The organism is Streptomyces sp. AK08-02, from assembly GCF_033795085.1.
Classification (GTDB): domain Bacteria; phylum Actinomycetota; class Actinomycetes; order Streptomycetales; family Streptomycetaceae; genus Streptomyces; species Streptomyces echiniscabiei.
In genome coordinates this window covers 228548-286218 of sequence record NZ_JARAZV010000011.1, presented here as the reverse complement: position 1 = coordinate 286218, position 57671 = coordinate 228548, and the positions used below count along the sequence as shown (strand labels likewise).

The window sequence follows — 57671 nt, the reverse complement described above, 5'->3', positions numbered from 1 at the left end:
GGTGCACGGCCAGCGCCGTCACCAGCGGCAACCACTCGGTGATCATGACCGCCGCGCACTGCGCGCGCCTCGGCTCGTCGCCCGTCAACACCCACAGCGACATCGTCTTCGCCCCCGGCTACGCCAAGGGCAAGACGCCGTACGGCCGTTACGCGGTCAAGACGACCGTGACGCCGCGCTCCTGGGCCGAGGACACCGTCAACGACGTGGCTGCGATGGTCGTCGCCACCCCCGCGTACGGGAAGCAACTCACTGATGCGGTGGGGGCGCAGAAGATCGCCTTCGGCCGGCCGGCCGGTCTGAAGGTCACCTCCTTCGGCTATCCGGCGACCAGTCCCCAGCGGGGCGAGCAACTGCTCTACTGCGCCGGTACCACCCAGAGCGCCCCCGAGGGCGAGCAGCGCGTCCCGTGCGACCTCGGCGGCGGCGCGAGCGGCGGTCCCTGGCTCGCCGGCTTCGACTCCGCCACCGGCAAGGGCACCGTGGTGTCGGTCAACAGTCACGGCGAGGGCCACGGCGGCACCCCGATGTACGGGCCGACGCTCGACAAGACCGCACGAGCCGTCTACGACACCGCTCAGCGCGGCTGAGCCTGCACTGCTCAACGAGTCCGAAGGGCATGCACACTCAGCTCTACAGCGCAACCTGACACCTTCCAGGAGAGCGATTCCGTCCCCCGCTGGTTGTCTTACAGCGGCACCAGTGGCACCAGTGGCACCGCCGAGGTTCGGCAGGCGGTCCCACTTGCCTGAGCCGTACTCGCTGTTCGTCGTCCAAGGGGAAGGCATCGTCATGACCAGACGCGCAATTGCCAAAGCAGCCTGCACCGCCGTCGCAGGCGTACTGCTGGCAGGCGGAATCACCATCGCTGTGCCGGGTACGGCACTTGCGGCCAGATCGGACTGCGAGCGTGGAGCCAACGGCTTCCGCGACATCTCCGACAGCACGGTCGGCGTCCCCGCCGGCCCGGCGGACAAACTGCTGCGCCCCTCCGACCCGCAGGGACTCGTCGGTCGCATCAGTCTGCGAGCCGCCCGCATCGACGGTGACGTCTACGGATTCGCCTCGCTCACGGTTCCGCGTGTGGGAGACGACGTCTGGATGGACTGGACGCTGAACGGCAGGGATGTGCACCTCCAGTGCGGCCCCTTCAAGGCGAGCCGCGACGGCTTTCCGCTGACCAGCGCCGCGAAACTGACGGACAACAGCCCGAACTACCGGTTCCGCGCCTGCGGGGGCGGGGGCGGCCAGGCGGTGCAGTGCACGGACTGGTGGTAGCCGGACCGGCGGACCGGACATCGCGCTCCGGCATCAGTGGATGCCGGAGCGCGATGTCGTACGACGACCTGTCCACCTCCACATGCGCTCCCTCCCGACTCGTGATCGGATGCTTGAGTGGACCGGCAGCGGGCCGGCGACATGGGCGCGGGCAAAGGTGAGGGTGAGAGCCTGGGCGTGGAGGCGCCGGAGGACGATCCGGGCTTCTGGCGCGTCTGGCCCGCGCGGGTGCGTGAGCTGCTCGGGCAGATTCTCGACGGGACGCCCGCCGCCATCGCCGTCCTCGACACCGAGCTGCGCTTCCGGTACGTGAACGCCACCCTGGCGCGGATGAACGGCGTACCGGCCGCCGAGCACATCGGCCGTACCGTCGCCGAGGTCGTCCCGGGTGTCGAGGCCCGCGAGGACGTACTGCGGGCCGTCATCGACGACGGCGTCCCGCGCGAGACGATCTCCAGCGGGCACACCCAGGCCGACTCACCCCTGGAACGCCGCTACTGGCACGGCGCCTACCACCGGCTGAGGCACGACGGCCGGACCCTCGGCATCGTCGGCATCGTGCTGGAGATCTCGGCCGCCCGGCAGGAGCAGCGGGAGCTGGAGCGGGCCCGCGAGCGCCTCGCCCTGCTCGACGAGGCCGCCACCCGTGTCGGCACCACCCTCGACATGGACACCACGTGCCAGGAGCTGGCCGAGTTCCTGGTGGCGAAGCTCGCCGACGCCGCCACCGTGAAGGTCCTCCCCGAGCACGGCACCAGCCGGGCGCCCCGCGACGGATCACTGCGGCTGCGCCGGGCCGCACTCGCGGCGGTGCCCGAGCTGGAGGCGGTGATGCGGCCGCTGGGGCGGCCCGGCGAGTACGTCGACCACCAGCCCAGCTCGTCCGTCGTCCGGTGCCTGGCGGCCGGGCGGCCGGTGATCGACAACCTGATGGACGAGCGGGACATGGGCCGCGCCGGGGCCCACACCGGGAACGTCTCCGCCTATCTGGCCGCCGGCATCCACTCCGCCCTGATCGTGCCGCTGACCGCGCGCGGCCACGACGTGGGCACCGTCACCATGGTCCGGGCCGGCGAGTCGCCCGTGTTCGACGAGACCGACGCCGTGATCGCCCAGGACCTGGCCGGCCGGGCCGCCATCAGCCTGGACAACGCCCGCCGCTACACCACCGAGCACGACGCCGTCGTCCAGCTGCAGCGCGCTCTGCTGGCCGAGCCGGGACGGCCGCATCCCGACATCGATGTCGCCTACCGTTACCGGCCCGCCGGACGGGGGGTGCTCGTCGGCGGGGACTGGTTCGAGACCGTCGCCCTCGACCACGGACGTACGCTGCTGGCCCTCGGCGACGTGATGGGCCACGGCCTGGAGGCCGCCGTCGCGATGAGCCGCTACCAGGCCATGCTGCGCGTGGTCGCCGCCCGCGAACCCGGCCCCGACCGCATCCTGCTCGAACTGGACCACCTGCTGCACACCTCCGGCGCCGACCGCCCCGCGACCTGTCTGATCGCCATCGCCGACCCACGTCGTGGCATCTGCACCTACGCGAGTGCCGGGCACCTCCCCCCTGTCGTCTTCCGCCCCGACGGCCGGGCCACGCTCCTCCCGGTGCCGCCCGGACCGCCCCTGGGCACCGGCCACAGCCGCTACGTCTCCTTCACGGCCCCCTGCGAGCCGGGCCACACCCTGCTCCTCTACACCGACGGCCTGATCGAACGCCGCCACGAGGACATCGACGTCTCCCTGCGCCGCCTCACCCGAATCCGGGGCTGCCCGGCCCCCGAGGACCTTCTCGACCAGGTCCTCGACCAGGTCGCCCCCATCGACCCGGAGGACGACATCGCGCTGGTCGCCGCCCGGTACGACCTGGCCGGAAGCTAGAATTCCGGGCCGGTCGACGAGACGCGGCAGGACCGCCATGACAGCGGAGCGAGCACGGGAGGAAAGCCAAGTGGAGAAGATGGAGCAGGGGGATCAGGTGGAGCACGTGGAGCGTTTCGAGGTGACACGTGCCATCGCGGCACCGGCGGACCGGATATTCGGCGTGCTGTGCGACCCCGACGGGCATGTGGCGATCGACAGTTCGGGGATGCTCCAGGCAGCCGACGGCGATGCCGTACGCGCGGCCGGGGACTCGTTCGTCGTGCACATGGACCGCGAGGCGCTGAACGACCGCCCGCTGGGCCGGTACGACGTCACCGTGGAGATCACCCGGTTCGAGCAGGACACGCTCATCGAGTGGACCCCGACGTCCCCCCATCTCCAGCCCTCCGTCAACCACCACTTCGGCTACCGGCTCCGCCCCACCCCGGACGGCACCGAGGTGACCTCGTACTACGACTGGAGCCGCATCCACGAGCGGTACCGGGCCGCCGGCATCTTCCCCATCCTCCAGGAGTCGGCGCTGCGAGCCACCCTGGGAATCCTGGCCCGGACCGTCGAGCGGAGCGCCTGACTCCAACACCATTCGGCGGTACGACGGCCGAGGCACCGGCGACTTGGGGGCGCGGGTGAAAGTCGCCGGCGGCAACGGGTTTTTGGGCATCTCCGGTCTCTCCGGCGTACGACTCTGTAGAGTCCACGACAGAGGACGAGAATCTGCTTCTCGAATTGGAGAACCTGATGCGGGTCGCTGCGTCGGACAGGGTGGGGACGGGGACGACCGGGCGGAGAGCGCCGTGAGGGCGGGGTTCATCGGGCTCGGCAACATGGGGCTGCCGATGGCTCGGCGCATCCGGTCCGAGGGCCACGACCTCACCCTCTACGCCCGTCGGCGGGCCTCGCTCGAACCCTTCGCGGACACGGACGGCGTCACCTTCGCCGCGACGCCCGCCGAACTGGGCGCGGCGGTGGACGCGGTCGGCATCTGCGTCTTCGACGCGGCGGGCGTGGAGGAGGTCCTGTTCGGGCCGGACGGACTGGCCGGCGCTCTCAGGGCGGGGAGCGTGGTGCTCGTCCACAGCACGCTGTCCCCCGCGCAGATACGGAGGATCGCCGAGCGGGCGGAACCGTACGGCCTCCGTATCCTCGACGCGCCGGTGAGCGGGGGCCAGGACCGGGCCCTCGCGGGCGAGTTGACCATCATGGTGGGCGGTGACGCCGAGGCCCTGGCCGACGTCTCCGGCCTCCTGTCGGCGCTCTCGCGGCATGTCGTCCATCTCGGCGGGGTCGGGGCCGGGTCGTACGCGAAGCTCGTCAACAACACCCTGTTCGCCGCGCAGATCGCCCTCACGGACGACGCGATGCGGGCCGGCGAGACGCTCGGGATCGACCTGGCGGGCCTCGCGGACATCCTGACGACGAGCAGCTCGGCCTGCGTCGCCTCGGGCGTACGGCTGCGGGCCGGTTCCCTCGCCGGGATCGCCGGTACGCCGGCCGACGCGACCCTCACCAAGGACGTCACCCTGACGGCGGACCTGCTCGCCGACGCTCCCGGCAGCGAACTGGTCCACGTGGCAAGGCGGTTCGTCACCGGGATGCACGCGAGCGACCTGCCCTGATCCCGCCACGGGCCAGCGGCCCGCCGATCATCTGCTCACCCGGTCATCTGCTCACCCGGTCACTTGGACTCCACCCGGCCGAGCGGGTCGGCGTCGGCCGTCAGTTCGTCGCGTGCCGTCCGCCAGGCGAGGTCGCCGGGGTAGAGCTCGCTGCGCAGGTACGCCCAGGTGAGCCGCTGGAGTGCGGACACTCGCGCCGGGCTCTCGTCCGTGGTCTCGGCGACGTCGTAGCCGGAGATACCGCCGAGACCGTGCTCCGCGTCGACGAGGGTGAGCAGGGACTTGGGGCCGGGGGCGAGGGTGTACGGGTCGGTGTGCCAGTCCGGGCCCATGACGGTCAGGTGGGCGGAGGCGTCCTTCTCGCCGGCGACCACGAGCGTGGGTGTGGCCATCCGGGAGAAGTCGGTGGTCGAGAAGAAGGGCCAGTTCTCCCTGACGTGCGGGGTGAGGGCGTCGCCTCCCCGGCCGGGCGCGGCGAGCAGTACGCCCGCCCTGATCCTCGGCTCGGTGAGGTTCACTTCCGCTCCGTCCTGCGGGTCGGTGAGCCTGGCGCCCAGCAACAGGCTCGCGGTGTGCCCGCCCATCGAGTGCCCGGCGACGGCGATCCTGTCCCGGTCCAGGCGCCCGGTGAGGTGGGGGACGGCGGCCTCGATCTCGTCGAGCCGGTCGAGGACGCGCGACATGTCCTCGGCCCGTGACCGCCAGTAGAGGGGCGCTCCGGGGGTTTCGGCGGGCAGGTTCAGCGTCGTCGAGCTGAGATGGGTGGGCTGGATGACGACGAAGCCGTGTGCCGCCCAGTAGTTGACGAGCGGGGCGTAGCCGTTGAGGGAGGAGAGGTTGTTCGAGTAGCCCTGGCCGTGCGAGAGGAGGAGGACCGGCAGGTCGTCGTTCCCGGTGGCGGATGGGGTGGCGGGCGCCGAGACGCGCAATCGCAGGTCCACGGCTCGGTCGGGGGTCGGCAGCACTATCGGGGCGATCGAGAGGACGGGGGTTTCCGTCATGACGCGCACTTCCCTTACACTGAAGGCCAAAGCGGAACGTTGTTCCGTTTACGATACGGAGCACTGTTCCGCTTTGTCAAAGGTGCCGAAGGCGGAGAGGGTACAGACGGCGCGGACGGCGTAGTCGACGTAGACCGTGCGGAGAAGGCGGAGGAAGACAGCGTGGCGAACTCTGCAGGCAGGCCGGGCGAGTTGCCGACCCGAGGCAAACGGGCCGACGCGCAGCGCAACCAGCAGACACTGCTCGCCGCCGCCGCAGCGGTGTTCGTCACGTCAGGCGTCGACGCGCCGATCCGTGAGATCGCGGCCAGGGCGGGCGTCGGGATGGGGACGATCTACCGCCACTTCCCGACCCGGGCGGATCTTGTCGTCGCCGTCTACCGTCACCAGGTCGAGGCCTGCGCCGAGGCCGGCCCGACCCTGCTGGCCGGCGCCGACTCACCGCTCGTGGCACTCCGTCAGTGGGTCGACCTGTTCGTCGACTTCCTGGTCACCAAGCACGGCCTCGCCAACGCGATGCAGTCGGACACCAGCGGCTTCGACGCCCTGCACGCCTACTTCCTCGACCGCCTGGTGCCGGTCTGCGCGCAACTGCTCGACGCGGCGGCCGACGCCGACGAGATCAGGCCCGGTACCCAGGCGTACGAGCTGATGCGCGGCATCGGCAACCTCTGCATCGGGCACGACAGCGACCCTCGGTACGACCCGCGCCGCCTGGTGGAACTGCTCCTGACGGGGCTCGCGAGAGCCTGAGGGAGAGTGGAGATGCCCGGCAGGGCCCGCTCTCCCCTTCAAGTCGAAATGGTCCCAGCACGCCGGCGCTACGCCGCCCCGGAGCCCGCCCGGCCCGGGAGGTCCTGCTCGGCCCAGATGATCTTTCCGGCCCGGGTGTAGCGCGTACCCCAGCGGCGGGTGAGCTGGGCGACGAGGAACAAGCCTCGGCCGCCTTCGTCGGTGGTCCGCGCATGGCCCATCCGGGGCGAGGTGTTGCTGGCGTCGGACACCTCGCAGATCAGCTTGTCGTGCCGGATCATGCGCAGCCTGACGGGTCCGGTGCCGTGCCGGATGGCGTTGGTGACCAGCTCGCTGACCACCAGTTCCGTGGTCGTCGCCAGATCCTCCAGCCCCCATCCGAGGAGCTGGCGGACGGCCAGCTCCCTGGCGCTCGCGACGATCGCCGGATCCGTCGGGAGGTCCCACGAGGCGACCCGGTCGGCGCCCAGCGCGTGCGGCCGGGCCAGGAGCAGTGCGACGTCGTCGGTCTGCGGGCCGGTCAGCAGGTTGCTGACGACCGCCGAGCACAGCTCCTCCGGCGGCAGGCCGGACTGCGCGAGCACATCGCTGAGCCGGGACAGTCCTACGTCGATGTCCTGGTCGCTGCTCTCGATGAGGCCATCGGTGTAGAGGGCGATCAGGCTTCCCTCGGGCAGGGAGATCTCGGCGGACTCGAAGGGCAGCGATCCCAGTCCCAGCGGAGGGCCCGACGGGAGGTCGGGAAAGGTGACCTTGCCGCCGGGGGTGACGACGGCGGGCGGTGGATGGCCGGCCCGGGCCATGGTGCACAGCTGGGTGACCGGGTCGTAGACGGCGTAGAGGCAGGTGGCGCCCAGTACGGCGGTGGCTATGGGCTCGTCGTCGCCGCCCTTCTCCTCGGTCAGGCGGATCACCAGGTCGTCCAGGTGGGCCAGCAGCTCGTCGGGCGGCAGATCCATGTCGGCGAGCGTCTGTACGGCCGTACGCAGCCTGCCCATGGTCGCCGCCGCGTTGAGACCGTGTCCGACGACGTCACCGACGACCAGGGCTACCCGGGCCCCGGACAGCTGGATCACGTCGAACCAGTCGCCGCCCACCCCTTCCCGTGCGTCGGTCGGCAGATAGCGCGAGGCCACCTCCATGGCGGTGCCCCCGTTCAGTCCCTGCGGGAGCAGACTGCGTTGCAGGGCCAGCGCGGCGGCATGCTCCCGGGTGTAGCGGCGGGCGTTCTCCACCCACACCGCGGCCCGGCTGACAAGCTCCTCGGCGAGCAGCAGATCGTCCTCCTCGAACGGCTGCGGATGCTCCATACGGATGAAGGAGGCCACCCCCAGCACGGTGCCGCGCACGGACAGCGGCACCCACATCGCCGAGTGCATCCCGAACTCCGCGATGCTCCTGGCCCGCGCCGGATCCTCCGCGATCCACGGGGCGGTGACCGGGTCAAGGAGCGGTTGCAGCACCGCCGTGCCGCTGGCCATGCTCTCGAAGTACGGCGAGGACCTGGGCGCGTCGATGGAGTCGCCGGTGGCGATCACCGACTCCGGGCAGCCCTCGTGGATCGACTGCTGCCCGGCACGCCGTACCTGATACGCGCTGTCGGCCGGCCCCGAACCGGGTTCGTCGCCGTGCAGCACCGCCTCCAGCAGATCGACGGTCACGAAGTCGGCGAGCCTCGGCACCGAGAAGTCGGCCAGTTCCTGGGCGGTCGCCATCACGTTCAGCGTGCCCCCGATACGGGCACTGGCCTCGCTGAGCAGGGCCAGGCGCTCCCGGGCCCGCCATCTGTCGGTGACGTCCATGCCCATGTAGCAGACGCCCAGCGGGTTGCCCTCCGGGTCGTCGAGCCGGAAGAAGGAGGTGGAGTAGGCGTGTTCCTGGTGCGGATCCGCCCAGGTCCAGCCCTGGTACTCGTAGTCGATGACCGGCACGCCCGTCTCCAGCACCCACCGCATCTGCGCTTCGAGAGCCTCGGTGTTCAGGCCCGGCAACGAGTCCGACATCCGGCGCCCGAGCCGCTCGTCGCGCGGCACACCGCCGTAGCGCTCCAGGGTGTCGTTCATCCACACGTACCGCAGGTCCGGGCCGAGCACGGCCATACCGAGCGGTGAGCGGGTGAGGAATCCTTCCAGCACCTCCCCGCTGACCGCCCAGGTCGGAGCCTTCGACACGTCGATCGCCGACACGAGCCAGGCACTGCGGTCATAGGTGTCGGACATCGCGGTCACCCGCAGCCCGACCTCGATCCGACGGCCGTCACGGTGCCGGGCGCCCACGAGGCCGCCCCAGCTCTCCCGGGTTCCGCACTCCCCGACGACCTCGGCCGCCCGTACCGCGTCCTCCGGCCGCGCCAGCAGAATGACGGCGGGACGGTCGAGCACCTCCGGCCCGCTGTATCCCAGAAGGCGCTCGGCGGCGCCCGTCCAGCCGATGACCGTGCCCTTCGCATCGATCACGGCGGCGGCGACGTTCGCCGTCTCGAACGGTCCATGCGTTCCGTCCGGTGTCACCTCGCTCGGGAACATCATGAAGGCCGTCCCATCTGGCGGATGACATATCGGCAATTCTATGACGTATCACCCAGCACTGCTCCCCGCCCTCGGCGGCACGCCCCCGAGGGATATGGCGTACGTGCACTCGTCCTTCGGGGTCGGCCCCGCCGCGTCCGGGCACTGTGAAGCGCAAAATCGTCGACCAGGTGATCGACGAGCTCACCACGCACACCTGGATCGAGGAGAACATCTGGCCAAGGACCACGTCCTGGAAAGCGTCGAGGAGCACCACGTCACGGTGTGGATGCTCTCCGAACTCAAGGACCTCGACCCGAAGGACGAACGGTTCGACGCCAAGAAGACCGTCCTCATGGAGGACGTCCGCCACCACGTCGAGGAAGAGGAGAAGGAGTGGTTCCCCGACGTCCGGAAGGCCATGGGCCGCAACCGCCTCACCGAACTCGGCGAGGAGATGGAAAAGGCGGAGAAGAGGGCACCGGACGACCCCCCTGGCCGTGCCCAGCGCCGATCGGTAGCCGACCGACGTAGGCCGTCCCCTGCTCCTGGTACGCGGCGAAGGCGCGGGGCGACGGCTTGGTCGGCGAGGACCAGGTCAGGTCGGGTCAGGTCAGGTCAGGTCAGGTCAGGTCATGGGGCGGGGCGCCCTGCCTGCGGTTACCTGAACGCATCCTGACTGCCGCGCGGCTTTCCCGGCTCGCCGGGTCCGGCCTGATCACGATGGGCCGATGCACCTCCGCGCCGCGTCCTGGCTGCGGCACCGGCTCGGCCGTGCCGTGGTTCTCGCCTATCTCCTGGCCCTGTTCCTGCCCGGACCGGGCCTGTGGCTGCGCCGGCCCCACCTCTTACCGCTGACCCACCTGACGCTGCACACCGCACCGCTCCTGCTGTCCCTGGTGCTGTTCTCGGCCGGGCTCCAGGTGCCCGTCCGCGAGCTGGGCCGTCTGCTGCGGCACCCGAAGGCGCTGCTCGCCGGACTCGTACTGCACCTCGCCATCCCGCTGGCCGTCGTGCCGTTCGTCGCGCTCCTGCTGCGGCGCACCCCCGACTCCGACGGCGGCAGCGGGCTGCTCACCGCCATGATCCTCGTGGTGGCGATGCCCGTCGCCGCGGGGGCCACCGTGTGGACCGACAGGGGCGACGGCGACCAGCCCACGATGGTGGGCCTCGTCCTGGCCTCCACCCTCCTCAGCCCGCTCACCACCCCCTTGCTGCTGGAGACGCTGGCGCCGCTGCTGAGTGGCGGCTACGGACAGGTACTCGTCGACACCGGCAGGCTGGCTCAGAGCGGATTCGGCCTGGCCACCGTGGTCCTGCCCTGCGCGGCCGGCCTTCTGGGCGCTCTCGTCCTGTCCGCGCGGTGGCTGCGCCGGCTCCACGGGACGGTGACGCCGCTGGCCCTGACCGGCTCGCTGGTCCTGACCTACGTCAACGCCGGCGGCGCCCTCGGATCCGTCCTCACCCGGCCCCGCCCGTTGCTGTTCGCCGCCGCCCTGGCCGTGGCCGCCGTGGTCTGCCTGTTGTCCTTCGCTCTCGGCCGAGCCGCCGCCCGCGTCCTGCGGCTGGAGGCGGGTACCGCCTCGTCACTGACACTCGCCTGCGGCATGAACAACAGCAGCGCGAGTGCGGTCCTGATCACCGCGTCCCTGCCCGACAAACCGCACCTGCTGCTACCGGTCCTCGCCTACGGGCTCCTCCAGAAGACCGCCGCGAGCCGGATCGTCACCCTCCTCCGCCCCGATCCCGCACGCGATCCCGCTCCTGATCCCCATCCCGGCTGACGGTCGGCCACCTCGTTACGTCACTGGACGCGATCGGGGCCGATCACGGCGTGACACCGGGCCGGACGTCCTTGCGAGAGGCGGCCAGACAGCCGACGAACCCGAGGATGGCCACCGTCCAGGACAACGTGACCGGCCCCAGGCCCAGGTCGAGCCCTCCCCGGCTGTGGCCGACGGCCATCCAGTCGGCGACGGAGGCACCGAGCGGCCGGGTGATGACGTACGCCGCCCAGAACGCGGCCACCGCGTTCAGGCCGCCCCAGCGATGAGCGGCGGCCGGAACGGCGATCGCGGCCGCGTACAGGACTGCGGAGCCCAGGTATCCGAGGCCGATGGTGGCGGTGAGGTCGCCCACGGCGGTGCCCAACGCGAAGGTGGCCAGCACGGCGGCCCAGTAGAAGGTCTCGCGGCGCCGGGTGTGGATGCTGTGGATGGACAGGGTGCCCTCGCTGCGGTACCAGAGGGCGAAGACGGCAGCCAGCGTGACCATGAAGAAGGGTGTCGACAGCGCGTACGGCACACCGAGGCCGACATGCAGGACATCGGCGGCCATGGTGCCGAACACGCTGACCATGACGATCGCCGTCCAGTAGATCCAGGCCACGTACCGCCGGACAGCGAACTGCACCGCCAGAGCAGCCACCAGAGCGGTGCCGCCGAGGCCGACCGCGGGGATCGGACCGAACAGACGGGCCAGCCAGTCGGAAGCCGTCTCCCCCATGCCGGTCGTCAACACCTTGATGATCCAGAAGTAGACGGTCACCTCCGGCACCTTGCTCGCCACGTGTCCTGCGTGGCGCGGAGGCCGACTTTCGGTGAGGTGATCTGTCGTCATGGCAGGCACGATGACATGACGCCCGACCGTTCCCCCAGACCCCTTTGCCAGAGCTTTGGTGCTTCTGGTGCCCGAGTTGCCCGAGGCCCGGCTGAGCCTGAACACAACCTGAGCGCAGTGACCGATGAGCTGGTCAGCGGCGCGCGTCAGTGCTATTCGCGATCTTCCGACGTTGCCACAACGGCAGAACCGCAGGAACGCGGCAGCCGACAGCCCGAATACTCAGTGGGATGGACAACCCTGCAGTGGCGATCGCGCCGCCCGCAATGGGCCGGGCTCGTTGCTTCCACGTAGTTGTCGAGCGCCACGTCGTTGTCCCGCTGGGCGAGGGCGGTCTTGGCCGCCGCCCTGACCTGGGGATGCCCGAGGAGCAGGGCCTCGACCCGCACACCGTGCGCCTTCAGCTGGGTGTCGGTGCGGCCCAGGTGCTCGAGAACGCCGTCGGGACGGCGCCTCGCCAGATCGCCGGTGCGGTAGAGCCGGCCCGGGCCGAACGTTTTCGGTACGGACTTCCGTGCCGTCAGTTCCGGCCGGCACAGGTATTCCCGTGCCAGGCCCGCGCCCGCGACGCACAGCTCGCCGACGGCGCCCGGCGCCGCCCCCGGAACGAGTCCGGGAGCGTAGACCGGTATGTCCGCCCGCACCACCGCCTCCGCCGTGCCCACCGTGTTCGCCGTCGTTTGCTCCCTCTCCCGCACCGTCGACTCCGTCGCGGCGAGGTCCCGCACGCCCGCTGCCTCTGAGGGAGCTGTCGGACCGGTCAGCAGGGCGGCGGCGACCTCCTGCTCGACGAGCCGCAGTCGGAGCAGGAGGTCGGTGGACTCGGGTTCCGTGCGTCAGCGGGTTCAGCACGGGCTGCGCCAGCGGCCCAGGTCGAGCCGTTTGCGCATCGAGTCGAGGCCGAGGCGCTTGGCGATCGGGCAGAACGTGCTCTTGGGCTCGCTGTACTCCACGTGGAAGACGGCCTTGTCCGCCTTGACGAAGGGACTCAGCGAGGAGCATTCGTCGTACTCCGCGCACTGCTCGTTCACCGCGAAATCGAAGTCACCGACCAGCTCGGGGATCTGTTCCAGGTCGTTCTTGAGACCGACCGCCATGCCCCTCTCGTGCGCGAGGCCCGCGATCATACGGTTGTATGCGAGCTGGTGGGCGGCGGTCAGCGGGAAGCCGGTGTCGTTGGTGTAGCCGTCGAGGAGGTCGGGCTCGACGGCGTCGAAGCCCTTCTTACGGCACATGTCGAGACGTGCGGCCATGATGGGGCGGAGCACCGAGCGGCGGCGGATGTCGAGCCAGCGCTCGCCGCGCCAGCCGTCGGAGCGGCCGAGGACGGAGGCCGGGAAGGCACCGCGGTCGGGGCGGAAGGACTCCCAGGCACCGGCGTTGAGGTAGCAGATGACCTTGCGGCCGCTCCTGTGGAGGCGGCGCACGACGGCGGCGCTGTTCTCGAAACCGTCGATGTCGTAGACGGGCACGGCTACGCGGGTGTCGACGCGGCCAGAGAGCTGCCACTGCCAGGCCGTGCCGGGGCGCGGTTGCCAGCGCGCGGCCGACAGGTGTTCGTCGGGAGTGCGGTCCGGGGTACGGCCCGGGGCGGCGACGCACCCGGTGAGCAGCCCCGCGAGCACTGCCGTGAACAGCAGGTACACCACTGACAGCGGGAGTGGCAGGCGGCGGGTCGCGAACCTCATGTGGTTCCCCTCCTCAGGGCGGGGGGCAGGGCGGCCCAGGGGTTCGCGCCCTCACCCGGTACCGCGCAGTGGATGTCGGCCCGGCGGTTCCGTGCGGTGCGGGCGGCGAGATCGCACAGGCCGTCGGGGATGCCGTGGATCAGATGACAGAAGCGGCTCGGCGGGTACGCCTCCGTCCAGGAGGGCGTGGCCGAGGTGAGGTAGGTCTGCCAGTCCCCTTCGAAGGTGACCAGCAGATCGGCGATGGAGGCGTAGCCGGGATCAGGATGGAGTCCCGGGTTGAGCGCGACGGTGCCGGCCCCGTGGTCGCGGGCATCGTCGGCCAGTGCGCGGTAGTACGGCAGCAGGCCGGCCTCGGCGCCGGCCTGATCGAGGAAGACGCCGTCGGTTCCGTACCAGCCGATGTGGTGGCGCAGCTCGTCGAGCACCGTCTGCCGGGGACGGGTGCCGTAGGCGGTGTCGAGGTATCCGAGCACGCGGACGCCCGCCGTACGCAGCGCCCCGGCGGCGGCGGCGAAGGCCGGGTCGCGGGTCACGCCGGGGCCGTCGGCGACGTTGAGGACGACGCCGTACAGCCGCGACGGGACCCGCGTCAGAGCCTGCCACGCCGCTGGGTCCACGGCGGGGTGGACGTACAGCGGAACAAGCAGTCGCCCGTGTGTCATACCGGAGCCGGGGTCGGGGCCGGGGGTGTGCCGGTGCGCGCGTTCCACAGGTCGGCGAGGGAGGTGGCGAGGGTACGTTCGGGGTGCCAGCCCAGAGCCGTGGCGGCGGCCGTGATGTCCGCCTGCTGCCAGGAGATGGCCGACGAGCGCCGGGAACCGGTGCCGTTCTCGTCGATCCGGCCGTGGAATCCGCTGATCCGGGCCAGGCCTTCCGCGACCTCACGGACCCGGGTGGCGCTGCCGCCCGCGATGTTGAGGACGCGGGGCAGCGGACCGGGCGTGGTGGTGGCGAGGGCGGCGGCACGGGCCACGTCCCGTGCGTCGACGAAGTCGCGGTACGCGGACAGGTCACCGACCCGCACGGTGCCGTCCGGCCCGGCGCGCAGCAGTTCGTCGGCGAGCCGCCCGGGCAGGCTGGTGCCGGGCGAGCCCGGGCCGAGGGGGTTGAACACCCGGAGGACGACGGCGTCCAGCTCGGCCTCGGCGACGGTCAGCGAACCCGCCAGTTTGGTGGCCCCGTACGCGCCCTGCGGACAGGTGGCGGAGTCCTCGCCGAGCGGCTGCGGCTGCTGCCCGGCGGTCGTCCCGTACTCGCCGGCGGATCCGAGATGGACCAGCCGTACCGGGATGTCGGCCGCGGTCAGGGCCTCGCACAGCACGGCGGGCCCCCGGGCGTTGGTCTCCGCCAGCAGCAGCGGGCCGCCTCCGACGGCACCGGCGCAGTTGACGACGGCGTCCGGGGCCAGCGCGCGCAGGTCGGCGGCGAGAGCGGGGACGGTCGTGGTGGTGAGGTCGACCCGCAGGTCGGCGCCCGGGGAGCGCCCGGCGTGGAGCACCCGGACGCCGGACAGGGCGCGCAGGTGCTCCGTGATGTGCCGGCCGAGGAACCCGGTGGAGCCCAGGACGAGGACGCGCATCAGGTCACGCACCCTTCAGCAGCAGGTCGCGGTAGGTGGTGAACTCGGCGTTCGCCCGGTCGTAGTCGTCCGGGCGGCCGATGTCCAGCCAGTAGCCGTCGAACTCGTGGGCGGCCGGGGGCGTGCCGTCGCGGAGCAGGTCGAGGACGAGTTCGTCGAAGCCGAGCGGCAGACCGGGGGTGTAACCGTCGAGGGTGGAGCGGGAGAGTCCGTAGACGCCCATGGAGACCCGGTAGTCCAGGGTCGGCTTCTCGGTGAAGGCGACGACCTGCTTGCTGTCGGTGGTGAGGACGCCGAAGTCGATCCTGACCTTGCGGCAGTACGTGGCAATGGTCAGCGGCGCGCCGTCTACCTGGTGACCGCGCAGGACGGCGCGGAAGTCCAGGTCGGTGAGGATGTCGCCGTTCATGACGAGGAAGTGCTCGGGCAGCCGGTCGAGCATGGTCAGCAGCGGGCCCATGGTGCCCAGCGGGCTGTCCTCGGTCGAGTAGTCGACGCGCATACCCCATTGGGAGCCGTCGCCGACGTAGGCGCGGATGATGTGGCCGAGGTGGCCGATGGCGATGGTGCAGGTGGTGAAGCCGGCGCCGGCGAGCTGCCGCATCACGATTTCCAGGATGGCGTGCTGGTCACCGATGGGGACGAGCGGCTTGGGCAGGGCGGTGGTGTACGGGCGCAGCCGGACACCTTTGCCTCCGGCCAGAATGACTGCGTGCATGGCGGACTCCAGTTGTCGGTCGGTCGGTGGTGGACGGCCTGGGACGAGTCGTCGGACTCAGACGTTGTAGATGGCGGTCTTGTAGCGGGCCAGGTTCGCCGGGTCGGAGAAGAACCGGATGGTCTGCTCCAACCCCTCCTGGAGGCTGTGGGCCGGTTCCCAGCCGGTCGCGGCGCGCAGCCGGGAGGCATCGCAGACCAGCCTCATCACCTCGGACGCGGCGGGCCGGATGCGCTGCGCGTCCTCCCGGACCTCCAGCTCGGCCCCCATGAGCTTGCCGACCAGCGTCACCAGGTCGCCGACCGAGATCTCGCCGCCGGTACCGGCGTTGAAGGTGCGGCCGACGACGGCCTCGGCGGGAGCGGTGCCCGCCGCGAGGAACGCCTGGGCGGTGTCCTTGACGAAGAGGAAGTCCCGCGTGGGCCGCAGGTCGCCCAGGGCGATGGTCCGCTCCCCCGCCGCGACCTGCCCGATGACGGTCGGGATCACCGCCCGCATGGACTGGCGCGGCCCGAAGGTGTTGAACGGCCGCAGAGTGACCACCTGGGTGCCGAAGCTCGCGTGGTAGCTGTCGGCCAGCCGGTCACCGCCCGCCTTGGAAGCGGCGTACGGGGACTGGGTGTTGATGGGGTGGTCCTCGGTGATGGGGACGGTCTGCGCGGTGCCGTACGTCTCGCTGGTGGAGGTGTGCACCATCCTGGGGATGCCGAGCCGGCGTACGGCTTCCAGCACGTTGAGCGTCCCGGTGACGTTCGTGGCCACGTAGCTGTGCGGTGCCTGGTAGGAGTACGGGATCGCGATCAGCGCGGCCAGGTGGTAGACGGCCTCGGTGCCGGTGAGCAGGTGCTGCACCGACCCGGCGTCGCGTACGTCGCCGAGTACGACCTCCACACCGTCCATCACGTCCTGCGGCAGGGTCTCCAGCCAGCCGTAGGAGGAGAAGGAGTTGTACTGGGCCATGGCGCGTACCCGGTGTCCTGTCGCGACGAGCGCCTCCACCAGGTGCGAGCCGATGAATCCCTCGGCACCGGTTACCGCGACGGTTACGGGAGCGGACGAGCTCACGGATCTGTCTCCTCTGAATCTGGATGTGAATCTGGATGTGAATCTGGATCGACGGGATACGGGGATCCGGTCAGCGGTGGGCCGTGGTCCGGCCCATCCGGGTGCACGCGACCGCCACCAGCACGGCCGTCGCGCAGCCGCAGGCCACCAGTTCGGCGGCTGCCGGGCTGAGCGGAGCAGGTCCCCAGTGGCCTCCGCCCGACAGGGCCAGCTCCGCCCCGGCGGCGGCGAGACAGGCCATGGCGGACGGCCAGGCGATTCCGGCCGCCTGGAGCAGCAGGGCGACCCAGAGCGCCGCGCCGAGGGCGAGCAGCGGCAGCGGCGGCACCCTGGTGACCAGCGCCGGGGCGGCGAGCACCGCGAGGTACTGGGTCAGGCACAGGGCGAGCACGCCGGCCGCCCGGAGCCGGAAACCCCGAGGGGTTCGGCTGCGTCGCAGAGCGGTGAGGGTCAGACTCCGGTAGCGGTAGAGCAACCACTCCGCCGCGCCCATGCTCAGCGTCAGCACGACGGCGGCCGACCTGCCCGCCGCCGGGGCCATCAGCGTCAGCGCCCCGCCGGCCAGGCCGAACAGCCCGTACGGGACGGAGGCGCTGAGCCGGGCGGTGCCCGGTGCCGAGAAGCCTGTGGTGCGCAGCGACCGTACGATCTCCCGTACCGCCGACAGCACCGCAGCCGCGACGGTGGCCAGCAGCAGCACGACGACCGGCACCGGGCCGGGGCGCCACAGCGGTATGCAGGCCGCTCCGGCCGCCGTCGGTACGAGCGCGATCAGCAGGTGCTGTTCGCGTCCCAGAACGAGCAGCACCGTGGCCGCCGCCAGATAGAGCGCCTCTCCCGCCGCGAACGCCGCGACGGTGCCCGTCCCCGAGACGGCCAGTGCGGCAGCCGCCGCTGCCGTGACCCCGGCCGGGGCCCCGAACAGCAGGCACCGCGCGGCTGCCCGTCGGCCGCCCGAGGCGAGCCGTACGTAGGCGCGGTGGGCCAGCGCCTGGTTCCAGGCCCAGGCCACGAGTGCCGAGGCGGCGAGCCCGATGACCCGGCCGGGCAGCAGCCCCGCGCCCAGCAGGTAGGCCAGCCCCGGCAGGCCGAACAGCATCCCCCGCAGCAGGCACTGCCGCGGGTCGGCCCGCCAGGGGTCGGGCACCGGTCCGGGGTCCGGGAAACGGCGCGGCACCCGGGCGTACAGCTCCTCCGCGACGGCGAACAGGTCCCGTCGCCCATAGCGGGTGGTGATCTGTTCGTGGGTCAGCCCGTCGGACTCCAGCACCGCGGCGATCTCGTCCGGGTGAACGGCGGCCCCGCACACGTCCGCCATCCGTTCGGCGAGCTCGTCGAGCGGGTCGTCGGCCCAGGCCGGCCGCGGCGGCGGGGTCGGGGCCGGTATCGGCAGGCGCAGTACCAGGGTTGTCTCGTCGCCCAGTCGGTTCACCACTCACCTCCGGCCCGTCGGGCGCGCGGCGCCGGGTCCGCGGCCCGGTACGCCCGGTCCTCGCCCGCCGCCAGCGCGCCGTAGATCTCCCGGAAGGAGTCGATGGTGTGCCGGAGGGTGAACTGATCGATCACCCTCAGCCGTGCGGCCTCGCCCATCCAGGCCCGGCGGGCGGGCGCGCGCAGCAGTTCCAGGGCTGCCCGCGCCATCGCCTCCGGTTCGCGCGGCGGTACGACGATTCCGGCGTCGCCCACTGCCTCGCGGACCCCGCCGACGTCGGTGGAGATGGTGGCCCGGCCGCATGACATGGCCTCGATGAGGGTGAAGGGAAAGCCCTCGCTGATGCTGGAGAGCATCACCACGGTGCCCGCCGCGTAGGCGTCGCGGATGTCCTCCACCCGGCCCTCGAAGGCCACCGCCTCGGCGATGCCCAGGTCCCGGCCGAGAGCCTGGCAGCGTTCCCGGTAGGCCTGGCCGCCGCTGGGCGTGCCGCCGAACAGCCGCAACCGCACCTCGGGCATCTCCCGGCGTACCAGGGCGAAGGCCCGGATCAGTGTCTCCAGGTCCTTGATGGGATCGACGCGCCCCGCCCAGGCCAGCGTGGGGATCTCCGGTTCCGGACCGGCGGGAGGAAAGGCCCCCGGGTCCACACCGTTGTAGACGGTACGGATCTTGTCGGGTGCGGTGCCGCCGCGTTCCTCCCAGCGCCGGTTGTAGTGGTTTCCCGGCGTGACGAGCGCGGCGCGGGCGTAGGTCTCCTGTGCCAGCAGCCGGAAGAAGCCGAGCAGCAGTGCCTTCACCGGCCAGCGGGAACCGCCGGCGCCGTAGCCGATGTACCGCTCGCGCAGGTAGACGCCGTGTTCGGTGAGCAGCAGGGGTGTGCCGTGCAGGTGCTGGGCCAGCAGCCCGGGGAGGGCCGCCAGTCCGCCGCTGACCGCGTGGGTGATCCCGTCCCTGGGTGGGGCGGTCGCCAGTGGGCGCAGGGCGTGTTCCAGCAGGTCGGTCGCGGCCAGTGCGTCGTGCATCGTCGGCCGGGCGGCGTGGGTGGGCAGGTGCGGACGGTTCCAGACGGCGGCCAGGGTGCGTAACGCCGCCTCGGTGCGCAGCGACGCCGTCAGTTCTCCGTACCGGGCCCGTGCCGCGAGGCCGTAGAGCCCTTCGGCGAAGCGCTCCAGGGTGCTGGGGCCGGCATGGAAGCCTGCACCGGGGCCTGCACCAGGGCCGGGGCCGGGATCGAGGAGGGCCAGCAGGAACATCTCGTAGGTGTCGAGGAAGCTCCGCAGCCGTCGGCCGCGCGGTACGCGGCCGGTCGGCGTCGGTCCCCAGGTGGGTATGGAGACCACCTTGCTGACGTGCGCGGGTGTCTCCCAGGTGACGGGCTCGCGGCCGTCAGCGGTGACCGCGAGTATCTGGAAGTCCACGTCGGGTATCCCGCGGACGAGCTGATCGCACCAGACACTCACTCCGCCCTGGCTGTGCGGGTAGGTGCCCTCGGTGAGCATGGTGACACGGGTCGCGCCGGTGTTGACGGCCGCGATGGTCCTGCCCATGCCGGACGGCAGCGTGTCGCCGAATGCCGGCATGGTGCGGTCGGTCCTTGCCAAGTTCCCCGTATCCCTGTGTCCCCGTGTCCCACGGTGTCTGTCGGTCCGGCTGGGACGGTTGCGCCCGTCGTCGTGCCGACCGTCCACGTCGTGCCGGCCGTGCCCGTTGATCACGGTCAGCGCTTGCGGCGGACGGTGTCGCCGGGGCCTGCCGGGACGGGGTTGGCCACACCACTGGGCACACGCGTCGCGGGCGCCGGTGCCTCCACCTCGGCGGTGCCGGTGGCGGTGGGAGCCGCGGGCGTGGCCTGCGGGGTCAGTTGCAGGGTGATCGAGGCCTGCAGCGTGCCGGGGGTGGTCCAGCCGGACAGCTGCCCGGCGTAGGCGGTGCCGAAGGCGGTGCTGCCGAGCAGCTGCTTCTGGACGGTGCCGACGGGCATGGTCGCGCTGGTCTGGGTGCCGTTCGGCGAGCTGACGGTGACCGTGTTGCCGATCCGGTAGGCGGTGACCTGGTTGTTCTTCACGGCGGCGGACCAGGCGGCGCGGTTCTTCAGCTCGGTCCCGATGTCCTTCAACCGCAGGTTGACCAGCGGGGTGTTGGCCGCGTAGAGACCGCTGTAGTCGCCCAGGATCCTGTCCAGCACCGGGTAGGCGATGCGGTCCTCGGCGAGGTTCGACTGATGGATGTACACCGGCCGGGGGTCGTTGGAGAGCGCGTGCCCGAGGGCGATGCGGCTCTCCAGCGGGACGATGTACGAGGTGTAGCCGGTCTGGGGGTCCAGCGGGGCACTCAGGCAGGTGGTGGTCGAGGAGCCCTCGCAGATGCCGCTGCCGCCGTTGGCCTTGCTGGTGTAGATGAAGTTGTACTCGTCCACCTGCTCGGCAGCGCGGCCCACGTTGTAGTAGACGTTCATCGGGAAGCGCGGCGCGGTGAGGGCGGAGCCGATCTGGCGCTGCTGCGGGTCCCGGGAGTTGTCGCTGGCCAGCCACTTCACCCCGGTGGCGGTCAGGGACGGGGCCAGGTTGGGGTTGTCGGTGGGCTGCTGCGGCAGCACCTTCATCCCGGAGTGCTCACCGGTGACCAGTTCCGTGTTGTCGAGGGCGAGGCCCTTGCCGCCCGCCCAGGAACGGTTCTGGGTGATCTGCGAGCTGATGTCGGCCTGGCTGACCCACTGGATCTTTCCGCTCGCGTCGGTGGAGCACTTCCACGGCACCACGCTGACGTCCTGGACGCAGCCCAGGAACGGGTGCTGGTAGGTGTGGTTGACCCAGCGGAAGGCGCTCCTGTCGGCGATGAGCTGGTTCGCCGTCGGGTCGGCGCCGCCGTGTTCCGCCTTGTAGTCCTCGCTGCCGCCCCCGTTGAACACCATGTCCAGGGTGAGCCCGCGGCCGGCGGACCACTGCTTGGCGTACTGGGCGTCGGTGGCCGTCATCCGGATCGGGTCGGGGCTGGCGCCCTCGCCCGGGGCGCAGTCCACGTCCCCGGGGGTGCAGTTGAGCGAGGTGTTCCACCGGTCGTCGCCGAGGAGGACATCGTCGACGTGGACCGCGAAGTAGTTGCGGTCGGCGCCCAGGTGGATGCCCTGGGTCAGCCACTCGACGATGCCCCGGCTGAGCAGCCGGTACTGCTGCTGGTACTGGTTGTAGACGAAGTTGACGACCAGTTCCCGGCGCCCGTCGTGGGCGTACTCGCCGACGAGCGAGCCGCGCTCGGAGCTGCCCGGGATCGGGGCGTCCACATAGCTGGTGAACGTGGCCCCGGCCTGCTGCTGGGCGAGCGGCACGGCCAGATAGCCGTAACTCTCGGCCACGCCGGGCGCGTTGTCCTCGAAGGGGACGTTCCCGCCGAGGTAGCCGAACGGTCCGGTCTTCCCGGCGGACGTCACCTGGGCGGTGGCGCCGTCGAGCGAGCCGATGTACCCGGGCGCCTGCGCGTAGTTCAGGCCGACCTCGGGCCTGGCGTAGGTGTAGGCGTCGGCCTGCCGGATGCCGAAGGTCCGCTCGAAGGTCACGAGGGCCGCCATCTCGGCGGAGTCGGCTCCGAACGGGTTGTCGTTCGGCAGAACGACGGCCTGGTACTTGGCCCTGGGACGGCCGCTGACGGTATCGCTGAGGAAGCCCGCGTTGATCTGCGGTCGCCCGCTGTCGGCCAGGTTGACCCTGGTGTACGGGGTACCCGCCGAGTCGAGTTCGGCGGTGATGGCCCCGGTGGCCGGGCCTCCGTCATCGACGACGAGCACCTTCAGGTCGATCCGCGGCTCCACCGTGGCCGCCCTCGTGGTTATGGGCGACGTGACGAGCGTGAGCACGGCAGCGCTGCCGCACACACCGGCTTTCAACAGCTTGCGACGCATGATGAACTCCCCCCAGCGCCGCAGGTCGAGTGCGGCACGGCATAACAGTGGATCAGATATCGATCAGATAGTGATAGGAATTGCGCAGGCATGCCTACTCGCGGGCACGACCGCGCCAAGTGTGAATACAGCCGCGCATACGTGAATCCCTCGACCCCGCACCCCGTCGCCCAGAGGTATATCACCATCCGATCTACCGTCGAGGCTTATGGCCTGGTGCGCCAGAGGCCCATGGGAGCCCGTCCGCGTAATCGGAATAGTGCGCCGAAATCCCACGACCCGAACAAAAGATCAAGAAGACGCGCAGCCCAGAGAGCACTCACAAGACAGGCGAAGCGCCGGGGGGACCCTCGGAGCCTCGCCCGGGACCTCACCGACCGGCCGCAGATCGGATCACCCGATGGTGCGATTCCGACGAGATGACCGTACGAATTATCCCCGCATCCGCTAAGCGACCCTGCGCCCACCGACTCGGTGACCGATCCTGATCGATCCTGACCGAAGAATAAAATATGCGACTGGAGTACGAGGCCAGAAAGAAATGGTGACCCTGCCCTCGACAAAGCCCGAACTTCCTTGCGTACTCAGCCCGAGGACGACAGCGTCGAGGTCGGTGAGCAGACTGTCGGCAAAGCCGCGGAGGCCACCGTCGGGGCGAAGGAGCGCACATGTCCGGTGGCAGCTTCTGGTTCGGGACAGCAGGCCAGGATGGCTTTGAGTTTCCGCCGGTCGCCGTCGCCCATACGGTCGGGGTTGCGGGTGATCCAGCGAGTTACCTCGCGGATACCGGGTGGCGTGCGGGGCCGGGGCGTCGCCGGACAGCCGTCTGTCGCGCGTCACGCCGAAATGCGCCGTGCAAGGTCCACACGCGCGGCGCGCAGAGCGCGAAGCCGAAGGTGTAGGGGGTTCCCTCATGCTTCGGCCGGTCCGATACGGAACGCTGATCCGGGCAACCGGCTGCCGTGGCGGCGAACCGAACAGAAGGACACCCATGAGACGTCTCTCCATAATCCGCAACGCAGGCCGCGCAGTGCTCGCCTCAGTCATCGTCGCGGCACCGTTGTCGGGCGGCGTCGCGCATGCCGAACCGGGGCCGGCAGGCACGGCACCGATCAGCAACTCCGCCGGCGGGCCGTCGATCTCCGCCGACGGCCGCTACGTCGCGTTCGCTTCGTCGGCAAGGGATCTGGTGGCCGGCGACACCAACCGAGCGGACGACGTCTTCGTGCGCGACCGGCAGACCGGCGTCATCACCAGGGTCAGCGTCGACTCCGCGGGCAACCAGGTCAACAACGCGAGCCGGAATCCGTCGATCTCCGCCGACGGCCGCTACGTCGCGTTCGAATCCACCGCGTCGAATCTGGTGGCCGGTGACACCAACCGCTACCGCGACGTGTTCGTGCACGACCTGCAGACCGGTGAGACGACCAGGGTCAGCGTCGGCAGAGGCGGCGAGCAGAGCGACAGTGAGAGTTTCCATCCGTCGGTCTCCGCCGACGGCCGATTCGTCGCGTTCGACTCTCCCGCGTCGAACCTGGTGTTCGGCGACACCAACGACATCCACGACGTCTTCGTACGCGACCGGCAGACCGGTGAGACCAGCAGGGTCAGCGTCGACTCCAACGGTCGCCAGGGCGACGGCATCAGCCAACTGCCGTCGATCTCGGCGGACGGGCGTCAGGTCGCCTTCTCCTCCGGGGCGAAGACACTGTCCTTGTTCCCCGACAACAACCGCGCGGACGACGTGTTCGTGCACGATCGACTGACCGGGTACACCGACCGGATCAGCGTCAGTCCCGGCGGCGACGAAGGCGACTCCGCCAGTCGCACCGCGAGCATCTCGGCCGACGGCCGCTACGTCGCGTACGAATCCACCGCGTCGAACCTGGTGGCCGGCGACACCGGCGGTCGGACTGACACCGACATCTTCCTGTACGACCGGGTCACCGGGACGACGACGCAGGTGAACCTCGGCTCCGACGGCCTGGGCGACGGCGGAACCCCCGGCCAGGAGCGGACGACGCTCTCGGCCGACGGCCGCTACATCGCGTTCGTGTCCGGCGAGGACAAGCTGGTGCCCGGCGACACCAACTCACGGTGGGACGTGTTCGTACGAGACCGGGTGACCGCCACCACGACCAGGGTCAGCGTCGCCGGCGACGGCTCGCAGAGCGACGGCTACAGCTCCAGCGCCTCGATCTCGGCCGACGGCCACCACGTCGCTTTCACGACCAGCGCGACGAACCTGGGCGGTGACGGCACCAGCCGGAACTTCAACCTGTACGTACGCGACCTCGGCAACTGAGTCGTCGGCCGCCGTGGAGGCCTCAACCACGCGCCGCGGCGGCCCACACTCCGGCCAGAGCGGTACGACCGGAGACGCCGACCTTTGTGTAGACCCGGCCCAGATGGACTTCGACGGTCTTGGGACTCAGGTTCAGCCGGAGGCCGATGTCCCGGTTGGTCAGGCCGTCCGAGGCCAGGTTGGCTATCTCGGCCTCACGGGCGGTCAGATCGAACCGCTCGACGCCGCTCTCGGGCCGGGGGCCGCGCGCATTCAGGCGCCGCTCCTCGCGCGCGACCTGCGGCAGGAACAGTCGCGCGTCACACCGGGTGAACAACGCGCGGGCGGACATGAGGTGTGCGCGGGCCTGGTCGATCGCCCCGCTGCCGCCGAACGCCGTCGCGGCGAGCAAGTGCGCCCGCCCGGCCTCCACGGCCACCCCGATCCGACCGAACGTGTCCGCGGCGGCGACAGCGAGCGGTGCGGCCGCCGCCGGATCCCTCGGCAGCGTGGCGATCGCGCGAGCCTGCTGTGCCATGGCGGTACGCAGCGGAAGATCGAGCCGGCCGGCCGCGACCTCCGCCCGGTCCGCCCATGCCGTGGCCGCGGCGATCCGACCGGCCGCGACCTCCGCCTCCGTGAGCATCAGGTACACCAATGGCCTGGTACGGACACCCACCGCGGGCAGCTCGGCCCCACCGCCATGGGTGAGCAGCAGGTCTGTGCAGGCGTGCGGATCACCCGAGTGCAGCATCGCCTGCGCCAGCATCGCCTCGGCCTGGCCACTGCGCCAGGAACTCATGGCCGTCGCCTGGTCGTCGGCGACGACAGCCTCCTTGCCCAGGCGGATCGCCTCGGCAAGGTCGCCGCGCCAGGTGGTGATCCAGCACCCGAAGGTCAACGCCATGACGCGCAGTTCCTCGCTGCCGGTGAGTTCCGCCGACTCCAGGCTGTCGTCGAAGCAGGTCGTCGCCGCCGCCAGCTCACCGAGGTATGCATGCACCATGCCGCGGATCGCGGTCAGCAGTGCGATCTTGTGGGACTGTCTGCTCTCGCGGGCCAGTCGCAGGCCACGGCTCACGTGCCGGCTCGCCGCCGTGAGGCGGTCGGCGGAGATCTCCGACCAGCTGAGCCAGAACGCCGCGTCGATGTCACAGACCAGGTCGCTGTCGGGCAGCGCGTCCAGGAGTGCGGCCGCCTCGTCCAGCCGGTCCGTCTGCCGGTCGATGAGCGTCGCGGCCGACAACGCCGTCGCCAGCAGCATCGGATCCCCGACTTCCCGCGCGGCGGCGATCGCCTCGGCCACCCGGTCCTGTCCGTGCTCGCGCTCGACACTCTCACCGGCGACGAGCGCGACGAGCAGGACGGCCGCCGAGCGGGCGTCCACGCCTTCGACGCGTTTCCACTCGCTGTGCAGCATCGCCCTGGCCTCGGTGTAGTGCCCGAGAATCTGCTCCACCGTCGCACAGGCCCGCGCTGTCTGTGCCCGGATCTGGGTGAGTTCGGCGGGCAGGAGCCGCAGCACCTCGTACATGGTCTCCCTGGCCTGCCGCAGGTCGCCCGTGGCTCCGAGTGCCTGTGCCAGTCGGCCGAGCAGGATCAGGCGCTGTGGCGTGGCCGTCTCCGAGTCGGGAAGCAGCCGGATGGCCGCCCGCAGGAAGTGCCCGGCGGTCATCGGCGTGGTGTGCATCGTCGCCTCGGCCGCCTCGGTGAGCGCCGCGACCGCGTCGAGGTCACCGCGGACGGCGGATCGCTCCACGTGCCGGGCGAACTCGGCCGGCGGCGCGCCCCGGCTCCGGAGTGCCGACGCGGCCCGGCCGTGTGCCTGAAGCCGCCAGCCGGGACCGGCGTCCTGGTAGGCGATGCTGCGCACCAGCGGATGCCGGTACCGGAACCGGCCGGTCGCGCCGTCGAGCCGCACCAGGTCACGCTCGGCGAGCCGGTCGAGCACGGCGAGCACGGAACCTGGGTCCATTGCGGCCGTTTCAGCGAGCGAATCGGCCTCGAAGTCGTCGCCCACGACCGCGGCGGCGTGCGCGACGACTCGCTCCTGCGGGGTCAACGCGGCCAGCTCGGCGGCGAGCACCGCGCGGACCGCCACCGGGATCGCCCCGTCGGGGTGGAGCGCCGCGTCACCGACAGGTATCCCCCGCTCACCGGCCCGCACCAGGGCTTCCAGGTAGAACGGGTTTCCGCCACTGGCCTGGTAAAGCTCTTCCCGCCGGGAACGGCCCAGCCTTTCCGGCATGAGGCGGCCGGCATCGGCCTGGCTCAGCGGCGCGAGTTCCAGCAGCTCGGCCACCCCGTCGGTCGCGGCGCGGGACAACGCGTGCCACAGCCGCAGCGACGTCTGCCGGGGCCTGCCCGCCAGTGCCAGGACCAGCCGCGCCTGGGGCGGGTGGCGCAGTAGGTGGTCGAGCAACTCGACCGAACCCTCGTCCGCCCAGTGCAGATCGTCGAAGACGAGCACCAGCCCGGACGGCTCGGCGAGCAGCTCCAGCAACGCCCGCACCGCCCGGTGCAGCCGGTACCGCTCCGCGTCGACCAGGTCGGTGGGACCGGAGGCGGGAAGCGCCGGAAACATGGTCGCGAGAAGTGCGAGCTGCTGTTGTCCGAGGGCGGCCAGACGCTCCGGGCCCAGCTCGGCGAGCTGGTCGTCGAGCGCGTTGACGAACACACCGAACGGGATGCGGGACTCGAACTCCGCCGCGCGCCCGCTGCGGACCGTCCATCCTGCTGTGTCCGCGAGCTTCCCGAGCTCCGTCAGCAGCCGGCTCTTGCCGATCCCCGGTTCGCCGGTGACCGCGACGCACCAGGTGTCACTCTCGCCCGCCAGCACCGAGCGCAGGATCGCGACTTCTCGCGCCCGGCCGGGTAGTCCGCCGACGGGCTTCCCTCTCGCTTCGTCAGTCATGCTGGCGTCGACTCTTTCCGTCCGCGACCAGTCGATCGTATCGACGCTCACGCGCCTTCGGCAGACGGCCGAGCCGATCACCTCGGTCCACGCACAGCCTCAAGAAGCCCTCAGCACACACATCCCAAGGTCAAGAAAACAAAGAAACCCCAGGTCACGGCGAGTGAGTCCTGGGGTTTCTCGGAGCCGCCTTCGGGATTCGAACCCGAGACCTACGCATTACGAGCAGTAACAGGTATCGAACCCGATCATGGGGCTCACCTGCGGCTTTGAGGATCCGAACCCTCGGCGGACCGCTGACCTGCTGCTATTCCAGCCCTCGGGTTCCCTGTCGGTCCCCGTCACTCCCGGTCGCTCTCGAACACTCCGTCCCCGGGGTGTCCCCGTGAGCCCCGTTGTCCCCGGAGCGTCCCCGATGGTCCCGCATGGAACCGGGGGCGATGACCTGCGGGGAAGGGATCCCGAGGAAGCCGCAGCTGTCGGGCGTGGCACGGTTCTCGGGACCTACACACTGCCACTCGGACGCTGCGTACTTCTGTGTCCCCGGAAGCCTGCGCGTATCAGTCTGCCCCAATTGGCCTCTCCACGGGGCGGATGTCGCCGAACCAGAGGTGGCGGTACGCCCGGCGGAGTTGATCGAGGTCACCGGTGACCGCGCGGCCTAGGGCGTCAGCGACGAGCGTGTGGAGACTACTGCGGGCCAGCTGGGCGGCGGCCCAGGAGAGTACGAGTTCCTGGCGGGGCTTGTAGGCCACGAGGGCGTTCGTGAGGCGCGTTGACGCTCGAAGGCCGAAATCCGGTTTGCCCTTGTACTGGATGATTTCCGGGCCGTTCATATTCAGCCAATCTTGGGTGCGCTCGGCGTACCAGCGAATGAGGGCTTTTCGGGCCTGGTCGGGGTGGCGGCGACGAAGGTGTGCGTCTTCTGGTCGTTCGGCGCGCACTGACGTACGTTCGGTTCCATGACACGCCGTGAGATCCCGGCTGGCGACCCCGTGAGCGGCTGGTGGGCCCACCTGGAGGAGCAGACTCGTCGGGAGGTCGACGCGAACGTGCTGCGTGACCGCCGGATGATGGCGATCAAGGCCGTGTGGGAAGCCCTGCGCCCGCTGGAGTTGGGTCTGGCAGAGGCCGAGCAGGTGGTCCACGCTCGCTACGAGGCCCTTGGCGACCTCGTGCAACACAGGCCGCCCGACCCGCTCGACCTCCCCTCGCTCAAGACCCGTGCTTCGGCCTTCCCTGGCCGGGTGGCAGCGGTCGAGGCACTCTGGGACGGCGACACCGTCCACGACTGGTTTGTCCTGTTGGTTGCGGTCCTGGACGCCCCGGCGGGGGAAGGCCACCTGGCGACCGTCTACCACCGCCGTGGCGGCCCACCGCCAGGCACCGCTGCAGCCAAGGCGGGCCAGGCCCTGGCCGACTGCCTCGAGGTGCCGTTTCATTTCGCCTCTCCGAACATCCCCGACGTCGAGGCACCACGCTGGCGGACAGCGTAGGTATCCGGCGGGGCGTGATCGGAACCATCAGTGGATCGCGTCGCGGTCACCGGGCGTCCGCCTTCTTGGTGCGCAGGCGGGTGAGCAGTGCTCGTAGGCCGCGTTGCCTGGTCGCTTGGTGCAGTTCCTCGCGGAGGGTTTCGACTTCCTGGAGGAGGAGGTCCATCCAGGTGCGGGAGTCGGCGATGAAGTGGGCGTCGGCTTCGGCGCCTTGGACTGCTTCGGCGTCTCCTTCGTGGGCGATCTCGACGGCTGCGACGCGGGAGTCGTCGCTGTCGACGATGAGGAAGGTGACGTTGTCCTCGTCGTAGTTGGCCTTGATGACGCCCCAGGGGCCGGGGATGGTCTTGTCGCGCAGGGCTTTGATGGCGGCGTACGGGTCGTTGGTGGTGGGCATGTCGGGCTCCTCAGGTGGTGGGGGCGGGAGTGGTGGGGGCGAGGTAGCCGCGGCAGCCGCAGTACTCGTAGCAGCTGGAGTCTTCGGGGACGGAGGGGTGCGGGACGCCCTGGTGGATGCCGCGGGCGTGGCCGCAGCCGGGGCGGGCGCAGTGTGGGTGGTGCTGGTTATCGTGCCGGTGGGCGGAGAGGCCGGCTTCGTGAATGGTCTGGCCGGTGCCGCGGGTGGGTTCGGTGTCGGCGTAGCAGCCGCCCCAGCCGCAGTCGTGGTTGAAGGCGAAGGTGCCGGCGAAGGCGAGTGCTCCGCATCGTCCGCAGCGGTACTGCTCGCAGCCGTTTTCGCTGCGCGGGATGGGTTCGCCTGTGCAGCAGTCGATCTTCAGGGATTCCCGGAATGCGGCGCGGCGGGCGGCGCGCGCTGCTGCTTGCTTCTCGCGGGCGGAGGTTCGGCGGTGGGCGGCTTGGTGTTCGCCGAAGAGGTCGAATTGTGTCATGGCAGTTGTGCGTCTTCCCTACATGTGGGGGGGTACAGGGCCGTGTTGGTGCGCCCTGTACCCGGGGGCTGTGCGGTCAGTTGGTGCTGGTGGGCTTGGTCTGCTGTGCCTTCGCGGGGCGTGGTTTCGCCGTCTTGGTGGGGGTGGGTGTGGTGCGGCGGGGCTTGGCGGGTGCCGCTGTCTTCTTCGCGGTGGGTTGCGGCTTCGTGCTGCGTGCGCTGGGAGTCTTGGCCGCGGTTGCCTTGGCCGGCGGGTTCCCACGAGGCTCGGGTTTCGGCTTGGCCGCCTTCGTCGTCCTCGTCGCCTTCGTCTTCGTGCTCGTGCCCGTGGTGGTCTTCTTGGCTGCGGGGCGGGCGCGTTTGCGTGGGAAGGCGCGCAGGGGTGGGCGTTCGCCTTCGAAGGCGGGCAGCAGCCGGGCTCGGATGGTGGCCGCGGTGTCCTTGGCGGGTGGGTTGGTGGTGAAGGCGACGCCGGTGTTGTAGCGGATGCCGGGGGTGAGGTGTTCGAGGCTGTCGGTGTAGGAGGCGGCGTCGTTGTCGTCGGTGAACTCGCGTCGCGGGACGTCGATGGCCCAGGTCTGGACGGCTTCTCCGCGCCAGAGGTGTCTGATGCCGATACGGCGGCCGTCGGTGTGGGTGAGGAAGGCGGTGAGGCCGGTGGGTTGGTCGTCGTCGAGGGTCCAGCCGTCGCCGAGGACTTCGAGGATCGCTGTGATGAACGGTGCGAAGTCGGCGGGGAACAGGCGTTGCCGCTTGTTGGTGGTGGAGTCGATGGAGGTCATGCGGCTGCTCCCTCGAGGAGTTGGTCGAAGGCGTGGAGGATTCGTCGCGTCCTGTGCTCGAACCTCGCCCGTTCGACGACGGCGTTGCGGTGCTCGATGACCGCGGTGCGTTCGGCGAGGGCCTTGGTGAGGGCGTTCTCCTCGAAGGTGTTGCCGCACCAGATGGCGACTTGGGGGCCGAGGTCCCAGTAGATGGCGTTGACGGCGGCGCAGGCTGCGGAGAGGCGGTCGATGTCGTTGCCGATCCACGTGTAGTCGTGGGGGTTGCGGTTGCGTTCGTGGAGGAGGTGGGCGACAGAGCGGAACATGCCACCGCTGCCGATGGCCGGCTCCCGGATCTTCAGCCCGTGGTCGGCGTCGAGGAGGATGTTCGCCATCAGGTCCGAGACGCAGGGTGGGGTGTGGTACTCGCCGCGCCACTTCTTGTCGCTCTTGTGCCGCAGGCCGGTGAGGAGCGGGCTGAGGATGTCGGCTCCGGTTCGCACGTACGGGTCGTCGTGGCCGGTGAGGTCGAGGAGTCCGGTGTTCACCGCGGTGTGGACGACGGCCTGGACGGCGCGGAGTTGCTGGTCGTGGGGGTCTTCCTCGATCCAGTCGTGCAGGGGACGCGCGCATTCGATGAGGTCGGGGCGGTGGTACCACTGGACGCCCCAGATCTCGCGCAACAGCGGTGGGAAATCCGGGGGTTGGAGGGTGAGGAGCCAGTCGCCAGCGAGGGGTTCGCGGAAGAAGGTCAGGGCAGCGACGGTGCCGAGCGGGACGTCCATGCGGCTGCCGCCGTAGTGGCTGTACCAGGCGTCCATCACGTTCTCGGCGATCTTGTGGGCGTGCTGGTGGGGATCGCGGGGCGCCGCGTACTTCCTGCGGCGATGGGTGGGGCGGGGCTTCGCGGCTTCCTCTTTGCGCTGTTCGGCGCGGGTTTCGAGCTTCGCCTCCACCTCGCCGAAGAGGTCGAACTGGACCATCGCGATCACCTCCCGTCGGACTCGGTGGTGGCGAACGGGTGCGGTGGTGCGCTCGATGGCACCGGGATTGGGCCGGCTTGGAGGATTTCCGTGGCCCGGTCAGCGCGGGCGATGTAGTACGCGTGGTCGCGACGCAGGCGCTCCATGCGTTGGTCGTACTCGGCGATCAGTCCGGCGTACCGGCTCAGGGAGCGGGGCACGCAGTGGTGCTCGTGAGCTCGGCGCAGTTCCGGTGTCCAGGGCTGGGCGAGCCAGTGTCGAAGGAGCGCGTCGATGATTTCGGTGGCCCGTCGGGCGGTTCCCTTGGGGGCGCGGACGGGTGCCGTGACGAGGAGACGGTACGGGCGCAGCCGTAGCTGGCCGGTGTCGACGGTTCGGCGGGTGAAGCACTCGCTTTCGGCGAGCGTGACGCCGAAGAGGACGGGGGCTTCGGCCATGTCGAAGCCGGCTGGGCCTGTGCCGTAGGCGACTTGGAGGATCTCTTCGGTGGGCGGGTGGTCGGCGTCGGGGTGCCAGTCGGGGTTCCAGCCGAGGGTGAAGGCGCCGATGCCGGTGATGCGGTAGACGGCCTGACCGGTGTCGAAGTCGGCGAACTCTTCGGCCTCGATGGCCGGTCCGCTGCCGGCGGTGAAGCTGAGCACGAGGGGTGCCTTTCGGGCGTTGGGGCATGGGTGGGGCCGGGGCCGGCCGGACGAGCGCGGCCCCGGTGGTGTGCGGTGGGTGGTCAGCCGTGTTCGGCGTGCCAGCCGGTCACGTACGCACCGACTTCCTCGGCGAGCGGTGCGAGGGCGAGATCGCCCGGTGGGTCGCCTTCGGGGGTGGTGGTGTCGTAGATGACCTTGGCTGTGCCGTAGGTGTTGTCGATGTGGACGGCCTTCCAGCCGCCGAGCTCGCTGCGGTCGTCGTGCCAGGGGAGGGAGTGGCGGCCGGCGATGGCGACGTACTGCTCTCCGTCGCTGGTGAGCTGGATGGTGATGTTCAGCTCGTTGCCGCACCAGTCCACGCCGACGTCGGTGCAGTGCTGTTCGAGGGCTCCGATGACGTCGGCGTACAGGTCGCGGGCCTTGTACTCGTCTGCGCGGCGGAGCAGTTGGACTGCGCTGAGGTAGGTGAGGGTCACGGCTTCACCTCGGGGTCGGGCGTGTGCCGGCCGCAGACGAAGGACAGGGGCTCGCCGTCCTGCGGGAGGTCCAGGTTGATGTCCTCGGGCTGCTTGCACAGCAGGCAGGGCAGCGTGACGGTGCGGAGCATGCGGCGGGGGCGCACCTGGGTGTTGGCCGGGAGGTGCAGCCGGGTCCCGGGGGTGGAGACGTGCAGGAGGGCGAGTTCGGAGGAGACGTTCGTCCTGCTGACGGCTGTGACCGCGAGTGGCGTGGTCGGGGCGTCGGGGAAGGTGAACACGTCGCCGGGGCGGAGCTCGTGGACGTACACGGCTCTGGTGAAGGGGAGGGTGATCACGGCGTAACTGCCCATGGGGCGGCTCTCTTTCCGCAGTGTGGTGGTGTGGTCGGGTCCGCCGGGTGGCCGCCTCGCACGCGGCACGGTGGGCGGTCAGTCGTCGGCAAGGTGCACGCCGGTGGAGAGGGGGCCGCGGTCGAGTTCGGCGGCGATGTGCGCGGGGACGCGCGGGACTTGGGTTGCGTGGAGGGTGATCTCGCCGCCTCCGAAGTCGATGGCGACGGCGCCGTCCGGTTCGGTGCGGGTGACGCGTCCGTACACGGGTTGGTCGGGGTGGCGGACCCAGTCGCCGGTGGCGAGGGGCGGCAGGTGCTGGGGGCACAGGCCGGGGTCGCGCAGGGAGAGGTGGGAGGCGGCCGGGTGCCAACAGGGCCGGCCGTCGGGGCGGGGGTGTTCGCAGCCGCGGGTGAGCTGGCCGTAGCCGTCGCAGCGGATGAGGACCGGGTGGGGCCAGGGGTCCTTGGCACGGACGACGGCGAAGGTGACCGCGCCGTGCTGGCCCTGCTCGTTGAAGGCGACGTACTCGATCGTCAGACCGACCGTCAGGGGCCATGTCTTAAGCACGTTGGAGGCGATGGCCTGGACATGCTGGGCGGGTACGGCGGGCACGCGCAACCCTTCGATGCTCATAGTCAGGTTCATGACATTCCGTTCTGGGTCGGCGTCGGGAGAGCGAGGATCGCCCTGCGGCCTTCCGGGGTGTCGATGGGCAGCAGGTGCTGGGCGCACAGATGCGGGAGAGCCCGGATCTGCGCGGCGAGCACAGCGATCTGCCGTTCGGTCTCGGCGGGCCACAGCGGCCTGTGTGGCAGCGCCTGGACGGTCTCGGTGAGGGAGTCGCCGAACTGCGCGATGTCCGCGCCGGCGAGGTCCAGGATCTGGGCCGGGTCGTTGGTGAAGTCGACGGTGAGCAGGATCGCTTGGGGATGGTGGGCGCGGGCGAGTTCGGCGATGCGGGCCGCTCGGTCGTACGGCGGAAGGTCGAGGACCCGCTGCCCTTCACCGGGCGATTCGGGGCGTACGGCGCTCCAGGCGGCGGAATTGAGGCCGCCGAGTGCCTCGGCCAGGTCGTCGGTGAGTTCGTCGAGGTCAAGGGAGGGCGTATTGGTCGTGGCGTCGAGGATCTGCCGCTGGGTGCCGTCGGGGCCGGTGGCGAAGAACGCCTGCAGGTCGAGGTGTCGCGAGCGGGAGTAGTGGACGAACGTGAGGTGTGTGGTGTCCGGGAACGCCGCACGGATGCGGGCGCTTACGTGGTCGAGGATGGCGATCTCGTACTGGGCCTGGACTTTGTTGAAGGCTGTGACGGCCGCGTTGCGGTGGTGCAGGGTCGCGGCGACCGCTGTCGGTGTGCTGTTGTCGGTCATCGAGGTGGTGTCCTTCTTGATTACGGGGCCACGGGCGTCGGGAGGGGGCTCGGGGCGGGTTCGGGGGACGGGAAGGGGAGGAGCCACAGCGGTTCGCCGTGCTCGGACTCAAGGTCCACACACGGGGTGAGGTGGCGGCTGCGCAGGTGCGGGAGGGTGTAGAGCTGGCCGAGGACTGCGGCGAGTTGGTGGGAGATGTCGTGCGGCCACAGGCTGTCGGCCGTGTCCGGCAAGCAGCGGGGGCACGGAACGGTGACTCGCTCGCCGTCGGCGCGGATGACCTCCTCGAAGCCGACGGCGATGCGCGCGTGGCTCGCGTCGAAGAGGCAGATCAGGGATACGGCGTCGGGGACGTAGCGGCGGACGATGCCCGCGATGTGGGCGGCGCGGTCGGCGGGCGGGAGAGTGATCCAGCGGCGGTCGCGGTGCTGGTGGTCTGGGTGCGGCTCGGCCAGTCCCCACCGATAGAGGTACGGGCCGACCAGGACGCGTTCGAGGTCTTCGACGAGTTCGTCCAGGTCCAGCGGGCCGTCCTGCACGGCGGTGGAGTCGGGGGCGCGCAGGAGGCGGCCGGTGCCGAGTCCGGGCACCGGGGCGCTCCAGATGCCGTGCAGCTCGACGTCGCCGTCGGCGTCTTCGCTGACCTCGAGGTGCTGGGCGTCGGGGTGGGCGGCGCGGACACGGGCGGCGATGTCGTCGTGGATGGCGAGGTAGAGCGACTCGGCCGACTGGATGTAGGTGACGGCGAGGTCGTTCAGGGGTTCCTGGGTGGGGCGAAGTGGCTGCTCTGTCACGGGTGTTGGCTCCTTGGGGATCGATGGTCAGGACTGGTGGTGGAGTACGAGGGCGGTGGCGTTGTCGGATCCGTTGACGCCGGCAGAGGCGACGAGGAACTGCGCGGCGTCGTCGGGGTCGGACACTGTGAGGCCGTGCAGGATCGCGTGGTCGTCGAGGAGTCGGCTGACCCCGTCGCTGCACAGCAGCACGCTGCGGATGGTGTGGGCGGGCAGGGACGTGGTGACGAACTCGTGGCGGGCGACGGTGCGGGTGATCTCTCGGTCGTAGAGCGCCAGTGGGCCGCGCTGGGTGGTCTGGCGCCGGATGCGTTCGCCGAGGGAGTGGTCGTAGGTGGCGCGCTGGAGTTGGCCGTCTTCGGTGAGCGCGTAGGCGCGGCAGAGTCCGGCCCAGGTGATCGCGATGCGGCTGTGGTCGGGGTCGAACAGGGCGATGACGATCGATGCGTCCGCCAGGTTGTCGCTGGCGGCGAGGCTCTCGCGGGCGGCGGCGCAGCCAGCCTCAGGGGTGGCGGTGAGCGTCGCGCGGGCGGCCGCGTCGGCGGCGAGTTGGGCGGCTTCTGCTGCCTCGGTGGTGTCGCCGATGCCGTCGGTGACGCAGGCGGCGATGCGGCCGGTGGCCCGGTCGCCGCCGACGACGAAGGCGTCGGCTTGGACCTCGCGGGGGCCTTGGCGTTGGGCGCCGCCTACGCGCCAGGGGGTTGGTGGCACGGGTTGTACTCCTTCTGTACGACGGTGGTGGTGGGTTCCGTCCGAGGCCGGGCCGCGCTCGCACTGGCGCGGCCCCGGACGGAGGCTCGGACGCTCTACGGCACGGGCACGGGCACGAGCACGGGCGTGGGCGTGGGCACGGGCGTGGGCGTGGGCACGGCGGGCGGCAGGTCAGCCGCGGTGTTGGTGAACTGCGGGCAGGCGCCGAAGCGTTCGTGAAGGGTGTGCTCGCCCTCCCACTGGGCGCACCGGACGCAGACGGGCCGCGCGCGCTTGGGGGCGGGGCGGGCGATGTAGGCGCCGGGCAGGTCGTCGTGGGTGAAGACGATGACGCCGGTGGTCTCCTCCAGGCTGGCGGCGCCGGGGCTGCTGACGATGGCGGCGCGGAGTGTGGTGCGCAGGAGCGCGCCGGACCAGTCGAAGCCGGTGCTGATCTCCGCCTTGGGGTCGTCGTAGGTGACCCGGTAGGCCGTGAACCCCGCCTCGGCCGGATCGCCCAGGGGGCGCGCCCAGAACTGAAGGGGCCGGTCGTCCTCGCGCAGTTCGGGAGCGGGGGCGATGGCGGAAACGGTCCGCATGACCAGACCGCCGTTGTCGCCGAGCCCGGCCTGCTGGGCGGCCTTGGCGCACAGGTCCTCGAAGCCCGCGACCCCGTAGCCGGCGAGCCACCGGTCGGGGGTCAGCTCCGCGCCGAAGCTGGTGCGGAAGTCCTCGCGGTCGCGGCGCTGCACGGCGGCGATGATGCTGACGGCGCGGTGGATCTGGGCGGGGCTGACACCGTGTTTGGCTGCCTCCGCGTACAGGAGCTGTTCGCGTGTGGACTCGTCCACTTCTCTCTCCCTCTGTGGACGCCGCGCCCCGGCCGGGGCGCGGCAGGGGTGGGCTATTCGGGGGTGGAGCGCTGGGTGAAGTGCTCGGTGGCCTGGGCGTGCAGGACGTCGAGGCGGGCGGACAGGCGTTTGCCGAGGGTTCGGCCCACCATGTCGACACCGTGGTTGTCGGTGACCGTCTCCAGCCGCCATCGGCGGTGGCCGTCGTCGAGGGTGAAGTCGCAGACCTGGCCGAACCGCTGCCCGCGCAGGCTCAGCACCCGGACGGTGCGGCCACCGGTCTCCTGGCGCTTGATGGGTGCGCCGAGGACATGGGCAGCGACGACTATCGCGGCTATGCGGGTGATGTTCATCGTGCTCCTCGCACTCTGGTCGTGACCTCGCCCGGAACACACCGGGGAGTTATTGCATTGCCTCCACACATGTCGGAGGCGAGAAGAAGTACGCGCAGGTCAGAGCGCGTCGCCGTACAGATCCGGGCGGCCGGTGACCTCGCGCATCGCGCACACCAGCAGCCGGCCGGCACCCTCGACACCGAGGACGTCGCGCACGAAGTCGAGCGGCTCGACGGGGCGACCGAGGACGTCGCCGTACGCGTGAGCCAACCGCTCACCCATTTCCTTGGCGAGCGTTTGCGCCTGCTCGAACTGGGCTTCGGTGACGCCACGTGCGGCGAGGTTGGCACTCAGGGCCTCACGTTGGGCGGGGGTGAGAAAGGTGAACACCGGTCGGAACCTCCGAAGTTGAGGGTGTTTTTCAATTGATCTGATATCATTTTATCATTCGCGATTACCCACCGTCAAGTGTTCTTTATTTCGATGGCGGAGGACTCCCGCGGTCACGGCCACTCCGAAGGGCATCCCGGACGGCCCTGCGTGGGCCTTCGAGAGCCCCCTGGGCTTCCTGGCGCGCAACCTGGTCGCGGCGCGCACGCTGCTGCTCGAACCACTGACGGTCACTGTCGCGGGCGCGGTCGGCCTTCGCCTGCTTCTCCTGGGCAGCCGCGGCTTCCTGGCGGCTGCGCGAACTGGTGCCGCAGCCACGGCAGTTCGCAGCGGGAGTGTCCGGGTGGGCAGCGCAGCCCTCGCTCCTCACGCCGGCGTCGTTCTCGGCGCCCGCTCCCCCGGTGTCACCGGTCCCGCTGCGGCCGTCGCCGTCCGCCGGGGGTAGGGGGTTGTTTCTCTGGTGGTTATCTGACGGTTCCCCGGCCAGATTGGCCGGTTCCTCTGTCGCATCTGGCCGGTGGTCAATCTGACCGGTGGCCATGTTGGCCGCCTGCTCTGTCTGCTTTTCAGCTGGTTCCGAGTCGTCAGGTTCCGAGGCGTCGGAGGGGGTGTCGTCGTCCGCCGGCGCTTCGGGTGCCGGCGGAGTCGGCGGGGCGACGGCAGGCGGAGGTGCCGTGGGGCGGGGGCTGTGGATCGTGTAGCGGTTGCTGGTGCGGCGCCCTTCTGTGAAGCGGGCGCGGCTGACGATGAAGCCGTGCCGCTCCAACCAGTCCAGGTGTCGTCGTACGGTGCGCTCGCCCTGGCTGGTCTTGACCGCGAGGGTCTCCTGCCCGGGGAAGCAGGACCAGGCTTCGTCCGCGTAGTCGCAGAGTGCCAATAGGACGAGTTTCGCACCCGGGTTGGGGATCTTCTGCTTGAACGCCCAGGCCACGGCCTCGATGCTCAACTCTGTTCCTTTCCGTACGATGGCGCTGAAGCGGCGTGCGAGATCGCCGAACACCGGGGCCAGCAGACGCGGGCCCCGGTGACGGGCGAGGTGGGTCAGGTCGGCTCGGGGATGCGCGAGACGCCGATGGTGCGCGAGGTACGGCCGCCGGGCTTCATGGGGATGTCGAGGCTGAGGCCCTCGAGGATGCGGATCATCGCGGCGGGGTCTGGCTCGGGCGGGCGGGGGTTGCCTCCGGACCAGGAGAGCTTGAGGTCGCCGTACGTGCCGGCATCGGCCGCGTCCAGCGTCTTGCGGGCCTTGGCCTTGCGCTTCTTCGCGGCGCTCTCGATCTCGGCGGCGTCCGCGTAGGCGCGCAGGGCCTCGGTGATGCCGTCGGTGTCCTCGGCGAGGATGGTCTGCGGGGCGCGGTCGTCGGTGAGCTGGTCGAGGTTCCAACAGGCGCTCTTGAAGGGGCAGTTGTCGCAGATGATCGACAGGCCGGGTCCGTCGAGGTCGCGCGGCATGGCCTCCGGCTCGGTGCTCTCGAGGACGTCTTCGGCCCAGGCGAGTGCCTGCTTCGTGATGTCCTCGTCGTACATGCGCTGGTGGACGACGACCTGTCCGTACTCACGGCCGACGTAGCGCAGCCGGACCGCGTCGACGGGCAGGGGCCGGCCCGTGGGCAGGTCGGGGTGTTCCGCCAGCCCGCCGGTGCGCAACAGGTGGGCGTACAGGTGGACTTGGAACCACTCGTGCCGGCTGGGGCCTTGCCGTACGACGAGGTCCAGGGCGCGGGTGGACTTGGTCTTGACGTCCTCGACGACGCCGGGGGTGTCCCCGTCAGGGGCCCAGTAGGCGTCGGCGTGGCCGAGGATGACGCCGTTGGTGAGCTCAAGCTCGGTGTGGGCGCCGTACTGCTCGGCGAGCACCCGGAGGATGCCCTCGTGGAGCCAGGTGCCGAGGATGGCGGCGTGCATGTTGTCGTCGAGGTCGGTCGGCCAGGTGCCGTGTACTTCGTAGGCGGCGCGGCGTCTGCACAGACCGATTGAGGACGGGCCGAGGAGTCGTTGTCGGGAGCGGGGCCGGGCGCGGTCGTCGCGGTGGGCGCCTTTCCACAGGTCGGGGACGGTGATCGTGCCGGGGGCGATGGACATGGTGTTCTCGCACTCTGGTGGGCCGCCCCGGCGGGGCGGCGGACGGGGCGGCGGGCGGCTACTTCACGGTGCTGGCGGTGCTGCCGGCCGACTTGGTGCGTGACGGCGTACGGGCGGTCGCTTTCTTCGCGGTGGTCTTCTTCGCCGCGGTCTTCTTCGCGGGTGTGCGCGTACGGGCGGAGGCCGCAGACCGGCGTCCGCCGGGCGTGACAGCCCCCGTCGTTTCCGCGGGTTCGCTGTCCGCGGTGAGCGACTCGACGAGTTCCTGAAGTTGATCAGGACTGGCGTCCTGGAAGGAGATGCCGAAGTTGTCGAAGCAGCGTTCGTTGACCGCGTCGAAGCCGATGCCGAGTCGCTTCGCTGCGTCGCGGACGGTGCCGCGCGCCTCTTCCACCGTGCCCTGCGGATCGACGGGTACGGCGGATACGCCGGTCCCGGCTTCCTCTGCCTGCCCGCCGTGCTGGTCCTGTGCCTGCCCGCCGTGCTGGTCCTGCTTCTCCGCTGTGGCGGCGGATTCGACGACTTCGGCGTCCACGACGGCGGACTCCGAGGCGGCCGACGTCTCCGACTGCTGGGCGGGCGGCTTCTCGCCAGGGGTACGCAGCCGGGCTGCGGCGGTCTGGACACGGTCCCGGGACTCGGCCGCATCCGCGGCGTGCATCTCCTCGTCCACGTGCAGCCCGGACAGGTCGGCCGGGCAAGCGCGGCGCAGGGCGAGGGCTTCTGCGACCTTGCTGAGCTGACTGGCCGGCATCTGCGGCCACAGTCCGCCGAGCTTGTACTCCTGGGACTCGTAGTCCCAGACCTTCGGCGCGTACTCGCGCCAGTGCGCGACGGCCGGGAAGCGGGAGTCACCACGCCACAGAACGGCCCGGCACGCGGCCGGGGGTTCGTCGCGCAGCCATACGGTGTGCTCGCCGCCCTCGGCGTCGTACCAGACGAAGTCCTCGTACGCGAGGGGCTGTCCGGCGTGGTCGGCGGCGCGGCGGGCGATGAGCCGGTACCCGTCGATGCCCGTCTGGATGGTCCAGCGGATCTCCCCGCGGGACTTGCGCTTGATCATGTAGATCTGGCGGCCGAACGGATCAAGCCCGGACGCCTTGCAGTAGTGGAAGAAGATCCCTAACTGCGCCGGACTGGCTTCCACCAGGTCCGGAAACGCCGCACGCAGCGCGCGCAACTGCTGGTCCTCGAACGCCTTCTGGTCCTCGCGAATCGCGAGCCAGGTGACCGGAGTTTCGGCCACATCCCCTCCAAGCATTCCGTTCCCCTTATCGGACACTCAACCGTCTCAACATAAGTTGATGACAGATTGAAGCTGATATAAATCTATTTCACTTGACACTCACCGTCAAGTGTTGACCGTCTCGCCTTGGGGTCGTCACTACGCAGGCGGCGCAGCTCGAACACCTCGCGCCACTCCGGATGACTCGCACGGAGCAGGCGCGCATAGCGGGAGGTGAAGTTGTTGTTCAACTGGATCGGTACGCCGTTCGCGAGATCCGGCGAGAGCCAGCGCAGTTGCTCGAACAGCGCCTTGACGCCGATCCGCCCGCCGCCAGCCGCAACCCACTGCACCGTGAGGTGCTCCAGCGCCTCGTACACCCAGGGATGTTCGACATGGAAGTCTTCAAACCGTTCGTCCAGCGTTGACTCAGCAACTTCGCAGTCACGCTCCCGCTCCCCGAATTCCAGCGGGAGCTCCACCTGTCGGTACACACTCCACCCCTGAAGGCACTGCTCAACCGTCTCAACACATGTTGAAAAACACCTTAAGGCCGTGGAGCCGGATTGGCACCCCCACACCGCCACGGCCCCCTCGGCGTGCCTCACACATTGACCAACCACTCCAAGTCGCCGAAAAGAATACAGAGTCCACTATTCACTAGACAGTCACTGACTCTGTCTGTCAGATTGGCCCATGCCAACAGGCTGTCTGTTGCGCAAAGTTGGGGGGAACCGTGTCCCAGAACCAGCAGTTCATCTCCGTGCCCGTACCCGCTCAGCACGTCACACGCGTCTACGCCCTGCTCGCCGAACTCGATCTGAAGGAGGGCGCGATGAACAACCCGTTGCCGGGTGGCACCCAGGGCGCCGACCCGGATGGCACCTGGCCCGTGGTCGAGTGGACCGTTGACGACTTCAAGTCTCTGATCACGACGAACCTACCTTCGGTCCAGCGCGTCGCGGCACTGCTCGACATGCTCGCCGCGGAGCCGGAGCGCTCGTACAGCACCACCGCCCTCGTCGATCGTCTCGAATTCGACCGCGGCCAGATCAAGGGCGCCCTGTCCGCGTTCACCCGGCACCTGCACGCGCACTACGAGCGCGGCAATTGGCCGATGAAGTGGGAGTGGGGCACCGACGCCGACTCCACCTTCCAGACCGAGGCGTTCTACCGCCTCGACAAGATCAACGCCGCTCGCTGGCAGCAAGCCCGCGCCACGGCGTAGTCCACACAGCGCGGTGTGGTGGTCCCGAGGGCCTAGCGGGACCACCACACCATGCTTATGTCTCCGCTATCGCTTCGGCCGCACAGACAGCGAGATGCCGGCGTCCAACAGTTCCTCCGCGAACGCCGCGACATCCTCCGCGGAGTGCTCTCCCGCCCGGAACGTCCGCGTCTCCGGCAGCGGCGGCGGGGTGAGCTTCGGCTCGGCCGAGGGTTTGCGGCCGCGGGGCTTGATCTGCTCGCGCTCGCCGGCCTCGATCCGCTTCACACCGTCCGGCACGATGGTCCGACCATGCCCAACGGCGTAGCTCAATACCGTCTCCAGCAGCCACAGCGGCGATCCGGAGATGGTCGCGTCCTCCGGCACGAAGCTCCCCCGCACCCGCCACTGGTAGACGTCCATGTACTTCTTGCCGAAGATCCAGGGGATCTCCTTCAGGCCGACGATGTGCGGAAGCTCCCCGGCGTCCTGCACGAGGTAACCGCGCTCGATCCCGGACTTGTAGTCCTTGAGCCGCTCGCCCAGGACCTCACGCGCACCGTCCTGCGCCAGGGTGAGGACGGTCGGCAGGAGCCAGTACGGGTTCCCGGAGATGACGACATCCGGGTCGCCCAGCACGCCGCGCGTCTTCCAGAGCTGCGAGGTCTGCCTCTCCACCCCGTACAGGGACGCGATCTCCCCGTGTCCCAGCAGGTAGGGGAACCGCTTCTCTGCCACCGATGCCTCCGCGCTCGCCGATCCATAGAACAGACTTGACGTGTCAAGCATAGTTGCAGCCTCCCGGACGTCTCGGAGACGGCAGCGGCTACGACTGTGAGACCTCGTGATCGAGGACGGCACGCAGTTCCTCAGCGGACTCGGGTGCGAGTCGGTAGATCCCGTGCACGCTGACCGCCCTCAGCAGTTCACCGTCCACGACGTGCTTGATCTGCCGCTCGCCGCGCCGCGACCGGTAGGTCAGCCGGCCGAGCAGTTCACCGGGAACCGGCCTGTCGAAGGTGAGGGGCGTACCCGGAGGTCCGACCAGAACCTCACTGACACAGCCTGCCTTCAACGGTTTCCAGTGGACGAGCCGGAGATAGTCCTCCATCGCGAGATGGTCCCCCGCCGTGTCGTACTCCAGGAGCCGGCCGACCTCCAGCCGCCCGAGCACCCACATCTGCTTGCGGAAGACCCGTATCGGGTAGACGGCGTCGCCCGCTTTCACTCCGGCCCGCTCGAAGCTGGGGAGCGACTGGTGCGGACCGCCGAAGAGCACGCCCAACCGCTCCCCCTCGAAGCCGCCCGAAATGAGCGCCTTGCACAGGTCGTTGGTCCACAGGGTGGTGTACGCGTCAGCCATGCGCGGAAACTACCGTCCGCCACTGACAACTCGGTCGGATGCTCGGACACCCCGAGCCGGGTCCGTCACCAGCTGCGACCTCCCCTGCGCCAGGACTCGCTGGCGCAGAGCAATATCTGAAGGCCGACTGTCAGTCCCCTGTGCTTTGATCCTTTCGACCCAGCGTGGACACGTCACACAAATGGGATAGGTCCGCGCTGTTACGACCGATCGCAGGGGGTACAACTTGATACCGATACCGAGCTTGAGACCGAGGATGCTGCTGGCCGCGGGGGCGGTCACGCTGGGGCTGCTGGGCAGTTGTCTCAGCGGCGCGCAGGCGGCGGACGATCCCGGAACGGCTCCGGACACCTCGGTGACCACGGGTGTGGCCGCCGCCGATCCGGCCGCTGATGAACCGTCATTGGTGTCGGAAGCCGCCGACGACGACCCGGAGGCCGTGCCTTCGGCAGAGGACATGGCCTTGGGCATCGCAGGCACGGTCAACGAGCCGGCGGCCGCCGCACCCACCGAGGACCCCGACACGCGGGAGGCAAGTCCCGAGGCCGTGTGCAACGAGCGGGTGAAGGCTGCGGCCGAGACTCCCGGTGCGCAGTACACGGCCTGTGTGTCGCCTCTGGAACCGGCGGGCGAGATCAGTGCCGAGGAACGGGCCGCGCTGTCGCGAAGCGACGCGCCTGACGACACGTCTGCCAGTGAGTCGGCCGTCCTGGCCGCCGTGCCAGACGCCGGAGCGGCTGGGCAGGAAGCCTCGGCTCAGGAGACAGCGGAAGACTCCGCGTCGGAGTCTTCACCGGCAGTCGACTCGGACGCGTCCGCCGCGGCAGCCGGGCGCTCGCCGTGGAAGGAACCGAAGTGGTGCCGCGCCGAGGGCGTGGACTCGACGTGGTACATAGAACGCCTCCGCGGCTGTGGAATCTGGCGCAGTGAGGTCAACGCCGTCGACGTGCGCACGGGCCGGAAGGTCGGCGGAATCAAATACCTCTTCATCGGGTACTCCTTCACGGCCCGCGACTCGAAGACGTGGGCGTACCAGGTGCAACTGCTGGAGGTGTCCCGCTGGGGGCGGGCGGTGGGCGGTACCAGGGTGTCCGGGAGTGCCTACTGCACGGGCAAGTGCAAGGTCACGGACAGCGACTTCCCGTCGCAGGCGATCACCTCGCGGGCCGACCCCTACGGGCAGTTCTTCATGAACACCACCATCAACACGGCTGCCGCCAAGCAGCGGGGAACCGGCAGAAGCATCGCGTCCTGGCGGTTCAGCAACCCTGAGTGGGTCGCGCCGACGGAGGCCATGAAGCTGTCCACCGTGGAGGTGCGCTGTGACAACGCCCTGCCCGGTGCGCCCCGGCAGGTGGGCTGCGTAAAGCTTCGCGCTGTGCCGGTGATCAGCTACAGCCGGACGGGGCCGTGGCCGGAGATCGCCGACCACATCGGGGACGCCCAGGCCACCGGACTTCCGGGCAAGTACGGTACGGGGGAGTACCTGACGCGGCTCACGGACCGCTCGAAGATCACCCAGAACCGGGACAAGGCGTGCCCGTCGAGCCTTCCGCGCCCGCAGGGCAAGTCCTGCGACGAGTACCCTTTCGCAAGCACCTGGCAGGGTGCCAAGTACAGCGGCGGTCCGTACAGCCGCCGTATGGTCAACGCCCGTCAGAACACCGATGCGGGCCGCGCACTCAACGGCTTCTACACCTACAGCCGCGTCCTCGAAGGGGACCGGTTCCTGGTATGGATCAGGTAGCCCAGGCGGATGAGACCGGAAGACAAGACCCGTGAATGAGTCAGCCCGTACAACAACAGCCCTGGTACTTGCTCAGTACCACCTCTTCCAGATCGCGGACCCGCAAGGGTCCGTGGCCGACGACCTCGACGCCACCCACAACGGGCTCGTGTCCGCAGCCGACGGCGCCATCGAGGTGGCTACCGGGATCCACACCGGCAACGTCCGAGTCACGGTCGAACCCCACTCCCAGCGGCCCGACCCCGCTCCGGACTGGGAAGAGATCGCAGAGATCTCGTGCCACTCCCCCTCCGGGGAAGTCCTGGTGACGCCCCTCATGGACGACCCCGCGGATCTGCCGTCTCTGACATCACAGGGCCCGGGCCGATACCGGCTGCGCGTCCATGCTCGAGGCAGGGACAGCGGCGTCGACGAGACAACGGTGGATGACGTCCTGGAGTCCTACCTGATCCAGAGCTGGCCCGCCCCACACCAGGAGACGCTCCTGGTGCAGGCGACCGACGCCTACGGAGCCCAGGTACGAGCCCAGTCGGCCGACGACACCATCGTCATCGACCACGAGGACTCACTCGACACCCAGACCGGCCGGGAACGCGACATCCTGCGCCGGGCCGAACGCGGCAACTACTCCTGACCCACGACCGCACACCTCGGTTGGGGCGGCCCCTCACACGGCTGCCCCAACCGAAGGGCTATCGCACTACGCGTGTTGCACCGGTCTGCTCTCAACGACCGCACCCTCATTACCGTGCAGCACCACCGAGCTCCACACGTCCGGGTCGCCCAGCACTCCACCTGTCTTCCAGAGCTGGGAAGTCTGTCGCTCGACGCCGTGGAGCCACGCGATCTCCGCATGCCCCAGCAGGTAGGGAAACCTCTTCTTGACCACGGCGCTCCGATCACTCGCAACATAAAACAGACTTGATGCGTCAAGCATAGTTGGGCCGACGGGGCCGGAGTGGCGCCGGGGCGGTCAGAATGGAGCGTTCAAGGACGCGGAGAGAGAGTGGACGTGACAGTGACGGTGTACCTGGCTGAGACCGACCCGCGATGGGCGAGGCATTCCGGCAAAGAGGGGCACTACGGTGCCCCGGAGTGGGGTCCCGGAGACTTGGCGCGCGCCGCAGCATTTCTTGCTGAACTCGCGCCCGGGGCCTTGCAGGTGTTCGAGTATCTGTTGCGCAACCCCGGGCGGGAAGTCCACTGCACGGAGCTGGTGGACAAGGCCCTCGGTGGGCCGAACGAAGCCGATGCCGCCTACCGTGTTGCGGGCGTGCTGAAGGGGATGAGCAAGGCGCACAGCGTCAGCGAGCGACGTCTGCCGATCCCCTGGTGGGAGGCGCCTGAGGGCAGCACGGGCGCAACATACGCGGTCCGCCCCTCGGTGGCGGCGGTGTTTCTGGCCGCTCGGCTCGGGCAGTAGCCAGGAGTGGCCGGACCGGGGCGGCCCCTCTGTCTCTGCGTTGCTCGTGGCCTACCGTCGTCAGCGCCCTATCGCTGACCAGATGGCGATGCCAAGGGCAGCGAGGCCGGTGAGAGTGCTGATAGCAGGGAGCGGCCATCGGGTCCGTTCGAGTGCGGTGACCCGGGCGTCGAGCTCCTCGATGGCCTTGTCGATCTGATCGGATCGCTGGGCGATCAGGGCAAGTTGGCCGTCGATGCGCGCCAGCCCGACTTCGAGGGCGCGGCGGAGCTCGGCCAGTTCAAGGGCGACCTCTCCGTCGGGCATAGCGCGGCTCCTGCGGTCAGTTGTTCGTGGACGTGGATGCGGGGTCGGTTCTCGCCGGGAGCCAGGAGGCGGTCCCGGTGCGGCCGAGGATGGTGCCGACGGCGCCCTTGACGACGGCGAGGCCGGCGGGGATCGCGGCGATGGCGGCGGACTCGAGGGTGGAGAGGTTGACGATGTCGGTCGTGCCGGTCGCCAGGAGGAGGCCAAGGAACGCCTCGACGTAGGTGAGGACGGTGCGCTCGGCGATGTCGGCGAGCAGCTTGGGTGTGCCGGTGGTCGTGGCCATGGTGGTGTTCCTCTTGCTGGTGGGTCAGGGCTTGGGGACGCGGAGCTTGGCCCAACTGGTCGCTCCGGGGACGCCGTTGGCGTCGTCGCCGGAGTAGCCGAGCTTGCGCTGCCAGGCTGCGTACGAGCGACGATCGGCGTCAGTCCAGCGCGGGCCGGGGCCCGTGCCGTACTTGCCGCAGCCCTCGGCGACGAGCCGCTTGCCCATCGCTGTGATGAGGGCCGAGCGGCGTCCGGTGCGGAAGTAGTCCGCGCCGGGGAACGGGGCGTACTCCGGCGTTTCCTTGTCGGCCGTGGAGCCGGACGGCTTGGACGAACCGCTGTTGGGCGCCGTGCTCGCGCCGAGGAGCTTCGCCACGGCGGTGCGGAAGTCGGACATCGTGATGCCGGCCGGGTCCGGCTTGCCGGGCTGCCACTCCTTGTGGGCGATCACCGACTTCGCGGACCAGCCGTGCGCGCGGCAGAGCGCCGCGCTCACCTTGTGCATTGCGTCCAGCTGGGCTTCCGGCCAGTTCTGGCCGCCACCCGTGTTGATGCATTCGAAGCCGTAGAAGTGCGGGTTGCCGTCGGTGTTGGCCTCGTTGTCGGCCGGGAGGCTCTTCTCCGCGATGACGGCCTTGAGGACGTCGTCGTCGCCGGATCCGGCATGGTTGGCGCGGCCGTAGCCGACGAGGTGGACGGCGCCGGAGCGGTCGATGACGCCGTGGCAGAGCGGGCCGGGGAGCGAGGTGTAGCCGGTGCGGCAGAGCTCGACCATGCCGGCCTCGGTGGAGTACGGGCCGGTGTGGTGGATCATGACGCCGTGGACCGGGCCCCAGGCGCCCTTGTGGTTACGGTTGTGGGGGCGCCAGCTGCCGTGCTCGACGACGCGGACGCCGGACTTCTTCAGAACGGCGAGGAACTGGTCTGCGGACAGTGGCTTGGCCACGTCGGGACGCTTTCTCCCCCGCGCCTCCGCGCTGTTGGCCAACCAGGAGCCACCTGGCGGTCCCTCGAATCTCGCATCGCCTTGAGCAAGTGTTGACGGAGGGTCGTCTGTTGCCGTCGGAGTCTATAGCCGTGGAGGCACAGGGAGCACTCGCTAGGGCAGCGAGCTACTGATGCCCGATCGCGGCCTGTGGCTGTGCGTCTGCCAACGGACAAAGTCACGACCTGGAGTGCTCAGCTAAAGTGCACCTCAGTTCACTCGCAAGATCCGCACCCGGGGGGCGTGTTGGTCACATCTGTGCAGGTGTCAGAGAGAGCAGTTCCCGATCCGGAACTGCCAGAGGAGGTTCGCCAGGCGCTTACCAGCGTCTCGTGCAAGTTGCTGCCGTCTGCTGACGGTCGGCGCGCTCCCGCTCCCACGCCGAGGGAGTTGCTTCGGCGGGCGCAGAAGGAAGAGGCAAGGCGGAACAAGAAGCCAGGTCCGTCAGGCCCATTCGCGTACGGCGTGGCCTCAGCCATCTGTTTCCTCGTGGCACTCGCGTCCTTGTCCACGAGCGTATGGTTCGCTGTTGTATGCCTGGTGATTGCGGTCGCATCGCTCATCTGCTGCATCGGGGAGGCGAAGGATCGCAACGCGGACCAAAGGCTCGTTGTCACCGCTCGCCAATTTCCCAACCGGTATGTGTGCCCATGCGACTTAGAGAGTGAAGATCGTGCCCTTCTACTCCGGGCTGCGTCCGCGGTTGACACGGTTTTGGAATCCGATGCGCATCACCGGGGCATTGTCGACAGAACCCGTAACGACGTAGAACTTCCCCAGGTGCTCTGGAAGATCGCCAAAGACGCTGAGAAGATCGACCGGTTGGCGATCAAGCACTGGGGAGCCGCGGCCGCCAGCGCAGGGGGAGCCGTCGACTCCGTCCTGTCCACGCAGGAGTCCGCGATCGAGGCCAGCCGCCAAGCTGTCGCGTCACGCGTGGTGGCCCTCGAAGGGTACGCCCGTGACGTGCGGGCCATCGACGACCTGCTGGCACAGCACAGTCAGCTCGAGGAACTGGAGAAGGCCAACCAGGACTACCTCGATCTTCTCGCTGAGACGAGCGGCGATACCTCGTCAGTGCAGCGGATTCAGGAGGCGGGGCAAGAAGCAGCAGTCATGTCAGGGCCTCTCGTGGATGCCGTGCAGCGTGCACGCGAGGCAGCCGAGCTCGTGCTCCCAGGGGGAGACTGAGCAGGAGACTCTGTCGCAGGACCACGCTCATCACCAGCCGTCGATGAGGCGCTCGGCCAGATAGGGGGAGAACGTTCCGGCCGGCGTAGTGGGACCCACGCCGCACATGCCGTCCGAGTCCCCGGGCACCTTGAGCCACAGCAGGTGCTCCGCGCCGCCGACGCCGATCGAGGACGGGACGCCGAGGCGGCGGCCAGCTGGGTTGCAGTAGTCGACGTGCTGGCCGTTGTCGTCCATGGCGCCGTTGCCGTTCCGGCTGGTGTCGATCACGAAGCGGGCTCCTGGGACTCCGTGGGCGGCGAGTTCTCTGGTGACCTGGGCGCCGTACGTGCACGAGATGTCGGTGGCGTCGAAGTTGGCGACCCCGATCGCGAAGCCCTTCGCCGTGGCGACTCCGGCCGCGGTGAGCCGGGTGGCCATCTCGGCGGGGCGGATCCAGGTGGCGTTTCCGCCGTCCAGGTAGGTACGGGCGAGGGGGCGGGCAGCCAGGGCCACGGCGGCATAAGCGATCAGGTCGGTGCGTTCAGTGCGGGCGGTGTCGATCGGCAGGTTGCCGAGCTGGGCGAGGGAGTCCGGTTCGACGATGATCAGGGCTGGGTGGTCCCCGATGCCGGCCGCGAGCGCGTCGATCCATGTCCGGTACTCCTCGGGGGACTTGGCGCCGCCCGAGGACTGGCCGCCGTTGTCGCGGTTGTAGACGTTGTACGCGGAGAGAATCGGCAGCTTTCCGACGGCGGCCGCGGCGGTGACGTAGGCGTTCACGTCGGCCTGGATGTCGGTGTTCCAGTCGCCGAACCACCTTGCGGTTGGGCGGCGGACGAGCGCGCGGGTGATCTTCGGGGTACGGGCGTCGGTGGGGTTCGCCGCTGCCCATTTCGCGGCGTTGGAGTCCGGGTCGACGTAGAAGCCCTCGCGGACGGTGGAGCAGGTGAGGCGGACCTCGGTGAGGTAGACGGTGACCGGGGTGCCCTGGCCGAACTGAACCGAGATCTGCCCGGTGGTGGTGTTCAGGGCCGAGGTGAAGGTGACGACGAAGTGGGTGTCCACCGTCGACAGCGTCACCGTGCGGTCGACGGCCGCCGTCCAGGGGGCGGCGCCGAGCCCGACTTGGGAGCGCAGCACCGTGCCGGTCTGGCTGGCGCGGGCGGTGAAGGACAGGGTGTACGTGCAGCCGGAGCGCAGCGTGATGTTGTCCTGGCCGACGAGGGCGTCCCACAAGTTCACGGCGTCGGTGGAGGCGGTCGCTTCCAGGCCGGTGCCGGGGGCACTGGTGGTCACCATGGCGGGGTCGCCGGACCACCAACCAGCGGTGCCGGTCGTGAAGCTGCCGTTGGTGACGAGGTCTCCGTACAGGGCGGCCACTGGTGCTCTTCCTCCGGTTACTTGACGTAGGTGACACGCAGCTGCGGCGGGTGGGGCTGGCCCACACCGTCGAACTTGCCGTAGTAGGTGCGGTTGGTGGTGTTCGGGTCGATCGCGATGCCGCGGAAGGTGGTGCTGTCGAAGATCGCGGTGATGTCGGTCCACTTGCCGCTGGAGCGGGCCCAGCCGGTCACCGTCTTGGACTCGGCTTGGTCAGAGGAGAACTTCGCCGGACGCGCGGCGTGGCCGTGGGCCTTGAGGACGGCGGTGCCGCCGGAGGCGTAGTACCAGTGGTTGGCGTACAGGTAGATCTCGACCTTCAGCAGAGTCGCGCCGGAGAGGTCGGCGGCGAGGGTGCCGCCGAAGCCGACCAGCGCGGCCTGGATGCCGTTGTTGGCGGAGTAGTAGCCGCCGACCAACTGGCTTGCGTAGTAGGCGTTGTAGCCGGAACGGTTCGCGTACGAGCCGGACCAGGTGGCCTTGTACGTCCTGGTGGACTTCACAGGCGGGTCGGGTGCCTCGGCGCCGCCGGTGTTGTAGACGCCGGTCTCCGGGACCGTCTCGCCGAGGTCCTCGACCGTCATGTGGCCGAGTTGGCCGATGGCTCCGTACAGCGAGACCGACTGGTCCGTGGGGCCGCCGGTGCTGTTGAAGGTGAGGAGCAGCCGGTTGCGGCCTGGGCGGATGCGGCCGGTAGCCGTGCAGTCGGCGACGTGTTCCAGCCGTACCCGCTGGCGGCCGGCCGTGATCAGCGGGTGGCGGGACTCCTGGATCTGCGTGGAGGTCACCAGGGGCGCGGCTGCGAAGCCGGTGCGCAGCTTGAGGACCAGCAGCCCGCCGGCGGCCGAGGGCTGGGCGGAGCCGTCGTAGGCGATGCGATACATACGGCCCTCGACGGCGTCGAAGGCGAGCTCGACGTAGCCCATCTCGGTGCCCGTGGGGGTGGAGACCTGGGCGGCCATCCAGTCCACCGCGACGATGCCGCGCGGACCGTCGCTCAGGGTGGTGATGTCGTCGCCGCCGAGGGTGAGGGTGCCGGCCACGTTCAGGGACTGGAAGGAGGCGTCGCCGGTGGAGCCGATGGCCGCGACGCGGGTGTCTCCGTCCCGCAGGGTGAGGTAGTTGGCCTGGCCGGTGACGAGGGAGACGGCCTGGTCGCCGTTCTCGTCGTACAGGAGGAGTCCCTGGGGGCCGAGTTCGGCGCGGGCACCGCCTGTGACGCGGCCGAAGACCGGGATGGCTTCGGCGTTGTCGAAGACCGCCCAGCCGGACGTGGCGGCGGAGACCTCCAGGCACAGGACGGCTCTTGTGCAGCCCTGTGGGGCGGCGACCTGGCCGCTGATGCGCTGCCACTGGCCGGGGATGGGCGCGGTGCTCTCGGCGACGCCGTAGCCGAGGATCGCACCCGTGCTCTCCTCCCAGCGGGCGAGGATCTTCACGCCCTGGGCGGCGAGGTCGTCGGAGACCAGGACGTCCACGCCGAGGAAGAGCTGGGAGGCGGCGAGGACCGGCACGGTGGCGAGCGGGAGCGTGAAGTACGTCGTCGTGTCGGCGGCGCAGTCCGCGCGGATCCCGACGCCGGTGCGGTTGCCCGGGGCGAGGGACCAGGGGGCGCCGCCGGCCGCGATGGTGTTGGCGGTGGCCGCGCCCTCGAAACCCGGGTCGGGGATGAGGTTGGTGCCCTGGCCGACCGCGATCTGGTCGGGGGTGACGGCGCCGACGGCCAAGTGCGGGGTCTGGACCGCACCTGCCGCGATCTTCCCGGCGGTGACCGAGTTCGCGGCGAGCTCGTCGCCAGTGAGGGAGAGGGCCCGTACCTCGCGGCCGGTGATCGTGTCGGCGGCGACCCTCCCTGCGGCGACGGCGTCCGCGGCGAGCTCGGTGGGGCCGACCGCGCCGGACTGCAGCTTGGCCCGGGAGACGGCTGCGGCGGCCAGCGCGGCCTCGGTGACGATGCCGTCGAGGAGCTCCTGGGCGACCACCCGGGCAGGGCCGGCCGGGCCGGCTTGGGCCGAGGGCGTGGACGGGGTGCCGGAGGTGTTGCGTGCCAGCAGCCGTACGTACAGGGGCTGTTCGGCGGGCGTGGTCAAGGTGCCGTCCCGCGGGGATTCGAGCGTGCCACGCAGCGTCGCCTCGCTCGGGGTGAAGCCGTCGGCAGTGGAGGCGTGGATCTCCGTACGGGCGAAGTCCAGTGGGGCGGCGATCGCGTCGGTGAAGGTGCCTTCCCAGGTGACGGCGATACCGCCGTAGGCGGAGGTGACGGCGGGCTGTGCAGGGCTGGGCGGAGGCGGGGCGTTGACCGGGTTAATGCCGGTGGTGCCGTCGGGCTGCTGGCCGATCACCGCACGCAGGGAACCGGACTCGTCGTAGACGTCGATGGCGCCGTTCTCGATCGACGAGTACGCGAGGCGGGAGGTGCGCGCCAGTTGGGTGTAGCGGCGCTCCAAGTCGGCGAGGCGGGCGGCGAGTTGGCTGAGGTCGTTGGCCACCGTCAGCTCCCGTAGGTGAAGCGGTCGGCGCGGGCGAGCTGCAGGGTTACGCGTTCGGGGTCGTCGCCCTGGGGCGGGCGGATGGTCCAGCCGGTGATGCGGCACCAGCCGTCGAAGTCGCTCCACTGGTCGTGGAGGGAGACGCGGACGTCGTCGCCGATCTGCCAGGAGCCGATCGGGGCGGCCGGGTGGTCGACGACCTTGATCTCGGTGACTTCGCCGAGGATCTGTCGGGCGACGCGTTCAGTGCGGGCGCGGGCGGCGAGGAGGTCGTTGGACTTCTCGGCCGGGGCTTCGAGGGCGTGCTCCAGGCGGAGGCGGCCGTTGCGGATCGCGTCGATGGCACGGCGGCGGCTGCGTCCTTCGCCCGCACCCAGTGCGATGACGACCTGGGCGGCGGCGTCGGCGTCGTAGATGACGGGGACGGTGGTGGCGACGTTGATGCCGGAGGCGAAGCCGATGTCGGTGCGGCGGGCGCCGAGGCGGGGCCAGCCGAGCCGCATACGGCCGCGGGCTCTGCCTTCACTCCAGTCGGTGGTCTCGGTCCACTCCGGGCCGCCTTCGGTCGCCGTCATGTCGTCGACAACCTGGCCGAGGACGGGAGCCTCCCACCAGTCGGTGCGGTACGGCTCGGCCGGGGTGCCGACTTTGGCCCTGCTGATGGTCGTGTCCACGGTCACGCGAAGGTCGCCGTCGGGCTGGGACTGGGCGTAGGCCCAGGTGTCGCGAATGACCTGGCAGGGGTCGGCGTAGGTGTACGGGCCGCGCCCTGCCAGGTTGCCGTGGACGTCGTGGCGGCGGTGGAGGTAGCTACCCCATCCGGCAGCCTCGATCGGATACGAGCCGCCCTGGGGTTCGGCACGCCAGATCAGCCCGCCCCACAGCAGCGTGCGATCGCGTTCGGCGGTCAGCACCGTGTTGCCGGGGTCGAGTTGGGCCGGGAGCAGATGGGCGAAGTGCGGGGCGAGGGTGGCGGAGAAGTCGCCCGCCGCGTTGAGCGCGAGGCCGAACTCGACGTCGGACAGCGGGAGATCGGCCGCGAGCAGGTCGCCGGTGAGGGCGTGGCGGGTCTGGTAGCGGTAGGCCGGCACGGTGTCACACCACGCCCTCGGTGAACTCGATGTCCGCGATGACGCTGGTGGCGGCGTCGACGCCGAGGTTTCCGGTCTCGCTCCTGCTCATGTAGGTCTGGACGTACAGGGTTTGAGTGGTGCCGCGCAGGGCGGCCGGGATGGTCAGGCTGTCGGCGAGGACGATCGTGCTGCGCCGGACGTTGTTGCCCTGGTCGTCGTCGATGGCGGTGTCCTGGCCCTGCACGGTGCCGAAGACCTGCTGCATGCGCGCGTAGACATCGGCGCTGTCCATCCGCAGCCCGGCGAACGTGGTGACGAGCTTGGCGGTGACGGCCCAGGACGGGACCGCGATCCTCCACGTCGCCGGGCCCGGCCAGGTGTGCCACTTGTTGTCCTGGTAGACCATGCGGGACAGCGAGCCGGGGAACGCGGTGTGGAGCCTGCGGTCGCGGCGCGGGTTGGCGATGGACCGCAGACTGCTGATCATCGCGGTTGTGATGACGGAGGTGTTGGCCGGGATGTCCAGGCGGGCCAGCGCGACGGCGGTCATCCCAGACGGCACGGCGGTGGTCGTGGCGGAGACGTTGGAGACAACGTGGAAGTAGCCGATCTCGTCGTTCTCCGGATCGCGGGTGCCCTCGTACTCGGGATCCTCGACACGGAGCACGAGAAGGTCGGAACGGGCGCTCGCGCCGGTGGGGGCAATGGGGACCGTGGCGTCGCCAACGTTGTACTGCGTGTAGGAGCCCTGGCCCCACGCGGCTCCGCGTACGACTGCGGAGCCGTCGCCAACGCGCACGCCCGCACCGGGAGTTGCGAGCTGGCTGACCTTGAGGTCGTTGCCTTCGGTGACGCCCTGCGAGCCGCGCGCGAGGTCGCGGATCATCATCCGGAAGGCGCGCGCGGCATGGGTGCCTCCGTGGGTGAGCAGCGGCGGGTTGATCAACGTCACGTCGTACGTCCTCCGGTTCACAGTGCGGCGTAGGCCGCGCGCCAGGTCACGGCCAGCCGGGTGGTGTTGGTGTAGTCGCGGGCGGTCCACCACAGCTCGCTGGTGCCGGGCGGAATGGTGAAGGTGTCCAGGCGGGAGGCCGGGGAGAGCGCGGGGGCGAGGTTGCCGACGCCGTTCTTCAAGGCCCAGCGGGTACCGGGCCGGGTCTCGATGTCGATGTGCTGTCCGCTGCCGAGCGCGACGGCCAGCTCGATGACCTGGCCCGACTCGACATGCCGGATACGGGGGTTGGCACACGGGCCGGTGATCCGCAGCGACGGCCACGCGGGGAGGTCACCGTCGTTGGTCATCCAGCTGCGGCGCTCGTCGGGAAAGGCGACGCCCGTGGTCAGCGGTGCGACCAGCGGGGCGCGGAAGCCTCCCAGACCGTCGGCGGAGAGCGCCAGTGTCAGGGCGGAGGCGTCGTCGGCGTGGAAGCGCGGGTCGAGGGCCGCGAACTCGATGTCCAGCGGGATCCAGCCGTGCAGGGTACTGGCGGTGCTGGCGGCCTCGACGCGGCGCAGCCGCCCGTACACTCGCCGGGTCGTCCGGCCGGGCCAGCACAGCCGCAGCACCGCATCGGCGCCGGCCGTCCTGCGTACGGTGGGGTCGTTCGCGGCGCGCTGCAGCTGGGCGAGTAGATCGAGAGCGCGTGCCGGGTTGGCCGGCGTGCGGATGCCCGCTTCGATACGGATGGTGCGCGACCCGTACAGGTCGATCCCGGCGAACGCCCCGTCATCCACAGGGTTTTCCACATCCTGGGTACGAAGATCGGGCGCCCCCAGTCCCTCGACTTCGCCGACGAGGATGTCCGTTCCGGGGCCGAGGAGGACTCCGGCCAACTCGATCTGCCAGTCTGCGAGTTCGGGCATCACAGTCGCCCTCCCCGCTGGGCGTTGCGCAGGCGCCGCATCACTTCGGCGCCGATCTGCTGCGGGGTGGCAGCGGTGGCCGAGACGGTGACGGGCATGGAGCCGATCAGCGGTTGCTGCTCGCGGACCACGACGACCTGGACATTGCCCGCGGGGCGCGCGTCCACCGTGCGGACCGGCGCTGAGTCCCGTGAATCCGGGGCGAGTTGGAGTCCGAAGCGGCTCGCGACATCACCCAGTACGGCGGTCGCCGAAGCCCGCTTGGACGCGGCCAGCGGGATGAACGCCTCGCCGCCGGTGCTCGCCTCCGCGAACTTGATCAGCGCGGTGGGTGAGGAGTAGACGCCGGGCTCCCACACGCCGCCGTTCGCATACGCCAGACCCTTGTTCGCCTTGGCGAGATCGGTGAGGAAGCGGGTGGCACGGGAACCGAGCGCGGACTTGATGCGGGACCGGCCGAGGCCCGCGACCTCGATGATCCGGTCCTCCTCGATGCCAGTGGTGTCGGCGACCTTGTGGATGCCCGTGGTACGGGTCTTGATCGCGCCGATGATGGTGAGCAGGTCGGCCAGGTCCTCGGTGGCCAGGGTCTTCGCGGCGGCCTTGGCCGCGTCGTTGGCCTTCTTCGCCTTCTTGTTGCTCTTCACTGCTTCGGCGGCGAGGGTTTCGGCGTCCGTGTCGCCCTGCTCGGCGAGCCTCGTCGCCAGGTCCGTGTAGCCCATCGCGGACAGCCTCGTGAGGTTTGCCTCGAACTCCTTCTGATCCTTCACCGCAGCCTTCAGCCGACTGGTGAAGTCAGACAGGGTGGTCTTTGCGATACCGCCCAGCCTTGCCAGGTCCTTCGCCATTTCCTTGACGTACTTGGAGCTGCCGGTGGCCATCTTGCGGGTGAGCTCCACGCCGCCCTCGCCCATGGCCTCCAGGGCGTCGGCGACGTCCTGCCCAGCACGTCGGGCGACGGTGGCGAGGTTCCTGCGCCAGGCAGCGGCCTTCTTCGAAGCCTTGTCGAGGTTCTTCTCGAAGAGGGCCAGGTCGAAGATCTCGACCTCCTTGCCCTTTGTCTTGCCCTTGCCCTTGCTCTTGACGGTGCGCATCGAGTCCGAGCGGATGGACGACACGGAAATCAGTTCGGACTGGCCGATGGGGCTGTACGACCAGCCCGACAGTCCCCCGTCGGCATGCCACTGGATGCCGGATGGGTCGCCGCCGAGCCGCCGTACGGTCTCCTCCGTGATCGCGCGAGAGCGCGGCCACTTCGACCTGGCCAAGGGCACGTAGCTCTCGCCCCCGGTCTCCTCCTCCGCCCAGACACGCCAGCTGCCGGCCGGGGCGATCTGCGCGACGTGGTTCTCGCGGACGCCGCCCCGGGCGTAGAAGTCGAGGACGGAGCCGCGGGCCTGCGGGGCCTGGATCGCGTCAGGGACGCCGTTGGCGTCGCGGTCCCAGGAGGTGGGGCTGAGGAAGACACCGACGCCAACGTTCCGGCCGGAGATGTTGTTGATCGCGCTCTGGATGCTGCCGAGAGCGGTCATCGGCGGCTGGACGGGGACCGTGATCTCGGCCTTGCCCTTCGGCAGGTTCGTCACCTTGAAGCCGAGGTCTTCCAGCGCGGCGCGTGCGGCGGCCGTCGGCGCGCTGACCGTGATGGTCTTCGAGTTGGGGCTCTTGACCAGTTCGGCTTCGACGGCCTTCAGGCTGGTGATCGCGCCGCTCGTCGCGGCATCGACCTTCACCGTCTTCCTGTCGGGGGTCGCGCCGAGCTGCTCGATGAGCGCCTTGAGCGCGGTGCGGGCGGAGTTCGTCGGTGCCGTGATCTTGATCTGGCGCGTTCCCGCAAC

Annotated in this window: 57 protein-coding genes (2 of these 57 running past the window's edge); 14 read left to right on the top strand and 43 right to left on the bottom strand. The window is 69.9% G+C overall.

All coding sequences use genetic code 11. From position 1 onward, the window contains the following. The 5 genes from PV734_RS24275 to PV734_RS24255 all read left to right on the top strand — a co-directional run. A protein-coding gene (locus PV734_RS24275; protein WP_319096985.1) for a peptidase crosses the window boundary here: on the top strand, window positions 1-590 show its 3' portion. 316 nt of this gene lie to the left of the window's left edge; only the last 590 of its 906 coding nucleotides appear in the window; its start codon lies off the left edge, out of view; it ends in the stop codon at window positions 588-590. A gap of 202 nt (window positions 591-792) precedes the next feature. Next, the gene (locus PV734_RS24270; RefSeq protein ID WP_319096986.1) at window positions 793-1278 is read left to right on the top strand and encodes a hypothetical protein; all 486 of its coding nucleotides are present in this window, start codon (window positions 793-795) and stop codon (window positions 1276-1278) included. 117 nt (window positions 1279-1395) lie between these two features. Continuing rightward, a complete protein-coding gene (locus PV734_RS24265; protein WP_319291820.1) occupies window positions 1396-3156 on the top strand; it encodes a SpoIIE family protein phosphatase in 1761 nt (586 codons plus the stop codon). A gap of 79 nt (window positions 3157-3235) precedes the next feature. After that, entirely contained in the window at window positions 3236-3730 is a 495-nt protein-coding gene (locus tag PV734_RS24260) for an SRPBCC family protein (RefSeq protein WP_319291912.1), read from the top strand. A 223-nt stretch (window positions 3731-3953) separates the two neighbouring features. Beyond that, window positions 3954-4775: an NAD(P)-dependent oxidoreductase gene (locus PV734_RS24255; protein ID WP_319291817.1), complete on the top strand. Its 822-nt coding sequence runs from the start codon at window positions 3954-3956 to the stop codon at window positions 4773-4775. A gap of 59 nt (window positions 4776-4834) precedes the next feature. On the opposite strand, the gene PV734_RS24250 is transcribed toward PV734_RS24255, so the two are convergent. After that, window positions 4835-5776, bottom strand: a complete 942-nt coding sequence (locus PV734_RS24250; protein ID WP_319096989.1) for a chlorophyllase — start codon at window positions 5774-5776, stop codon at window positions 4835-4837. 162 nt (window positions 5777-5938) lie between these two features. Here PV734_RS24250 and PV734_RS24245 point away from each other — a divergent pair, with 162 nt between their 5' ends. Beyond that, window positions 5939-6529 (top strand): TetR/AcrR family transcriptional regulator, encoded by a 591-nt coding sequence (locus tag PV734_RS24245; RefSeq protein WP_319096990.1) that lies wholly within the window; start codon window positions 5939-5941, stop codon window positions 6527-6529. A gap of 68 nt (window positions 6530-6597) precedes the next feature. On the opposite strand, the gene PV734_RS24240 is transcribed toward PV734_RS24245, so the two are convergent. Then, window positions 6598-9057, bottom strand: coding sequence for a SpoIIE family protein phosphatase (locus PV734_RS24240; protein ID WP_415924256.1), 2460 nt, complete (start codon window positions 9055-9057; stop codon window positions 6598-6600). 710 nt (window positions 9058-9767) lie between these two features. Here PV734_RS24240 and PV734_RS24230 point away from each other — a divergent pair. Beyond that, window positions 9768-10820 (top strand): sodium-dependent transporter, encoded by a 1053-nt coding sequence (locus PV734_RS24230; protein ID WP_319291814.1) that lies wholly within the window; start codon window positions 9768-9770, stop codon window positions 10818-10820. Window positions 10821-10863: 43 nt separating this feature from the next. Here the strand turns inward: PV734_RS24230 and PV734_RS24225 are convergent, their stop codons facing one another. From PV734_RS24225 to PV734_RS24180, 10 genes are all read right to left on the bottom strand, one after another. Then, entirely contained in the window at window positions 10864-11655 is a 792-nt protein-coding gene (locus PV734_RS24225; protein WP_319096993.1) for a hypothetical protein, read from the bottom strand. 152 nt (window positions 11656-11807) lie between these two features. Beyond that, on the bottom strand, window positions 11808-12383 hold the full coding sequence (locus PV734_RS24220) for an AMP-binding protein (protein ID WP_319291811.1): 576 nt from the start codon (window positions 12381-12383) through the stop codon (window positions 11808-11810). A 117-nt stretch (window positions 12384-12500) separates the two neighbouring features. Continuing rightward, on the bottom strand, window positions 12501-13343 hold the full coding sequence (locus PV734_RS24215; RefSeq protein ID WP_319291808.1) for an endo alpha-1,4 polygalactosaminidase: 843 nt from the start codon (window positions 13341-13343) through the stop codon (window positions 12501-12503). Next, complete coding sequence (locus PV734_RS24210) at window positions 13340-14008, bottom strand: spherulation-specific family 4 protein (protein WP_319291805.1); 669 nt, start codon at window positions 14006-14008, stop codon at window positions 13340-13342. Before PV734_RS24210 ends, PV734_RS24215 begins: the two co-directional genes overlap by 4 nt. Then, complete coding sequence (locus PV734_RS24205; RefSeq protein WP_319291803.1) at window positions 14005-14925, bottom strand: NAD(P)-dependent oxidoreductase; 921 nt, start codon at window positions 14923-14925, stop codon at window positions 14005-14007. The genes PV734_RS24210 and PV734_RS24205 overlap by 4 nt, the downstream gene beginning before the upstream one ends. Window positions 14926-14929: 4 nt before the next feature. Beyond that, window positions 14930-15643 (bottom strand): nucleotidyltransferase family protein, encoded by a 714-nt coding sequence (locus PV734_RS24200; protein ID WP_319096998.1) that lies wholly within the window; start codon window positions 15641-15643, stop codon window positions 14930-14932. Between the two features lie 57 nt (window positions 15644-15700). Further along, a complete protein-coding gene (locus PV734_RS24195; protein WP_319096999.1) occupies window positions 15701-16708 on the bottom strand; it encodes an SDR family NAD(P)-dependent oxidoreductase in 1008 nt (335 codons plus the stop codon). Window positions 16709-16778: 70 nt separating this feature from the next. Next, entirely contained in the window at window positions 16779-18140 is a 1362-nt protein-coding gene (locus tag PV734_RS24190) for a hypothetical protein (protein ID WP_319097000.1), read from the bottom strand. Then, the gene (pelF, locus tag PV734_RS24185; RefSeq protein ID WP_415924255.1) at window positions 18137-19723 is read right to left on the bottom strand and encodes a GT4 family glycosyltransferase PelF; all 1587 of its coding nucleotides are present in this window, start codon (window positions 19721-19723) and stop codon (window positions 18137-18139) included. The genes PV734_RS24190 and pelF overlap by 4 nt, the downstream gene beginning before the upstream one ends. A gap of 137 nt (window positions 19724-19860) precedes the next feature. Continuing rightward, window positions 19861-22038, bottom strand: coding sequence for a hypothetical protein (locus PV734_RS24180; protein WP_319291800.1), 2178 nt, complete (start codon window positions 22036-22038; stop codon window positions 19861-19863). A gap of 991 nt (window positions 22039-23029) precedes the next feature. Here PV734_RS24180 and PV734_RS24175 point away from each other — a divergent pair. After that, window positions 23030-24343 (top strand): hypothetical protein, encoded by a 1314-nt coding sequence (locus PV734_RS24175; RefSeq protein WP_319097002.1) that lies wholly within the window; start codon window positions 23030-23032, stop codon window positions 24341-24343. A 22-nt stretch (window positions 24344-24365) separates the two neighbouring features. Here the strand turns inward: PV734_RS24175 and PV734_RS24170 are convergent, their stop codons facing one another. Next, window positions 24366-27236, bottom strand: a complete 2871-nt coding sequence (locus PV734_RS24170; protein WP_319291797.1) for a helix-turn-helix transcriptional regulator — start codon at window positions 27234-27236, stop codon at window positions 24366-24368. 560 nt (window positions 27237-27796) lie between these two features. Continuing rightward, complete coding sequence (locus PV734_RS24165) at window positions 27797-28180, bottom strand: hypothetical protein (protein ID WP_319291794.1); 384 nt, start codon at window positions 28178-28180, stop codon at window positions 27797-27799. An 18-nt stretch (window positions 28181-28198) separates the two neighbouring features. Here PV734_RS24165 and PV734_RS24160 point away from each other — a divergent pair, with 18 nt between their 5' ends. Beyond that, window positions 28199-28732: a hypothetical protein gene (locus PV734_RS24160; RefSeq protein WP_319291792.1), complete on the top strand. Its 534-nt coding sequence runs from the start codon at window positions 28199-28201 to the stop codon at window positions 28730-28732. Window positions 28733-28778: 46 nt separating this feature from the next. On the opposite strand, the gene PV734_RS24155 is transcribed toward PV734_RS24160, so the two are convergent. From PV734_RS24155 to PV734_RS24070, 18 genes are all read right to left on the bottom strand, one after another. Further along, window positions 28779-29129, bottom strand: a complete 351-nt coding sequence (locus PV734_RS24155; protein WP_319291789.1) for a hypothetical protein — start codon at window positions 29127-29129, stop codon at window positions 28779-28781. A 10-nt stretch (window positions 29130-29139) separates the two neighbouring features. After that, entirely contained in the window at window positions 29140-29622 is a 483-nt protein-coding gene (locus PV734_RS24150) for a hypothetical protein (protein ID WP_319291787.1), read from the bottom strand. 76 nt (window positions 29623-29698) lie between these two features. Continuing rightward, window positions 29699-30403, bottom strand: coding sequence for a hypothetical protein (locus PV734_RS24145; protein WP_319291784.1), 705 nt, complete (start codon window positions 30401-30403; stop codon window positions 29699-29701). Continuing rightward, a complete protein-coding gene (locus tag PV734_RS24140; protein ID WP_319291781.1) occupies window positions 30400-31368 on the bottom strand; it encodes an N-6 DNA methylase in 969 nt (322 codons plus the stop codon). Before PV734_RS24140 ends, PV734_RS24145 begins: the two co-directional genes overlap by 4 nt. Before the next feature lie 5 nt (window positions 31369-31373). Continuing rightward, entirely contained in the window at window positions 31374-32009 is a 636-nt protein-coding gene (locus PV734_RS24135) for a hypothetical protein (protein ID WP_319291778.1), read from the bottom strand. Window positions 32010-32092: 83 nt separating this feature from the next. Then, window positions 32093-32488: a hypothetical protein gene (locus PV734_RS24130; RefSeq protein ID WP_319291775.1), complete on the bottom strand. Its 396-nt coding sequence runs from the start codon at window positions 32486-32488 to the stop codon at window positions 32093-32095. Continuing rightward, window positions 32485-32841: a hypothetical protein gene (locus PV734_RS24125; RefSeq protein ID WP_319291773.1), complete on the bottom strand. Its 357-nt coding sequence runs from the start codon at window positions 32839-32841 to the stop codon at window positions 32485-32487. Before PV734_RS24125 ends, PV734_RS24130 begins: the two co-directional genes overlap by 4 nt. 78 nt (window positions 32842-32919) lie before the next feature. Then, on the bottom strand, window positions 32920-33456 hold the full coding sequence (locus PV734_RS24120) for a hypothetical protein (protein WP_319291770.1): 537 nt from the start codon (window positions 33454-33456) through the stop codon (window positions 32920-32922). 8 nt (window positions 33457-33464) lie between these two features. Continuing rightward, entirely contained in the window at window positions 33465-34190 is a 726-nt protein-coding gene (locus PV734_RS24115; protein ID WP_319291768.1) for a hypothetical protein, read from the bottom strand. A gap of 20 nt (window positions 34191-34210) precedes the next feature. Next, the gene (locus PV734_RS24110) at window positions 34211-34984 is read right to left on the bottom strand and encodes a hypothetical protein (protein WP_319291765.1); all 774 of its coding nucleotides are present in this window, start codon (window positions 34982-34984) and stop codon (window positions 34211-34213) included. Window positions 34985-35011: 27 nt separating this feature from the next. After that, window positions 35012-35695, bottom strand: a complete 684-nt coding sequence (locus PV734_RS24105) for a hypothetical protein (protein ID WP_319291762.1) — start codon at window positions 35693-35695, stop codon at window positions 35012-35014. 95 nt (window positions 35696-35790) lie between these two features. After that, window positions 35791-36525: a hypothetical protein gene (locus tag PV734_RS24100; RefSeq protein WP_319291759.1), complete on the bottom strand. Its 735-nt coding sequence runs from the start codon at window positions 36523-36525 to the stop codon at window positions 35791-35793. A 53-nt stretch (window positions 36526-36578) separates the two neighbouring features. Then, window positions 36579-36878, bottom strand: coding sequence for a hypothetical protein (locus PV734_RS24095; RefSeq protein ID WP_319291756.1), 300 nt, complete (start codon window positions 36876-36878; stop codon window positions 36579-36581). Window positions 36879-36977: 99 nt separating this feature from the next. After that, window positions 36978-37250 carry a hypothetical protein gene (locus tag PV734_RS24090; protein WP_319291753.1) on the bottom strand — a complete coding sequence of 91 codons (273 nt, stop codon included), beginning with the start codon at window positions 37248-37250 and terminating at the stop codon, window positions 36978-36980. Window positions 37251-37335: 85 nt separating this feature from the next. Further along, on the bottom strand, window positions 37336-38196 hold the full coding sequence (locus tag PV734_RS24085; RefSeq protein ID WP_319291751.1) for a helix-turn-helix domain-containing protein: 861 nt from the start codon (window positions 38194-38196) through the stop codon (window positions 37336-37338). Window positions 38197-38291: 95 nt separating this feature from the next. Further along, a complete protein-coding gene (locus tag PV734_RS24080) occupies window positions 38292-39332 on the bottom strand; it encodes a PD-(D/E)XK nuclease family protein (protein ID WP_319291749.1) in 1041 nt (346 codons plus the stop codon). A gap of 58 nt (window positions 39333-39390) precedes the next feature. Beyond that, window positions 39391-40578, bottom strand: coding sequence for a phage recombination protein Bet (bet, locus tag PV734_RS24075; RefSeq protein WP_319291748.1), 1188 nt, complete (start codon window positions 40576-40578; stop codon window positions 39391-39393). A gap of 83 nt (window positions 40579-40661) precedes the next feature. After that, a complete protein-coding gene (locus tag PV734_RS24070) occupies window positions 40662-41039 on the bottom strand; it encodes a hypothetical protein (RefSeq protein ID WP_319291746.1) in 378 nt (125 codons plus the stop codon). A gap of 254 nt (window positions 41040-41293) precedes the next feature. Between PV734_RS24070 and PV734_RS24065 the strand changes: the two genes are divergently transcribed. Beyond that, the gene (locus PV734_RS24065; protein WP_319291743.1) at window positions 41294-41785 is read left to right on the top strand and encodes a hypothetical protein; all 492 of its coding nucleotides are present in this window, start codon (window positions 41294-41296) and stop codon (window positions 41783-41785) included. A gap of 66 nt (window positions 41786-41851) precedes the next feature. Here the strand turns inward: PV734_RS24065 and PV734_RS24060 are convergent, their stop codons facing one another. Together PV734_RS24060 and PV734_RS24055 are read right to left on the bottom strand one after the other, a co-directional pair. Continuing rightward, on the bottom strand, window positions 41852-42502 hold the full coding sequence (locus PV734_RS24060) for a hypothetical protein (protein WP_319291740.1): 651 nt from the start codon (window positions 42500-42502) through the stop codon (window positions 41852-41854). Window positions 42503-42590: 88 nt separating this feature from the next. Continuing rightward, window positions 42591-43127, bottom strand: coding sequence for a hypothetical protein (locus PV734_RS24055; protein ID WP_319291737.1), 537 nt, complete (start codon window positions 43125-43127; stop codon window positions 42591-42593). Window positions 43128-43371: 244 nt separating this feature from the next. On the opposite strand from PV734_RS24055, the gene PV734_RS24050 reads away from it, so the two are divergent. The 3 genes from PV734_RS24050 to PV734_RS24040 all read left to right on the top strand — a co-directional run bounded on the left by PV734_RS24050 (window position 43372) and on the right by PV734_RS24040 (window position 46297). Continuing rightward, complete coding sequence (locus tag PV734_RS24050) at window positions 43372-44874, top strand: NucA/NucB deoxyribonuclease domain-containing protein (RefSeq protein WP_319291734.1); 1503 nt, start codon at window positions 43372-43374, stop codon at window positions 44872-44874. Between the two features lie 31 nt (window positions 44875-44905). Continuing rightward, window positions 44906-45508 (top strand): hypothetical protein, encoded by a 603-nt coding sequence (locus PV734_RS24045; protein ID WP_319291731.1) that lies wholly within the window; start codon window positions 44906-44908, stop codon window positions 45506-45508. 372 nt (window positions 45509-45880) lie between these two features. Continuing rightward, on the top strand, window positions 45881-46297 hold the full coding sequence (locus tag PV734_RS24040; protein ID WP_319291728.1) for a DUF6416 domain-containing protein: 417 nt from the start codon (window positions 45881-45883) through the stop codon (window positions 46295-46297). Between the two features lie 60 nt (window positions 46298-46357). Here the strand turns inward: PV734_RS24040 and PV734_RS24035 are convergent, their stop codons facing one another. From PV734_RS24035 to PV734_RS24025, 3 genes are read right to left on the bottom strand one after another with little or no spacing between them, the layout of a single operon-like run. After that, window positions 46358-46603, bottom strand: coding sequence for a hypothetical protein (locus tag PV734_RS24035; protein WP_319291725.1), 246 nt, complete (start codon window positions 46601-46603; stop codon window positions 46358-46360). Between the two features lie 16 nt (window positions 46604-46619). Next, the gene (locus PV734_RS24030; protein ID WP_319291723.1) at window positions 46620-46889 is read right to left on the bottom strand and encodes a hypothetical protein; all 270 of its coding nucleotides are present in this window, start codon (window positions 46887-46889) and stop codon (window positions 46620-46622) included. A 24-nt stretch (window positions 46890-46913) separates the two neighbouring features. Continuing rightward, window positions 46914-47816: a peptidoglycan-binding protein gene (locus tag PV734_RS24025; protein ID WP_319291721.1), complete on the bottom strand. Its 903-nt coding sequence runs from the start codon at window positions 47814-47816 to the stop codon at window positions 46914-46916. A gap of 819 nt (window positions 47817-48635) precedes the next feature. Here PV734_RS24025 and PV734_RS24020 point away from each other — a divergent pair. Then, on the top strand, window positions 48636-49046 hold the full coding sequence (locus PV734_RS24020; RefSeq protein ID WP_319291718.1) for a hypothetical protein: 411 nt from the start codon (window positions 48636-48638) through the stop codon (window positions 49044-49046). Between the two features lie 30 nt (window positions 49047-49076). On the opposite strand, the gene PV734_RS24015 is transcribed toward PV734_RS24020, so the two are convergent. The 6 genes in view from PV734_RS24015 to PV734_RS23990 are tightly spaced (at most 17 nt apart) and all read right to left on the bottom strand, a layout consistent with a single transcriptional unit that may run on beyond the window. Continuing rightward, the gene (locus PV734_RS24015; RefSeq protein ID WP_319291717.1) at window positions 49077-50408 is read right to left on the bottom strand and encodes a glycoside hydrolase family 6 protein; all 1332 of its coding nucleotides are present in this window, start codon (window positions 50406-50408) and stop codon (window positions 49077-49079) included. Between the two features lie 17 nt (window positions 50409-50425). Then, window positions 50426-52897 (bottom strand): hypothetical protein, encoded by a 2472-nt coding sequence (locus tag PV734_RS24010; RefSeq protein ID WP_319291715.1) that lies wholly within the window; start codon window positions 52895-52897, stop codon window positions 50426-50428. Window positions 52898-52899: 2 nt separating this feature from the next. Then, a complete protein-coding gene (locus PV734_RS24005) occupies window positions 52900-53988 on the bottom strand; it encodes a hypothetical protein (protein WP_319291712.1) in 1089 nt (362 codons plus the stop codon). A gap of 4 nt (window positions 53989-53992) precedes the next feature. Continuing rightward, on the bottom strand, window positions 53993-54922 hold the full coding sequence (locus PV734_RS24000) for a hypothetical protein (RefSeq protein WP_319291710.1): 930 nt from the start codon (window positions 54920-54922) through the stop codon (window positions 53993-53995). A gap of 17 nt (window positions 54923-54939) precedes the next feature. Next, on the bottom strand, window positions 54940-55833 hold the full coding sequence (locus tag PV734_RS23995) for a phage distal tail protein (protein ID WP_319291707.1): 894 nt from the start codon (window positions 55831-55833) through the stop codon (window positions 54940-54942). Next, window positions 55833-57671, bottom strand: partial view of a phage tail tape measure protein gene (locus PV734_RS23990; RefSeq protein WP_319291704.1) — the 3' end only. 3234 nt of this gene lie beyond the right edge of the window; the window shows 1839 of its 5073 coding nt (coding positions 3235-5073); its start codon lies off the right edge, out of view; it ends in the stop codon at window positions 55833-55835. The genes PV734_RS23995 and PV734_RS23990 overlap by 1 nt, the downstream gene beginning before the upstream one ends.

Coding starts and splice junctions, on each gene's coding strand:
- PV734_RS24270 (WP_319096986.1), top strand. CDS start 793: ATGACCAGACGCGCAATTGCCAAAGCAGCCTGCACCGCCGTCGCAGGC.
- PV734_RS24260 (WP_319291912.1), top strand. CDS start 3,236: ATGGAGCAGGGGGATCAGGTGGAGCACGTGGAGCGTTTCGAGGTGACA.
- PV734_RS24250 (WP_319096989.1), bottom strand. CDS start 5,776: ATGACGGAAACCCCCGTCCTCTCGATCGCCCCGATAGTGCTGCCGACC.
- PV734_RS24240 (WP_415924256.1), bottom strand. CDS start 9,057: ATGATGTTCCCGAGCGAGGTGACACCGGACGGAACGCATGGACCGTTC.
- PV734_RS24230 (WP_319291814.1), top strand. CDS start 9,768: ATGCACCTCCGCGCCGCGTCCTGGCTGCGGCACCGGCTCGGCCGTGCC.
- PV734_RS24225 (WP_319096993.1), bottom strand. CDS start 11,655: ATGACGACAGATCACCTCACCGAAAGTCGGCCTCCGCGCCACGCAGGA.
- PV734_RS24215 (WP_319291808.1), bottom strand. CDS start 13,343: ATGAGGTTCGCGACCCGCCGCCTGCCACTCCCGCTGTCAGTGGTGTAC.
- PV734_RS24210 (WP_319291805.1), bottom strand. CDS start 14,008: ATGACACACGGGCGACTGCTTGTTCCGCTGTACGTCCACCCCGCCGTG.
- PV734_RS24205 (WP_319291803.1), bottom strand. CDS start 14,925: ATGCGCGTCCTCGTCCTGGGCTCCACCGGGTTCCTCGGCCGGCACATC.
- PV734_RS24200 (WP_319096998.1), bottom strand. CDS start 15,643: ATGCACGCAGTCATTCTGGCCGGAGGCAAAGGTGTCCGGCTGCGCCCG.
- pelF (WP_415924255.1), bottom strand. CDS start 19,723: ATGCCGGCATTCGGCGACACGCTGCCGTCCGGCATGGGCAGGACCATC.
- PV734_RS24180 (WP_319291800.1), bottom strand. CDS start 22,038: ATGCGTCGCAAGCTGTTGAAAGCCGGTGTGTGCGGCAGCGCTGCCGTG.
- PV734_RS24175 (WP_319097002.1), top strand. CDS start 23,030: ATGAGACGTCTCTCCATAATCCGCAACGCAGGCCGCGCAGTGCTCGCC.
- PV734_RS24170 (WP_319291797.1), bottom strand. CDS start 27,236: ATGACTGACGAAGCGAGAGGGAAGCCCGTCGGCGGACTACCCGGCCGG.
- PV734_RS24160 (WP_319291792.1), top strand. CDS start 28,199: ATGACACGCCGTGAGATCCCGGCTGGCGACCCCGTGAGCGGCTGGTGG.
- PV734_RS24155 (WP_319291789.1), bottom strand. CDS start 29,129: ATGCCCACCACCAACGACCCGTACGCCGCCATCAAAGCCCTGCGCGAC.
- PV734_RS24150 (WP_319291787.1), bottom strand. CDS start 29,622: ATGACACAATTCGACCTCTTCGGCGAACACCAAGCCGCCCACCGCCGA.
- PV734_RS24145 (WP_319291784.1), bottom strand. CDS start 30,403: ATGACCTCCATCGACTCCACCACCAACAAGCGGCAACGCCTGTTCCCC.
- PV734_RS24140 (WP_319291781.1), bottom strand. CDS start 31,368: ATGGTCCAGTTCGACCTCTTCGGCGAGGTGGAGGCGAAGCTCGAAACC.
- PV734_RS24125 (WP_319291773.1), bottom strand. CDS start 32,841: ATGGGCAGTTACGCCGTGATCACCCTCCCCTTCACCAGAGCCGTGTAC.
- PV734_RS24120 (WP_319291770.1), bottom strand. CDS start 33,456: ATGAGCATCGAAGGGTTGCGCGTGCCCGCCGTACCCGCCCAGCATGTC.
- PV734_RS24115 (WP_319291768.1), bottom strand. CDS start 34,190: ATGACCGACAACAGCACACCGACAGCGGTCGCCGCGACCCTGCACCAC.
- PV734_RS24095 (WP_319291756.1), bottom strand. CDS start 36,878: ATGAACATCACCCGCATAGCCGCGATAGTCGTCGCTGCCCATGTCCTC.
- PV734_RS24080 (WP_319291749.1), bottom strand. CDS start 39,332: ATGTCCATCGCCCCCGGCACGATCACCGTCCCCGACCTGTGGAAAGGC.
- PV734_RS24055 (WP_319291737.1), bottom strand. CDS start 43,127: ATGGCTGACGCGTACACCACCCTGTGGACCAACGACCTGTGCAAGGCG.
- PV734_RS24035 (WP_319291725.1), bottom strand. CDS start 46,603: ATGCCCGACGGAGAGGTCGCCCTTGAACTGGCCGAGCTCCGCCGCGCC.
- PV734_RS24030 (WP_319291723.1), bottom strand. CDS start 46,889: ATGGCCACGACCACCGGCACACCCAAGCTGCTCGCCGACATCGCCGAG.
- PV734_RS23995 (WP_319291707.1), bottom strand. CDS start 55,833: ATGCCCGAACTCGCAGACTGGCAGATCGAGTTGGCCGGAGTCCTCCTC.